Annotated in this window: 62 protein-coding genes and 2 pseudogenes (1 of these 64 running past the window's edge); 6 read left to right on the top strand and 58 right to left on the bottom strand. The window is 36.8% G+C overall.

Translation table 11 applies throughout. The features are described 5' to 3' along the window. The 25 genes and pseudogenes from DEX24_RS11440 to lepA form a co-directional block, all read right to left on the bottom strand. A protein-coding gene (locus tag DEX24_RS11440; RefSeq protein WP_109306562.1) for an L-fucose isomerase crosses the window boundary here: on the bottom strand, positions 1-33 show its start. 1,749 nt of this gene lie to the left of the window's left edge; the window shows 33 of its 1,782 coding nt (coding positions 1-33); it begins with the start codon at positions 31-33; its stop codon lies beyond the left edge, outside the window. After that, entirely contained in the window at positions 11-1,471 is a 1,461-nt protein-coding gene (locus tag DEX24_RS11435) for a rhamnulokinase (RefSeq protein ID WP_109306561.1), read from the bottom strand. Before DEX24_RS11435 ends, DEX24_RS11440 begins: the two co-directional genes overlap by 23 nt. An 11-nt stretch (positions 1,472-1,482) precedes the next feature. Further along, a pseudogene (locus DEX24_RS11430) lies at positions 1,483-2,131 on the bottom strand (class II aldolase/adducin family protein). A 123-nt stretch (positions 2,132-2,254) separates the two neighbouring features. Further along, entirely contained in the window at positions 2,255-3,238 is a 984-nt protein-coding gene (locus DEX24_RS11425) for an ABC transporter substrate-binding protein (protein WP_109306560.1), read from the bottom strand. A 56-nt stretch (positions 3,239-3,294) separates the two neighbouring features. Beyond that, positions 3,295-4,284: an ABC transporter permease gene (locus DEX24_RS11420; RefSeq protein WP_109306559.1), complete on the bottom strand. Its 990-nt coding sequence runs from the start codon at positions 4,282-4,284 to the stop codon at positions 3,295-3,297. Positions 4,285-4,301: 17 nt separating this feature from the next. Continuing rightward, complete coding sequence (locus DEX24_RS11415; protein ID WP_109306558.1) at positions 4,302-5,798, bottom strand: sugar ABC transporter ATP-binding protein; 1,497 nt, start codon at positions 5,796-5,798, stop codon at positions 4,302-4,304. Positions 5,799-5,897: 99 nt separating this feature from the next. Beyond that, positions 5,898-6,656 carry a DeoR/GlpR family DNA-binding transcription regulator gene (locus DEX24_RS11410; RefSeq protein ID WP_109306557.1) on the bottom strand — a complete coding sequence of 253 codons (759 nt, stop codon included), beginning with the start codon at positions 6,654-6,656 and terminating at the stop codon, positions 5,898-5,900. Then, positions 6,657-7,088 (bottom strand): RbsD/FucU family protein, encoded by a 432-nt coding sequence (locus DEX24_RS11405; RefSeq protein WP_109306556.1) that lies wholly within the window; start codon positions 7,086-7,088, stop codon positions 6,657-6,659. Positions 7,089-7,242: 154 nt separating this feature from the next. Next, the gene (locus DEX24_RS11400; protein WP_109306555.1) at positions 7,243-7,674 is read right to left on the bottom strand and encodes a transposase; all 432 of its coding nucleotides are present in this window, start codon (positions 7,672-7,674) and stop codon (positions 7,243-7,245) included. 486 nt (positions 7,675-8,160) lie between these two features. Then, positions 8,161-8,334 carry a 30S ribosomal protein S21 gene (gene rpsU, locus DEX24_RS11395; RefSeq protein WP_016426884.1) on the bottom strand — a complete coding sequence of 58 codons (174 nt, stop codon included), beginning with the start codon at positions 8,332-8,334 and terminating at the stop codon, positions 8,161-8,163. Positions 8,335-8,436: 102 nt separating this feature from the next. Continuing rightward, positions 8,437-9,105 (bottom strand): deoxyribose-phosphate aldolase, encoded by a 669-nt coding sequence (deoC, locus tag DEX24_RS11390; RefSeq protein WP_109306554.1) that lies wholly within the window; start codon positions 9,103-9,105, stop codon positions 8,437-8,439. Between the two features lie 127 nt (positions 9,106-9,232). Beyond that, a complete protein-coding gene (locus tag DEX24_RS11385) occupies positions 9,233-10,102 on the bottom strand; it encodes an N-acetylmuramoyl-L-alanine amidase family protein (protein ID WP_109306553.1) in 870 nt (289 codons plus the stop codon). A gap of 179 nt (positions 10,103-10,281) precedes the next feature. Then, positions 10,282-11,085: an SDR family NAD(P)-dependent oxidoreductase gene (locus tag DEX24_RS11380; RefSeq protein WP_109306552.1), complete on the bottom strand. Its 804-nt coding sequence runs from the start codon at positions 11,083-11,085 to the stop codon at positions 10,282-10,284. Positions 11,086-11,189: 104 nt separating this feature from the next. Continuing rightward, complete coding sequence (locus DEX24_RS11375) at positions 11,190-12,641, bottom strand: alanine/glycine:cation symporter family protein (protein ID WP_109306578.1); 1,452 nt, start codon at positions 12,639-12,641, stop codon at positions 11,190-11,192. A gap of 407 nt (positions 12,642-13,048) precedes the next feature. Further along, the gene (locus tag DEX24_RS17835; RefSeq protein ID WP_373863553.1) at positions 13,049-13,165 is read right to left on the bottom strand and encodes a transposase; all 117 of its coding nucleotides are present in this window, start codon (positions 13,163-13,165) and stop codon (positions 13,049-13,051) included. Positions 13,166-13,413: 248 nt separating this feature from the next. Continuing rightward, the gene (locus DEX24_RS11365) at positions 13,414-14,151 is read right to left on the bottom strand and encodes a 16S rRNA (uracil(1498)-N(3))-methyltransferase (RefSeq protein ID WP_109306550.1); all 738 of its coding nucleotides are present in this window, start codon (positions 14,149-14,151) and stop codon (positions 13,414-13,416) included. 4 nt (positions 14,152-14,155) lie between these two features. Beyond that, positions 14,156-15,109 carry a 50S ribosomal protein L11 methyltransferase gene (prmA, locus tag DEX24_RS11360; RefSeq protein WP_109306549.1) on the bottom strand — a complete coding sequence of 318 codons (954 nt, stop codon included), beginning with the start codon at positions 15,107-15,109 and terminating at the stop codon, positions 14,156-14,158. A 16-nt stretch (positions 15,110-15,125) separates the two neighbouring features. Continuing rightward, positions 15,126-16,244, bottom strand: coding sequence for a molecular chaperone DnaJ (gene dnaJ, locus DEX24_RS11355; protein WP_109306548.1), 1,119 nt, complete (start codon positions 16,242-16,244; stop codon positions 15,126-15,128). A 227-nt stretch (positions 16,245-16,471) separates the two neighbouring features. Continuing rightward, positions 16,472-18,304 carry a molecular chaperone DnaK gene (gene dnaK / locus DEX24_RS11350; protein WP_109306547.1) on the bottom strand — a complete coding sequence of 611 codons (1,833 nt, stop codon included), beginning with the start codon at positions 18,302-18,304 and terminating at the stop codon, positions 16,472-16,474. 68 nt (positions 18,305-18,372) lie between these two features. After that, complete coding sequence (gene grpE / locus DEX24_RS11345; protein ID WP_246131366.1) at positions 18,373-18,948, bottom strand: nucleotide exchange factor GrpE; 576 nt, start codon at positions 18,946-18,948, stop codon at positions 18,373-18,375. 22 nt (positions 18,949-18,970) lie between these two features. Continuing rightward, on the bottom strand, positions 18,971-19,996 hold the full coding sequence (gene hrcA / locus DEX24_RS11340) for a heat-inducible transcriptional repressor HrcA (protein ID WP_109306577.1): 1,026 nt from the start codon (positions 19,994-19,996) through the stop codon (positions 18,971-18,973). Positions 19,997-20,088: 92 nt separating this feature from the next. Next, positions 20,089-21,231, bottom strand: coding sequence for a radical SAM family heme chaperone HemW (hemW, locus tag DEX24_RS11335; RefSeq protein ID WP_109306545.1), 1,143 nt, complete (start codon positions 21,229-21,231; stop codon positions 20,089-20,091). A 132-nt stretch (positions 21,232-21,363) separates the two neighbouring features. Then, complete coding sequence (locus DEX24_RS17220) at positions 21,364-21,531, bottom strand: hypothetical protein (protein ID WP_170112920.1); 168 nt, start codon at positions 21,529-21,531, stop codon at positions 21,364-21,366. 531 nt (positions 21,532-22,062) lie between these two features. After that, positions 22,063-22,353: a hypothetical protein gene (locus tag DEX24_RS11330; protein WP_109306544.1), complete on the bottom strand. Its 291-nt coding sequence runs from the start codon at positions 22,351-22,353 to the stop codon at positions 22,063-22,065. A 183-nt stretch (positions 22,354-22,536) separates the two neighbouring features. Then, entirely contained in the window at positions 22,537-24,372 is a 1,836-nt protein-coding gene (gene lepA / locus DEX24_RS11325) for a translation elongation factor 4 (RefSeq protein ID WP_109306543.1), read from the bottom strand. A gap of 294 nt (positions 24,373-24,666) precedes the next feature. On the opposite strand from lepA, the gene rpsT reads away from it, so the two are divergent. After that, on the top strand, positions 24,667-24,915 hold the full coding sequence (gene rpsT / locus DEX24_RS11320; protein ID WP_109306542.1) for a 30S ribosomal protein S20: 249 nt from the start codon (positions 24,667-24,669) through the stop codon (positions 24,913-24,915). A 40-nt stretch (positions 24,916-24,955) separates the two neighbouring features. Here rpsT and DEX24_RS11315 read toward each other — a convergent pair whose 3' ends face one another. Then, entirely contained in the window at positions 24,956-25,264 is a 309-nt protein-coding gene (locus DEX24_RS11315) for a YfjL-like protein (protein WP_109306541.1), read from the bottom strand. A 461-nt stretch (positions 25,265-25,725) separates the two neighbouring features. Further along, positions 25,726-26,745 carry a DNA polymerase III subunit delta gene (holA, locus tag DEX24_RS11310; protein ID WP_109306540.1) on the bottom strand — a complete coding sequence of 340 codons (1,020 nt, stop codon included), beginning with the start codon at positions 26,743-26,745 and terminating at the stop codon, positions 25,726-25,728. Between the two features lie 153 nt (positions 26,746-26,898). Here holA and DEX24_RS11305 point away from each other — a divergent pair, with 153 nt between their 5' ends. Then, a complete protein-coding gene (locus DEX24_RS11305) occupies positions 26,899-27,033 on the top strand; it encodes a YqzM family protein (protein WP_109306539.1) in 135 nt (44 codons plus the stop codon). Positions 27,034-27,086: 53 nt separating this feature from the next. Here DEX24_RS11305 and DEX24_RS11300 read toward each other — a convergent pair whose 3' ends face one another. The 12 genes from DEX24_RS11300 to DEX24_RS11245 all read right to left on the bottom strand — a co-directional run bounded on the left by DEX24_RS11300 (position 27,087) and on the right by DEX24_RS11245 (position 36,593). Further along, on the bottom strand, positions 27,087-29,294 hold the full coding sequence (locus DEX24_RS11300) for a DNA internalization-related competence protein ComEC/Rec2 (RefSeq protein WP_170112919.1): 2,208 nt from the start codon (positions 29,292-29,294) through the stop codon (positions 27,087-27,089). Positions 29,295-29,347: 53 nt separating this feature from the next. Further along, on the bottom strand, positions 29,348-29,929 hold the full coding sequence (locus tag DEX24_RS11295; protein ID WP_109306537.1) for a ComE operon protein 2: 582 nt from the start codon (positions 29,927-29,929) through the stop codon (positions 29,348-29,350). Positions 29,930-29,993: 64 nt separating this feature from the next. After that, a complete protein-coding gene (locus tag DEX24_RS11290) occupies positions 29,994-30,650 on the bottom strand; it encodes a helix-hairpin-helix domain-containing protein (protein WP_170112918.1) in 657 nt (218 codons plus the stop codon). A gap of 75 nt (positions 30,651-30,725) precedes the next feature. Next, positions 30,726-31,463 (bottom strand): class I SAM-dependent DNA methyltransferase, encoded by a 738-nt coding sequence (locus DEX24_RS11285; protein WP_109306535.1) that lies wholly within the window; start codon positions 31,461-31,463, stop codon positions 30,726-30,728. After that, positions 31,456-31,833: a ribosome silencing factor gene (gene rsfS / locus DEX24_RS11280; RefSeq protein WP_109306534.1), complete on the bottom strand. Its 378-nt coding sequence runs from the start codon at positions 31,831-31,833 to the stop codon at positions 31,456-31,458. The genes DEX24_RS11285 and rsfS overlap by 8 nt, the downstream gene beginning before the upstream one ends. Positions 31,834-31,839: 6 nt before the next feature. Continuing rightward, entirely contained in the window at positions 31,840-32,409 is a 570-nt protein-coding gene (gene yqeK / locus DEX24_RS11275; protein ID WP_109306533.1) for a bis(5'-nucleosyl)-tetraphosphatase (symmetrical) YqeK, read from the bottom strand. Beyond that, positions 32,396-32,968 carry a nicotinate-nucleotide adenylyltransferase gene (locus tag DEX24_RS11270; RefSeq protein ID WP_109306532.1) on the bottom strand — a complete coding sequence of 191 codons (573 nt, stop codon included), beginning with the start codon at positions 32,966-32,968 and terminating at the stop codon, positions 32,396-32,398. The genes yqeK and DEX24_RS11270 overlap by 14 nt, the downstream gene beginning before the upstream one ends. A 10-nt stretch (positions 32,969-32,978) precedes the next feature. Beyond that, complete coding sequence (gene yhbY / locus DEX24_RS11265; RefSeq protein ID WP_109306531.1) at positions 32,979-33,284, bottom strand: ribosome assembly RNA-binding protein YhbY; 306 nt, start codon at positions 33,282-33,284, stop codon at positions 32,979-32,981. Between the two features lie 4 nt (positions 33,285-33,288). Then, positions 33,289-34,122, bottom strand: coding sequence for a shikimate dehydrogenase (aroE, locus tag DEX24_RS11260; protein ID WP_109306530.1), 834 nt, complete (start codon positions 34,120-34,122; stop codon positions 33,289-33,291). Positions 34,123-34,134: 12 nt separating this feature from the next. Continuing rightward, the gene (gene yqeH, locus DEX24_RS11255; RefSeq protein ID WP_109306529.1) at positions 34,135-35,238 is read right to left on the bottom strand and encodes a ribosome biogenesis GTPase YqeH; all 1,104 of its coding nucleotides are present in this window, start codon (positions 35,236-35,238) and stop codon (positions 34,135-34,137) included. A 2-nt stretch (positions 35,239-35,240) separates the two neighbouring features. Further along, positions 35,241-35,744, bottom strand: a complete 504-nt coding sequence (locus DEX24_RS11250; RefSeq protein ID WP_186819603.1) for a YqeG family HAD IIIA-type phosphatase — start codon at positions 35,742-35,744, stop codon at positions 35,241-35,243. 63 nt (positions 35,745-35,807) lie between these two features. Continuing rightward, positions 35,808-36,593, bottom strand: a complete 786-nt coding sequence (locus DEX24_RS11245; protein ID WP_109306527.1) for a phosphatidylserine decarboxylase — start codon at positions 36,591-36,593, stop codon at positions 35,808-35,810. 98 nt (positions 36,594-36,691) lie between these two features. On the opposite strand from DEX24_RS11245, the gene pssA reads away from it, so the two are divergent. Further along, positions 36,692-37,216, top strand: coding sequence for a CDP-diacylglycerol--serine O-phosphatidyltransferase (gene pssA / locus DEX24_RS11240; protein WP_246131367.1), 525 nt, complete (start codon positions 36,692-36,694; stop codon positions 37,214-37,216). 371 nt (positions 37,217-37,587) lie between these two features. On the opposite strand, the gene mtnN is transcribed toward pssA, so the two are convergent. Further along, a complete protein-coding gene (gene mtnN, locus DEX24_RS11235; protein ID WP_109306526.1) occupies positions 37,588-38,280 on the bottom strand; it encodes a 5'-methylthioadenosine/S-adenosylhomocysteine nucleosidase in 693 nt (230 codons plus the stop codon). 70 nt (positions 38,281-38,350) lie between these two features. Next, complete coding sequence (locus DEX24_RS11230) at positions 38,351-39,043, bottom strand: YrrS family protein (RefSeq protein ID WP_109306525.1); 693 nt, start codon at positions 39,041-39,043, stop codon at positions 38,351-38,353. A 133-nt stretch (positions 39,044-39,176) separates the two neighbouring features. Here DEX24_RS11230 and DEX24_RS17020 point away from each other — a divergent pair, with 133 nt between their 5' ends. Then, on the top strand, positions 39,177-39,497 hold the full coding sequence (locus tag DEX24_RS17020; protein ID WP_146192987.1) for a hypothetical protein: 321 nt from the start codon (positions 39,177-39,179) through the stop codon (positions 39,495-39,497). 73 nt (positions 39,498-39,570) lie between these two features. Here the strand turns inward: DEX24_RS17020 and greA are convergent, their stop codons facing one another. The 12 genes from greA to alaS all read right to left on the bottom strand — a co-directional run bounded on the left by greA (position 39,571) and on the right by alaS (position 49,803). Next, on the bottom strand, positions 39,571-40,047 hold the full coding sequence (gene greA / locus DEX24_RS11225) for a transcription elongation factor GreA (protein WP_109306524.1): 477 nt from the start codon (positions 40,045-40,047) through the stop codon (positions 39,571-39,573). A 97-nt stretch (positions 40,048-40,144) separates the two neighbouring features. Further along, the gene (gene udk / locus DEX24_RS11220) at positions 40,145-40,783 is read right to left on the bottom strand and encodes a uridine kinase (RefSeq protein ID WP_109306523.1); all 639 of its coding nucleotides are present in this window, start codon (positions 40,781-40,783) and stop codon (positions 40,145-40,147) included. A gap of 2 nt (positions 40,784-40,785) precedes the next feature. Then, a complete protein-coding gene (locus DEX24_RS11215; RefSeq protein ID WP_109306522.1) occupies positions 40,786-42,060 on the bottom strand; it encodes a peptidase U32 family protein in 1,275 nt (424 codons plus the stop codon). Between the two features lie 13 nt (positions 42,061-42,073). Next, positions 42,074-43,003, bottom strand: a complete 930-nt coding sequence (locus DEX24_RS11210) for a peptidase U32 family protein (RefSeq protein ID WP_109306521.1) — start codon at positions 43,001-43,003, stop codon at positions 42,074-42,076. Between the two features lie 5 nt (positions 43,004-43,008). Continuing rightward, positions 43,009-43,641 carry an O-methyltransferase gene (locus DEX24_RS11205; RefSeq protein ID WP_109306520.1) on the bottom strand — a complete coding sequence of 211 codons (633 nt, stop codon included), beginning with the start codon at positions 43,639-43,641 and terminating at the stop codon, positions 43,009-43,011. A gap of 255 nt (positions 43,642-43,896) precedes the next feature. After that, positions 43,897-45,027, bottom strand: coding sequence for an endolytic transglycosylase MltG (gene mltG / locus DEX24_RS11200; protein WP_109306519.1), 1,131 nt, complete (start codon positions 45,025-45,027; stop codon positions 43,897-43,899). Between the two features lie 174 nt (positions 45,028-45,201). After that, on the bottom strand, positions 45,202-45,483 hold the full coding sequence (locus DEX24_RS11195; protein WP_109306518.1) for a DUF1292 domain-containing protein: 282 nt from the start codon (positions 45,481-45,483) through the stop codon (positions 45,202-45,204). Between the two features lie 43 nt (positions 45,484-45,526). Then, positions 45,527-45,805 carry a DUF1292 domain-containing protein gene (locus DEX24_RS11190; protein ID WP_109306517.1) on the bottom strand — a complete coding sequence of 93 codons (279 nt, stop codon included), beginning with the start codon at positions 45,803-45,805 and terminating at the stop codon, positions 45,527-45,529. A gap of 35 nt (positions 45,806-45,840) precedes the next feature. Next, complete coding sequence (locus tag DEX24_RS11185) at positions 45,841-46,122, bottom strand: DUF1292 domain-containing protein (RefSeq protein ID WP_109306516.1); 282 nt, start codon at positions 46,120-46,122, stop codon at positions 45,841-45,843. Between the two features lie 6 nt (positions 46,123-46,128). Further along, positions 46,129-46,554: a Holliday junction resolvase RuvX gene (ruvX, locus tag DEX24_RS11180; RefSeq protein ID WP_109306515.1), complete on the bottom strand. Its 426-nt coding sequence runs from the start codon at positions 46,552-46,554 to the stop codon at positions 46,129-46,131. Then, positions 46,554-46,823, bottom strand: coding sequence for an IreB family regulatory phosphoprotein (locus tag DEX24_RS11175; RefSeq protein ID WP_109306514.1), 270 nt, complete (start codon positions 46,821-46,823; stop codon positions 46,554-46,556). Before DEX24_RS11175 ends, ruvX begins: the two co-directional genes overlap by 1 nt. 325 nt (positions 46,824-47,148) lie before the next feature. Further along, positions 47,149-49,803, bottom strand: coding sequence for an alanine--tRNA ligase (gene alaS / locus DEX24_RS11170; RefSeq protein WP_109306513.1), 2,655 nt, complete (start codon positions 49,801-49,803; stop codon positions 47,149-47,151). A gap of 560 nt (positions 49,804-50,363) precedes the next feature. Here alaS and DEX24_RS11165 point away from each other — a divergent pair. Further along, a complete protein-coding gene (locus DEX24_RS11165) occupies positions 50,364-50,690 on the top strand; it encodes a hypothetical protein (protein WP_109306512.1) in 327 nt (108 codons plus the stop codon). Positions 50,691-50,882: 192 nt separating this feature from the next. Here DEX24_RS11165 and recD2 read toward each other — a convergent pair whose 3' ends face one another. The 5 genes from recD2 to cymR are packed head-to-tail and all read right to left on the bottom strand — an operon-like array spanning position 50,883 to position 56,713. Continuing rightward, positions 50,883-53,300: an SF1B family DNA helicase RecD2 gene (recD2, locus tag DEX24_RS11160; RefSeq protein ID WP_109306511.1), complete on the bottom strand. Its 2,418-nt coding sequence runs from the start codon at positions 53,298-53,300 to the stop codon at positions 50,883-50,885. 16 nt (positions 53,301-53,316) lie between these two features. Further along, a complete protein-coding gene (locus DEX24_RS11155; protein ID WP_109306510.1) occupies positions 53,317-53,979 on the bottom strand; it encodes a tetratricopeptide repeat protein in 663 nt (220 codons plus the stop codon). 15 nt (positions 53,980-53,994) lie between these two features. Continuing rightward, positions 53,995-55,116, bottom strand: coding sequence for a tRNA 2-thiouridine(34) synthase MnmA (gene mnmA, locus DEX24_RS11150; RefSeq protein ID WP_109306509.1), 1,122 nt, complete (start codon positions 55,114-55,116; stop codon positions 53,995-53,997). A 17-nt stretch (positions 55,117-55,133) separates the two neighbouring features. Beyond that, a complete protein-coding gene (locus tag DEX24_RS11145) occupies positions 55,134-56,279 on the bottom strand; it encodes a cysteine desulfurase family protein (RefSeq protein WP_109306508.1) in 1,146 nt (381 codons plus the stop codon). A 14-nt stretch (positions 56,280-56,293) separates the two neighbouring features. Next, positions 56,294-56,713, bottom strand: a complete 420-nt coding sequence (gene cymR, locus DEX24_RS11140) for a cysteine metabolism transcriptional regulator CymR (protein ID WP_109306507.1) — start codon at positions 56,711-56,713, stop codon at positions 56,294-56,296. A gap of 128 nt (positions 56,714-56,841) precedes the next feature. Here cymR and DEX24_RS11135 point away from each other — a divergent pair. Continuing rightward, positions 56,842-57,543: pseudogene (locus DEX24_RS11135) on the top strand (AAA family ATPase); the annotation flags it as partial. Positions 57,544-57,671 lie beyond the last annotated feature (128 nt).

Raw genomic sequence — 57,671 nt, 5'->3', positions numbered from 1 at the left:
TTTCGGTAAATCATTCAAATACCTTTTCGTCATTTTGAATTCCTCCGATAATTTTTTTATATTTTTCATTCATTTCTTTCCAAATTAAAGAGTGCTGGGGCTCATATATTTTCGAAGTGTATGAATTTCGCACAACTTCACGTCCTTCTTGCAAGGATTGAATCTCACCTAATGCTCTTAATTGAGAAATACCATTGCCAATCGAACTTACTTCTGAAGGACCCGTATACAGTAGAATCCCAGTACTATTTGCTATTTTTTGGCAAAGTGTGACATGATTTGCTCCACCTCCACCAATAATAATTTCTTCTATAGATTCCTTCGTAATCGTTCTCATATCTTCAATAATATGATTGAATGATAAGGCAATACTATTAACGAATAAATTTAAAAACTCACCAATTTCAACTGGTATATGTTGATTTGTCATTTGACAGTATGTTTGAATCGCTTCTGTCATATTTACTGGATTAAAAAAACTTGGATGTTCTGGATCTATGATCGATTCGAATTTTGTGTATTTCACAAGTTCAATTTCTTCTTCAGCGTGCGTAAGTGTTTGTTTTTTGATTGCCCACTCTTCACGTAATTTTTGCATAATCCAAAAGCCCATTGCATTTTTCTGAAAACGATAATGCCCCTCACTATTACCTTCATTCGTAAAACCGCCTAAAAATGCTGCTTCTGAAACGATGGCTTGCTCGACCTCTTTACCAATGAGTCCCCACGTTCCTAAACTTATAAATAACGTATCTTTCTTTTTAATTGGAAAAGCTGATAAGGCACAAGCAGTATCATGCCCTGGCACTAAAGCAACTTTGATTTTTTGATTAAAATGACCAACTATTTGGTGTGGTAATTCAATATTACATAGTGGTAATTGTTTACCAAAAATTCTCTCTTGAATAGCTATATCCCAATTTTTCGTCTGCATATTCACTAAACCAGATGTTGACGCAATGGAAAATTCATTGATTTTTTCACCACTTAACGCATGGACAATTAAATTGGGTGTCATTAATATATGATGCGCATAATCTAATAATGTCGGATACCTATCTGAAATGGCCATCAATTGAAAAATCGTGTTGATGGATGAAATTTCATTAGCCGTTTTTTGGAATAAAGTAAACTCTGCTAGTAAACTATTAATTTTTTCTCGATAGGGAATGGAATAAGGGTCTCGATATGAAAAAGGCTGTGCGATTAAATTGTTTTCGGCATTTAATAAGCCAAAATCGACTCCCCAAGTATCTGCACCTATAGATGAAACCGTGTTTGGTGCTTTTAAAATACCTGTTTGAATATTATTCATAATGCCTTCAAAATCCCATCGAAAGTGCTCCTGTTTTTTAACAGGTCCATTCACAAAACGATGAATTTCTTTTGAATATATTTTTTGACCATCAAACTGTTGTAGTACGACTCTCCCACTTGATGCACCAAGATCACAAGCAAGTACTTCACGCATTATGCTACCTCCTACTCTTTTAATAACTTCGAACGGAATTTTTCAGAGGATAAGTTTCTAAGTGCCTCACACTCTTCTTCCGTTAAATGACGTGCACCGCCAAAGAGTTGGCTAATGGCAAAAACCTTCGCTGATTCCTCTGTTAATTGCATAAAAAAATAAGCTTCCTTCATTCATTGTTTTACCAAGCGTTATGACTCCATGATTTCTTAACACCATAACTTGCGCCTTTTGTGCATGATTTGCTACTTCATTTGCCAATAGTTCTGTTGTTGGTATGACATAATCAATATAGGCAACATCCTTCACCATTGCCGGGAAATCTGGGAATAGGGCAGGTATTTCTTTACCTGTTGAAGAAACACTGACTGAATACGTTGGATGCGCATGCAAGACCGCTGTTATTTCTTCATTTTCTCTAAAGCAAGCCAAGTGCATAAGTAATTCCGATGAAGGCTTAATAGAGCCATATACTTCTCCAGAAATAATATGTACTTTCACCCACTCCTCTTTTTTTATTTCTTTTAAATCATAACCACTTGGTGAGATATACATATAGTCACCATCACGCATACTTAAATTTCCACCTGCTCCAACAACTAACCCTGAAGCCACTAGTTCTTTTGCATATTTATCTAATTGCTCTATTACATGAGACATCTTTAGTAACCTCCCCTAATTAATTTTTTACTTATTTTTTAATAATCGTCATTCATTCGTTTTAAAAAAACTCAAAAGACGCCACGCATTATTGACTATCTTTTGAGGTTTTACAATTATCTATTATTCATAAACCGCTGCTTTTATTTCATCAGAATCAATATTTTCTTTGTCATACCAATAAAATCCTGTATCAATTTGTTTGTCGACAGTTTTTCCATCCAATGTTTCAACTGCTGCTTTAACGGTTTCATAACCGATTCCTTCAGGGTTTTGTGTAACAGCCCCATACATTAGTCCACTCCGTATGGCATCAAGTTGCTGTTTACCTGAGTCGAAGCCAACTACTATCACTTTTCCTGTTTTCTTCATTTCTTGTACGGCATTCACAACACCAATAGCAGAGCCTTCATTTGTTCCAAACATCCCTTTTAAATCGGGATGAGCTTGCATAATTGTTTTTGCTAAATCGGTCGATTTTAAATGATCTCCTCCACCATATTGAATATCAACTATTTTAATATCAGGATATTTACTCTCAATTTGATTTTTAAAACCATCTCGACGTTGTTTTGCAGTTAAAGACGTTTGATCTTGTACAATTAATGCAATTTCACCCTTACCATCTATTGCTTCAGCCATTTTATCTGCTGCTAATGCTGCTGCCGCTTCATTATCTGTTGAAGCTGTAGCAACTGGAATATCGCTTTCTACTCCGCTATCAAACGCAACAACAGGGATCTTTTTACTTTTTGCTTCTTCTAATAAATTAATAGAAGCTTTAGAATCTAACGCTGCAAAACCTATAGCCTGTGGTTTTTTATCCAAAGCTGCTTTAAGCATCTCGATTTGCTTATCTACTTGTGCTTCACTTTCTGGCCCTTCAAATGTAATTTTCACATTGTATTCATCTGCTGCTTTTTCAGCACCTTTTTTTACAGCTTGCCAAAATTGGTGTTGAAAACCTTTTGATACAATAGCGATATAAGGCTGATCACTTTTAGCATCAGCATCTTTATCACCTGTTGATTTTTCATCAGAGCCACATGCCCCTAAAATCATCGCAACTGCTAACAAACTAGATAGAAATAAACTTTTTTTCTTCATCATTAGTCCCCCTTTTTTTATATCAATCACTGAAGATTAATACCGTACTAAACTTGCTATTCTTTTCTTCTTCTCAAAATATCCATAAATACTGCAAATATAATTACTACACCAACAACAACAGTTTGCCATTCTTGCGGTATAGAAAGTACCCTTAGACCATTTGTTAAGACGCTCATAATTAATGCTCCGATTAACGTTCCAACTATTGTTCCCTTCCCACCACTTAAAGAAGTTCCCCCGATTACGACTGCTGCAATTGCTTCCAACTCATAACCTTGACCAAGTGCTGGTTGTGCTGAATTTAATCTAGAAGCCATAATGACACCGGCAATACCTGTAAATAACCCGGCAACAGAATAAACCATTATTTTCCACCTATCTACATTTACACCCGACAAGCGAGTTGCTTCTTCATTGCTACCGATGGCAATTGTAAATCGACCAAATACTGTTTTAGATAATAAAATTGCTGCAATAATTCCTAAAGCAAAAAAGATAACTACTGCATACGGGATCGACGTACCCGGTAATGTGCCCAACGAAATTTTTGAGAAGTTAGGTTTATCAGTGAAGTAGATTGGTGAGGCTTTAGATATGACAAGAGCTAAACCTTTAGCAATCATCATCATTGCTAATGTTGCAACAAATGGCGGTATTTTTAATTTCGTAATAACAAGCCCGCATATGAAGCCACAAAATGCACCAGTAGCTATCCCACCTACTACGCCGACCATTATTGGTAAATCAGCATTTACGACAATCATGCCTGTCATGACGGATGATAGTGCCATAACGGTACCAACTGATAAATCAATTCCTGATGTTACAATGACAAATGTAGCACCCAAAGCTAAAATCCCTGTTACAGAAGTAGAGAGAAAAATACCAATAATATTATCTGTTTGTAAAAAATTTGGTGAGGCTATTGTGAAAAAGAGTACCAAGACAATCAAACTACTAAAAGCTAAAAGCTGTTGAATGGTATTACCTGATACATTAAACTTTTTTTTAGTATGCTCTTCAATTATTGTATCCGCTTTCATTAAAAATCCCCCTTTACTTAGGCTTGGTAAGCCGTTGCCAATTCCATTATTTTTTCCTGTGATGCTTCTTCTGATTTTAAGATTCCTGTTATTTTCCCTTCAGACATCACTACAATTCGATGACTCATTCTTAAAATTTCAGGTAGTTCTGAAGAAATCATAATAATTGATTTACCACTTTCAGCTAATTCATCGAGTAATTTATAAATTTCTCCCTTAGCACCAACATCAATTCCGCGAGTAGGTTCATCAAATATTAAAATATCGCAATCTTTTAGTAACCATTTTGCAATGACAATTTTTTGTTGATTGCCTCCTGACAGAAATTTTATTTTCTGATTAACATTTGGTGTTTTGATTTTTAATTGTTTTACATATTTTTCTGCTATCTCTTTAGAAGTATTTTCATTAATAAATCCAAAATTCTGAATTTTCTCTATATTAGACATGATAATATTTGTTTTAACATCAAGATCTGTCAGTAATCCCAGATGTTTTCTGTCTTCTGATAAGTATCCTATTCCTTTTTGCACAGCTTTGGCTGGTGATTTTATTGTGACCTTTTTACCGTTCAAATGAATTTCACCTTTTTTTAGTCGATCCACTCCAAAGATTGCATTTGCTACTTCGGTTCTACCTGCTCCCATCAAACCTGCAAAACCTAAAATTTCACCTTTTTTTAATTGAAAACTAATATTTTTTAACTGTTTCATCGTTTCAACATTTTTTAGTTCTAATACAATCTGTTCATTGTCATCAAATTTCTCTGGTTTGGATTCTATAAATATTTCTCTACCGACCATTTTATTGATTACGGTTGATATTTCTGTTGTTTTTGTTTCCAGCGTATCTACGTATTGACCATCTCTCATAATCAAGACACGATCAGAAATTCGTTTAAGCTCGTCCATGCGGTGTGAAATATAAATAATGCCCACACCTTTTTCTTTTAATTGTTCAATTATGGCAAAAAGAACATCAATTTCTGAATCAGTTAAAGCCGTAGTCGGTTCATCCATAATAAGAATTTTTGAATCAAAAGATAATGCCTTTGCAATTTCGACCATCTGTTGCTTGGCTACTGTTAAATTTTGTACTTTTGTTTTGGAATCCAATTTTAAAGCAAGCTTTTCGAAAAGTTCGTTTGTCATGTCATTTAATTTTCGATCTTTAATAAAAAAATTAAACATACCTCTTGGTTCACGTCCAATAAAAATATTTTCAGCAATTGTTAAATCTTTCATTAAATTTAATTCTTGATGTATGATTGAAATCCCCATTTCTTGTGCTTCTTTCGGTGAAGTTAGTTGTAATGGTTTTCCTTCATATAAAATCTCACCATCATCCTTACTATAGATACCTGTTAAAATCTTCATCAATGTGGATTTTCCTGCACCATTTTCCCCTACAAGTGCAAGAACCTCCCCATGATTCAAATCAAGTGAGACATCTGATAAAGCTTTCACACCAGGAAAAGATTTAGAAATATTGTGCATCTCCAATAATTTATTCATTTTCCCACCTCAATTAAATTTTGTTTTTGTTGTTTTTTCTTTGTTAATGTTGATTATATGTAAAGATTATACAAAAATCAACATTTATTGTAATTTATTTTAAATAATTACTTTTGTATGTTTTGAAAGCATATTCTCGACTAAAGCAATATTCGCTCCTTTATCAACAACTATATAGTCTAATACATTCTTATCATCAATATTGGCAAATGATTTTTGTCCTAATTTACTGTGATCAATCAGTAAAATAACCTCGTCTGAATTTTTGATAATTCTTCGTTTTACATTTGCTTGTTGTTCATTTGAATCGCTTACTCCCCATTCTTTGTCAAAACCTTTACACGAAAAAAAGGTTTTATCAACATGAAAATGCTCAATAGAGCGTATAGCTGTTGGCCCTACCAAGGATAATGAATTTTCAGAAACGGTACCACCTGTTAACATAACTTTCACTTTATGATTTTTCGCTAATTCAATGGCTACAGGCATAGAGTTTGTTAATACGGTTAAATCCATATTTGGCAAAAAACGCGCTAGATATAGTGCCGTTGTACTTGCATCTAAAAAAATAATATCTTTTTCATTAATTAAAGAAACTGCTTTCTTAGCTACTTCTAATTTTTCTTTTTTATTCATTATTTTACGATCACTAAAAGGGATTTCATCATCATCACGATCTACAATCGGAATCGCACCGCCATGTGTCCTTTTAAGTTTATGCTTCAATTCTAGTTTTTCTAAATCTCTCCGAATTGTTTCTTCCGTTACATTTAATGTCTTACTTAATTCAGTCACTTTAACCATTCTGTGTTCCTGCAAATTTTTGATAATATTTTTATGTCTTTCTGTCGCTAACATTTATAGCCCTCCTTGTAATACGCCCTTTGTTAAAATGATGTTCGCATATAACTGTTCTTCACCTGTTGCTACAATTGCATAACAGGTTTTAGCCAAATTATAAAAATCAAATCTTGGTATATGCCCAATTGATAGTGGTTCATTGGCATCTTGAATAATTTGCTCATATTTGTCCCAAATTCTTGGTGTTGCAACTTCTTTTCCATGCTGCATAAATAGTACAGATTTTTCACTATACGTATCAATTGGCATCAGCTGTAAAATGGCTGCTAGTAACGCCTCGCTGCCATGACCATCTGCTCTTACTAAATTCCGAGCTAATGAGGCAGCTGGGAAATTTGCATCTGCGATGACGATTTGATCACCATGTCCCATCTCCATAAGTAGTTTTAATAATGCCGGTGAAAGGATACTCGGAATATTTTTTAACATATGACGCCTCCTGTTTTCTGTTATTTTCTTTGTTTTTATTTGATAATAACAAATAAATGGAAAATATGAAACAAAATAGGGTAAATAATTTAGACTCTGTGTCAAAGCTTGGGGTGAATGAAATTAGATTTTCAATTTCATTCACCTTTTTCATTTAGCCTAGATGTAAACCAACTTCTTTATACTTTAATGTTAGTAAGATTTTCGCTCTCAATCGATCAAATCGTTTATAACCATATGCATGTCGTTTCATTACTTTCGTTTTGTTATTAATACCTTCTAAAAAGCCATTCGAATAACCAAAAGCGAAGCTATTTAAAATCTCAGTTTGCCAATTCTTCATCGTTTTAATCACTTGATTAAAAGTTGGGATGTTAACCTCTGGTACCTTACGATAAAAACAGGCTAATTTCATTTTTATTTCGTTCATATCATTCGCGTTTTTGGCCCAATCAAACCATTCACAATAAGATTCTTTTAATTCATATGCCATTTTTAATTGAGAGGATAGTGAACGGTAACGATTTAATTTCCATAATTGCTTTTCATTTAATTGTGCTTCTCGTTTATAAAATACATGACGCATTCTTTTCACACGTTCCGATTATATGAATGCCATTCTTTTGAAAAGCGTTGATCACGTTCAATAAAAGAAGTTTTTTCTGAAAAACGTTTTCCACAAGAACAGACATAGCGCCGACGCTTATAATACAAAACCGTAAGTCGTTCAAACCATTTTATGTGCTTTTTTCTGTCTATTTTTAGGTATGTTCATCATGATTAAAAGAAATAGCGAGGACTCCTGCCGAAAAACAAGTGGTAAGCAATCCTTTATTTTCACCTACAGTGAAAATAAATAGTGCGTTACTTGTCGGCGGAAAGCTCTCGCTATTTCTAATTGTCTAAAACATGAATTGTTTTAATACCCCAACATATAGAATAGAACCATAATTTACATATTAAAAAAGCCTAGACACCGTAATGGCATCTAGACTTTCGTTCATTTGCAATTTAAATAAATCATGATAGTGCGTGTTTTGAACGTAGGGATTGTCTAGGAATTATTAAAAACTTAGAACTTACGTTTACGAGCAGCTTCTGATTTCTTTTTGCGTTTAACACTTGGTTTTTCATAGAATTCGCGTTTTCTTACCTCTTGAATTGTACCACTTTTAGAAACAGTACGTTTGAAGCGGCGAAGAGCATCCTCAAGCGATTCGTTTTTTCTAACGACAGTTTTTGACATCTCTCTTTCCCTCCCTCCGACACACGTCAAATCACAACAATAAATGTTGTCTACTACCGAATTATATCCTATATTCGTATAGGGGTCAAGGGTTCCGAGCAATTAATATTCAGAATCCGATTTTAAGCCGTTCATAATCTTCACACCTGAACTTGCTCCAATACGAGTCGCTCCAGCAGCAACCATTGCTTCAAGATCTTCTAGGCTACGAACGCCACCAGAAGCTTTCACACCAAGGTCTGGCCCCACTGTTTTACGCATAATTGCGACATCTTCAACTGTCGCTCCTCCAGTTGAAAATCCTGTTGAAGTTTTCACAAAATCTAAACCTGCTTGAACAGCTAATTCACATGCTTTAATTTTTTCTTCATTTGTTAATAAACATGTTTCTAATATAACTTTAACGCATAATTTACCTGCTGCATTTTTTACTGCTTTCATATCTTGTAACACCAGATCATATTGTTTTGCACGTAATGCACCCATATTAATAACCATATCGATTTCTGTAGCGCCTTTTTCAATCGCATCTTTTGTTTCAAATGCTTTTGTTTCTGTTGTCGATGCACCTAATGGGAATCCGATGACTGTACAAACTTTAGAAAACTCACCTTTTAATTGTGTAGCTGCCAGTGCAACATGGCTAGGGTTAACACATACTGAGGCAAATTTATATTCCTTTGCTTCTGCACATAGCTGAATAATTTCTTCAGGTGTTGCCTCCGGTTTTAATAGTGTGTGATCGATTAATGCTGCAATATTGTTTGTCATTGTCAAAACTCCCTTTTTATAAGATGTACGTACCTCTTCAATAGAATAGCATGTATTAAATGAAATGAATAGTTTTCTACAGAAATTAAAAAAATTCACACCCGCTTTGTGAACAAAACAAGTGTGATTACTTTTTATTAAAATAATTATCGATTCCAACAATTAGACCCGTTGAGAGTTTTTGCTGATAACTTTTAGTCGCAAGTCGGCGATCATCTTTCACATTATTTAGATAGCCTAATTCAACTAAAACTACAGGCATGCTAGACCAGTTGAGAGTCGCTAAATCAGCGCTGTAGTTTTCACCATTTAAATATGTAGGAATTGATTTTTTCTTCGTAGCTTTTAATATTGATTTACCGACTTGGGCACTCTCTTTGTAAATATGCTTTGTATACGGGTTTGACTTACCAGGCATGATGATATACATCCCTTGCGCATTTGGTTTACTTGCACCATCCGCATGCAGGCTAATATAAAGATCCGCTTTATGTTTCTTCGCGATTTTGGCTCTCTCCATCGTCGTTAAAGCAATAACATTTTTCTGTCGCGTTAAAAAGACTTCATAACCTTTTTTCTTCAATTGCTGCTGCATATTCTTCGCTACATCTAGTGTTAATTGATGTTCTGCTTGGCCTGTAGTGACGCCGTAACTACTAGGAGGCATACTTGGTAGCCATTTATTCGACTGCGGTCCTACGCGCTCTAAACGATAGTCAGCATATCTTTGGTGACCTGCATCAATGACAATTCTCATCGCGCGCTCTTTTTTCTTTATCGGCATTTGAGGTTTTTTCACAGTAGTTGACTGTGGCTGATCGACCACTGCTAGTTTTTTTTGCACAGTAGGTTCTTTTTTTGGCGTATCAACTAACACAGTTTTTTGTGAATTTTCTAAGGTGGTTACTGATGATGCCGTTTGTTGATTATGAAAAATGACTATACTAGTTGGAATAACTACAGCAACTACTAAAATAGCAATCATCAAATTTCGCAACTAATCACATCCTTTTAAAGTTTACTCTATGATGAGATATTACTAGTATAAGCTTTTTTCAACTAGATTGCATGGTCATTAGACGATTGCTTTTTTAAAACCTTATGACCTAAAAAAAAAAGCTAGCATATGACATAAAATCTGTCTACATACTAGCTTTGTTATTCACTTGAATACGATTAGTTATTCGCTGTTAAAAATTCATTTAAATCTGCGATTGTTGGGTTAGCCATATAGTGACCACCTTCAATTTGCATTGTTTGACCTGTCATAAATTTAGACTCATCAGAAGCTAAGAATACTACTGCGTGACCGATATCATCCGCTTCACCATTGTATGGTAATGCGTTATATTTTGTAAAAATTTCAATCATTTTAGCTGGTAGATTATTAATAGCTGCTGGCGTTAAAATTAATCCTGGTGCGATTGCGTTACAACGGATATTATCTTTACCATATTGAGTTGCAATATATTTTGTTAAATGTACAACGCCTGCTTTAGAAGTACCATATCCAGTACGGATAGCATCAGAAGCAAAACCACCCATTGAAGCTGTATTGATAATTGAACCGCCGCCCGCTTTTTGCATATGAGGAACGGCAAAACGAGAACCTAATAAAACTGATTTAAGGTTGATATCCATCGTACGATCCCATTCATCAAGATCCATGTTAACAATATCTAAATCTTTACGAACATTTGTACCACCAACATTATTATAAAGAATATTTAATGCACCATACGTATCCACAGTGAATTCTACAGCGTCTTTAATCGACTGCTCTTCCAATGCATTAACGAATACTGCTGTTGCTTCTAAACCTTCTAATTTTAAAGCTGCTGCTACTTCTTTAGCACCTTCAATATTATAATCTGCAAGCACTACTTTAGCGCCTTCTTTTGCTAATAATGTTGCTGCTGAAAGCCCAATACCTGATGCTGCTCCTGTTACTAATGCTACTTTATCTTGAACACGACCCATAATAATAATTCCTCCTCATATTGCCAATCACATTGTTTATCGTTAAATAATTTAACATTAAAATATATGATTGTAAATGAAAAAGAAGGCGTTTTCGCGTATTTCTATTTTTCAGTTTTTCCTACTTTACTTACTGTAATTTTATCCTCATCATTCCAACATTCGATTTCATCTAAATCAGGCATATCACTCGCCTTAAATACGGGATCTTTACCCAATTTTCGTTGATCCATATAGTTTTTGAGTAATCTAAAGGCTACTCTATAAAGCATTAAAATGGCTGTTAAATTGATTAATGCCATAAATGCCATAAATAAATCTGCTAAATTCCATACTAATGATACTTTTGCCACTGCACCAAAAATGACAAATGCAAGAACGGCAATACGATAGAAAAAGAGTGCACGTTTTGATTTTTTTATAAACTCAATATTTGTTTCACCATAATAATAATTACCGATGACAGAACTAAAGGCGAAAAAGAAGATGGCGATCGTTAGGAAAATCCCTGCCCAATCACCCAGTTGACTCACTAGTGATTGTTGCGTAATATCTATTCGAGAGTCATTCCCTGCACCTTTTTGTAAATAGGCATCTCCTAATAACACAATAATTGCCGTAGCTGTACAAACAAGAATCGTATCGACAAAAACACCTAATGTTTGGATTAACCCTTGTTTAACCGGATGCGTAACATTTGCGGTAGCTGCTGCATTTGGAGCAGAACCAAGCCCCGCTTCATTAGAGAATAATCCTCGTTTAAATCCTTGCATAATCGCTACACCGATTGCCCCACCAGCCCCAGCCTTCCAACCAAAAGCATCAGAAACGATTAATTTAATAATTGCCGGCACTTCTGTAATATTCATCATCACAACGATTAATGCAATAATGATATAGGCAATGGCCATGATTGGTACTAAAAATTGTGTCACGCTTGCAATTCGTTGTATGCCTCCAAAAATAACGACGGCTGTTAATGTTGCTACGATTAAGCCTATCCAAATTTTATCAATCCCAAAGCTTGCATCAAACGATGCTGCAATAGTATTTGTTTGAACCGCATTAAATACAAAACCATAACAAAATGTAATAGCAATTGCAAAAAGGATTCCCATCCACCTTTTTTTGAGTCCTTTTTCCATATAATAAGCTGGTCCACCACGGAAGTTATCCCCGTCTTTCACCTTATAAAGCTGTGCTAATGTACTCTCAACGAACGAAGATCCCGCTCCAATCAAGGCCATTACCCACATCCAAAATACGGCACCTGGTCCACCCAGCGCAATGGCAGTAGCGACACCTGCGATATTACCTGTACCTATTCGTGATGCTGCTGAGACAGTAAATGCTTGGAAAGACGAAACCCCTTTCTTCCCTTTTCCTTCGATCGTTGCCTTATCCGTTAAAACACGGAACATCTCAGGTAAAAGCCTAAATTGTACACCTTTACTCTTAAAAGTAAAGAAAATGCCTGTTATTAACAATAATGCAATTAACACATACGAATATAAATAATTATTTAGTGATTCAATAAAATCTGATAGATTCGTCATTACACTCTCCATCGTCAGCCTCCTCTATGTAACTTTTTCCCTTCAAAGTAATCATTCATAAATGCCTGAAAGTTATTACTTTGATTCTATACTATACCCTATTTAAATTTTTTAATAGAATAATTTAAATCTTTTTTTCATTTATTGGATAATTATGGATTGTGAATATTATAAGTTTTTCTATCATTCAGAATGCTCATAATTTTCACATAATAAAATGTATTTATGAGCTAACTACATTTTTTATTATGTGTTTTCTCTACACATCAAACTGATCGGCTCTTTATATAAGGCTTTACGCCAAATATTGGGGGGAATGAAACTGGATTGTCATTTAGCCCAGATGTAAACCAACTTCTTTATCCGTTAATATGAATGAAATTTTCGCTTTAAATCGATCAAATCGTTTATAAATAACCATACATATTTATTTTGTTATTAATTCCTTCTAACAAGCCCTTTGAATAACTAAAAATAAAACTATTTAACATTTCTGATTGCCCATTCTTCATTGTTTTAATCACTTGATTAAAACAAATGATGAGGATTCCTGCCAAAAAACAAGTACCACTATTTCTACATGTCTAAAACATGAATTATTTCGATCCCCCACTATATATAATACAACCTTATTTAATTGAATCTCTTCACCAACGTCAGTTGACAAAGAGCCATAAATATACAGACAAAAAAGGAACACCGCAATTACATATGCGGTATTCCCTTAATTTTGGCTAAGATTTCATCCCAGCCTCTTTTTAGAATTCACTTGTTATTCGAGCTCATATGATAGAGCAGATAAGAAGTATAAGGGGGCTGTTTCGGTGCGTAATATACGCGGACCAAGCGAGACAGTTGTCGCCCCTATCTCCAAGAGGGCTGTTGATTCATGACGATCAATACCACCTTCTGGCCCGAAAACAATGAGCAGATTTTGATAGTGCGCAATTTTTTTCACATGATCGACTAAACGTAATCTTTTTGTCAGCTTAGCGTCTTCTTCGTCAGCAATAAAAATGGCATCAAATTGACTGGCTGTTGCTAAAAGTTGCTTGAAATTTACAGATGCATGCACAGTCGGAATAATTGTGCGATGTGATTGTTCAGCTGCTTCTTTTGCAATCTTTTGCAATCTTTGTTGTTTTTTATCGCCTTTTTTGGCATCCCATTTGACGATGGAGCGCTGTGCTTCAAAAGGTAATAAAGCATACATACCAAGCTCTGTTGCTTTTTGAACGATAAGATCTAGCTTATCCCCTTTTGGTAATCCACAAGCGATTGTAACTTGTATTGGGAGTTCGGGTGATGGAATACTTGTCGTTGTCTTTTCAACGACAACATCATTGTCTGTGAAAGTTATAATTTTGTTCACTGTTGCGCTAGCATTGTGCACGATAATAATCTCATCGTTTTCGCGCATGCGCATCACTTTCATCATATGTTTGGCATCATCACCTGTAATCGTTGCTTGTCCATTTTCATAGCTGCCATCAAAAAAGTATCTTTGCATCGCCTTAGACCTCTTTTGTAGCTGGTTTACTTGAAACGATTGTTACCCAATCTTCCATCATCATTACTTCTTCGATTATGAAACCTGCTGCTTCAAGAGATGTTTTGACATCCTCTTTACGCGCTTCGATAATACCTGAAGTAATATAAATGCCGCCCGGTTTTACAATCGTAAATGCATCATCCGTAAATGTCATAATAATTTCAGCCAAAATATTTGCTACTACGACTTCTGCTGGTTCTTTTACAGTATCTAATAAATCGCCTTGAACAACGTCGATTTTAGTAGATACTTTATTGAGCTCGACATTTTCAATTGCTGAACGAACAGCAATTTCATCTAAATCGAGTGCATGTACATGCTTCGCACCGAGTAAAGCTGCACCGATTGCCAATACACCAGAACCAGTGCCGACATCAATGACATTTGTATCTTGCGTAACATGCTTCTCTAAGGCTTGGAGGCTCATGACAGTTGTAGGATGTGTTCCTGTACCAAAAGCCATACCAGGGTCTAATTCGATGATTAATTCATCGCTATCGACCGGTTGGTAGTTTTCCCAAGTTGGAACAATCGTAAAGCGATTAGATATTTTCACTGGGTGATAATACTTCTTCCAAGATGTTGACCAATCTTCTTCATCGATTTCACATGTTGATACTTTGTTGGCACCCAACTCAATATCAAATGTCGCCAAGTTGTTGATTGCAAGCTTGATATCTTCTACCGTTTCACCTAAGAAGCTATTAATCGGTAAATATGCTTTCACGATTACACCGTTTTCCGGGAAATCTACTGGATCTAAAGCATAAATTTCACCAAATTCTTGTTCTCTTGCTTTTACTAAATCGCTTGAATCCTCAATAACAACTCCACTAGCTCCTGCTTCATGCAGAATATTGGAAATTGCATCGACTGCTTCATTTGACGTATGAATCGAGAATTCCGACCATTTCACTTACAATCAACTCCAATTAATCTCTAAATTTTTTCTTAATTTTATCAAAAAGTGAACTGCTTTGTTCCTCTGGGATATCACCTGAAATATTGGCAAATTCACGTAGTAATTCTTTTTGTTTCTCAGTCATTTTCTTCGGAGTGACTACTTTCACGATAACATGTTGATCACCAACACCATATCCTTGAACGTTTTCAATTCCTTTTCCTTTTAGGCGGAAGCGTTCATTTGATTGCGTACCTGCTGGGATTTTCATTTTCACTTTGCCTTTAACTGTTGGGATTTCAATTTCATCACCAAGAGCAGCTTGAGCAAATGTTAAATTCAATTCATAGTAAATGTCATCGCCATCACGTTCAAATTTATCAGATGGTCTTACGCGGAAGACAATATATAGATCCCCTGTAGGTCCGCCATTAACCCCTGCTTCACCTTGACCACTTACACGCAGTTGTTGACCATCATCGATTCCTGCTGGAATCGATACTTTAATTTTTTTACGACGCTTAATTGTACCTTGACCATGGCATTTATTACATTTTTCTTCAATGATTGAACCTGTACCAGCACAAGTTTTACATGTACGGCGGTTGACCATTTGACCGAACGGTGTATTAACTGCTTCTTCAACAGAACCTGAACCATGACAAGTTGTACATGTTTTCTTAGAGGTCCCTGGTTTAGCACCTGAACCATGACAGTTATCACATGTTTCGTCTCGTGGGATTTCTACTTCTTTTTCAGCACCAAATACAGCTTCTTCAAAACTAATTGTCATACTATATTGTAGGTCATTCCCTTTTTGCGGTGCATTCGGATCACGACGACGACCGCCGCCGCCTCCACCGAAGAATGAGCTGAAGATGTCTTCAAAACCACCAAAGCCACCGCCTCCACCGCCACCGAAGCCTTGGTTTGGATCTTGATGTCCGTATTGATCATAACGTGCTTTTGCTTGAGGATCACTTAATACTTCATAAGCTTCAGCGATTTCTTTAAATTTTGCATCGGCATCCGCTTCTTTGTTAATGTCTGGATGATATGTTTTAGATAATTTTCTATAGGCTTTTTTAATTTCATCAGCTGTAGCAGATTTGCTTACACCTAATACTTCATAATAATCGCGTTTTTCCATTATTATCAACTCCGCTCTTTTCACATAAATAGTATTGTACCATGTAAATTCCGTTTATTAAAGATGCTTAACCATTGTGCTTTTGTTTTTTCAAAAAGAATAGCCAAAGCCCGAAAACGGTCTTTGGCTACCTTGAGTAAACGGACGTTTTATCAAGTAGAGAATAGTCTTAAAGACAAGCGTCTTGTTCATGACTGCACTCTGCTTATTTAATTGTCTGTTTAGAATTATTTTTTATCGTCATCTACTTCAGTAAAGTCAGCATCAACAACGCCATCATCTTTAGGTTGTTCGCCTGCTTCTCCACCTTGAGCTTCCTGCTGAGCCGCTGCCGCTTGTTCGTAAACTTTCATCACAAGTGGTTGAACGATTCCTTCAAGTTTTTCTTTAGCAGATTTGATGCCTTCTAACTCACCAGCTTCGATTGCAGCTTTCAATTCTTCTTTTGCATCTTCCACTGATTTTTTCTCATCTTCTGAAACTTGTTCACCAAGATCCGTGATTGTTTTATCTGTTTGGAATAATAATTGGTCTGCTTCGTTGCGTAACTCAGCTTCTTCTTTGCGTACTTTATCCGCTTCAGCATTTGCTTCTGCTTCTTGTACCATACGCTCAATGTCAGCTTCTGTTAAACCTGAATCAGATTTGATGACAATATTTTGTTCTTTTTGTGTTCCAAGGTCTTTCGCTTTAACTGTTACAATACCATTTTTATCGATATCAAATGTAACTTCGATTTGTGGTACACCACGTGGTGCTGTTGGAATATCAGTTAATTGGAAGCGACCTAATGTTTTATTATCAGCAGCCATTGGACGTTCACCTTGTAGTACATGAATATCTACAGCAGGTTGATTGTCAGCAGCTGTTGAGAATGTTTGAGATTTTGAAGTTGGAATCGTTGTATTGCGGTCGATTAGTTTAGTAAATACGCCGCCCATTGTTTCGATGCCCAATGATAATGGTGTTACGTCAAGTAATACGACGTCTTTCACATCACCTGTTAATACGCCACCTTGAACTGCAGCACCCATCGCTACTACTTCATCTGGGTTAACACCTTTATGTGGTTCTTTACCAGTTGTTTTTTGAACTGCTTCTTGTACCGCTGGGATACGAGTAGATCCACCAACTAGGATTACTTGATCAATATCAGAAGCTGAAAGACCAGCATCTTTAAGTGCTTGACGAGTAGGAATCATTGTACGTTCCACTAAATCAGCAGTAATTTCATTGAATTTAGCACGTGATAATGAAATTTCTAAGTGTAATGGACCCGCTTCACCAGCAGTGATGAATGGTAATGATATTTGAGTTGATGTTACGCCAGAAAGTTCTTTTTTAGCTTTTTCTGCAGCGTCTTTAAGACGTTGTAATGCCATTTTATCTTTAGATAAATCTACGCCGTTTTCTTTTTTGAATTCAGCAACTAAATAGTCGATAATTACTTGGTCAAAATCATCGCCGCCTAATTTGTTGTCACCAGCAGTTGCTAGTACTTCAAATACGCCGTCGCCTAATTCAAGGATTGATACATCAAAAGTACCGCCACCAAGGTCAAATACTAATACTTTTTGGTCGATATCCATTTTTTCTAAACCGTATGCAAGTGCTGCTGCTGTTGGTTCATTGATAATACGTTCTACTTCAAGACCAGCAATTTTACCAGCATCTTTAGTTGCTTGGCGTTGTGCATCGTTAAAGTATGCAGGAACTGTAATAACCGCTTTTGTTACTTTTTCACCAAGATAGTCTTCAGCGTATTCTTTTAAGTGAGTTAAAATCATTGCTGAAACTTCTTCAGGTGTATATTCTTTGTCTTCAACTTTAACTTTGTAATCCGTACCCATATGACGTTTTACTGACATGATTGTGTTTGGATTTGTAATAGATTGACGTTTTGCAACCTCACCTACTTGGCGTTCACCATTTTTGAATGCTACTACTGAAGGTGTTGTACGTGCGCCTTCTTTGTTAGCGATAACGATTGGTTCGCCACCTTCTAATACTGATACACATGAGTTTGTTGTACCTAAGTCAATACCGATAATTTTGCTCATAACAAATTCCTCCTAAAATTATATAAACACATTTTGTGTTTAAAGCGTTTTTTTATTTACTTTTTATTCTATTCGTTAACTTTTACCATTGAAGCACGTAATACGCGATCTTTCAACTTATAACCACGTTGTAGTTCTTCTAAGATGATGCCCGCTTCTTTCGAATCGTCTTTTTCTTGGAAGACAGCTTGATGGAAGTTCGGATCGAATGGAGCATCAACTGACTCGATAACTTCAAGGCCTTCTTTTTTAGCCGCTTCAATTAAAGAGCGGTGGACCATTTCAATGCCTTTTTTGATAGATTCACCATCTTCAGTAGTCGCTTCTACTTGCAATGCGCGTTCGATGTTATCGATTACTGGTAGTAAATCCGTCAACAAGCTTTGAGAACGGTACTTAGAAGCTGCTTCTCTTTCAACTTGAGTGCGGCGTCTCAAATTATCAAAATCCGCTCTCAGTCGAAGATAGCGCTCTTCTTCTTCTTTTAATTTTTGTTCTAAAACTTCCACTTCAGTAAGTTCCACTGCCTCTTCTTCAACAGGCGTTTCTTCGACTACCTCTGCTTCTACTGCTTCTACTGCTTCTACTTGTTCTTCTTGAACTTCTTCATTTACTTGTTGTTGTTTTTTTTCTTCTTGTGACACGGTATATCCTCCTTTAAACTTACTACTGTTTTTCTCTACGTAAGAGCTTCGACAAATCATCGCTCACATAGTCTAATAACGTAATAACTCTTTGGTAATCCATTCGTTTCGGACCGATGATGGCAATGGAGCCAACATGATCATCATGCGTTGTGTAAGATGCGGTAATAATACTACAATCTTCCACTGCTAGATTATTATTTTCGGAACCAATACGAATTTGGATACCCGGAGTATCACGATGTAATAATGATTGGACTTGGCTTGTCGTCTCCATCATTTCCATGAGCATTCGAATTTTGTCGAAGTCATGAAACTCTGGCTGGTTTAACATATTCGTCTTACCACCATAATAAACCTTACCTTCTCCTCGATGATTTATTTCATCAAAAATTGATTGAAGTAGGCCATTGTATGAGCCGACATTTTGTTGGATTATACGTGCCGTTTCACGTTCCAAGTAGAGAGGGAGTTGGACGAGCGGTATACCAACGAGACGTTCGTTTAAAATATTAACTATTTTTTCGAGGTCTGCTGGATTAAGCTCATCTGTTAATTCGAATACCCTATTTTCCACATGTCCGTTATCCGTGACAATAATTGCCACTGCACTTGTTGCATTTAATGGTACGATTGAAAATCGTTTCACCTTATGCAACTGAACATCCGGCCCTAAAATGATTGACGTGTATGTCGTCAAGTCAGATAGGACATTCGCCGATTTACGGATGACTTGCTCTGTTTCGACAACTCGGTCCGTAAAAGCCGAGCGTATCGTTTTAATCTCTTGATTCGTAATTACTTGAGGTTTTAGTAAATGATCGACGTAAAATCTATAGCCCTTTTCTGAAGGAACTCGACCTGACGAAGTATGCGTCTTCTCTAAATAACCTAAATCCTCTAAGTCCGCCATCTCATTTCTAATTGTTGCAGGACTAAATGTAACGCCCTCTTTCTTTGAAATTTGACGTGAACCAACAGGTTGGCCAGAAGAAATAAAATCATCAACGATTACTTTCAAAACTTGCAACTGCCGATTTGTAAGAATGATCATCACCTCTTTTTTAGCACTCACTACTATCGAGTGCTAACACTATAATTAATTTATCAAAAGACCTTTTTTATGTCAATGAAAAAGTGTTAATCTAGCAAAAATTCTTGAAAAACTTCATTACCAACGAATCTACCGTTTTTCGACAGCTTTAATTGGTCATTTTCTTCTACTAACAAACCATCTTGTACTAGTTTGATAATTTTATCGCCAAAGACCGCTTCTACTGGTTTACCGAACTTGTTACTAAAATGCGTTTTATTAATGCCCGCTGATTTACGTAAGCCTAAAAATAGTTCTTCTTCCACCTGCGCTTTCCAATCGACTTGCGTACGATTTAAAATCGGTAGTTCTCCTTGATCGATCGCTTCCATATATTTTTTCAAAGGACCATGGTTAGAATAGCGTACCCCATCTAGATAACCGCTCGCGCCTGCTCCAAAACCTGCGTATTCTTCATTATCCCAGTAAATAAGGTTGTGAAGCGACTCGTGGCCTGCTTTACCAAAATTACTAATTTCATATTGTTCTAGGCCGCTTTTTTCCATTGTATCCATTAAATAGTTGTACATATCCGCTTCATTATCTTCACCTGGTAATGGCAATTTACCTTTATTCATTAAATTATAAAAAATCGTTTTAGGTTCCACGATGAGTGAATAAGCCGAAAAGTGCGGCAGTTGTAATTCCAACGCCATTTTCAATGTATGCTGCCATTGCTCCATTGTTTGCCCTGGAAGACCGTACATTAAATCAATACTAATATTCGTAAAGCCTTCCTCTTTTGCTGCTTGTATCGTCTTATAAACATGGTCATTGTCATGCGTACGCCCGAGTTTACGTAAAAGCTCCTGATCGAAAGATTGTACACCGATACTCAAACGATTGACGCCGTGTCGATGTAACACTTTTATTTTTTCGCGCGTTAATTCATCTGGGTTTGCTTCAGAAGAAAACTCCTTAACAGCATCCATTGGGATTGCTTCCTTCACAAGTATTAACAATCGTTCCAATTGTTCTGGTGATAGTGCAGTCGGTGTCCCACCACCAAAAAAGATGGTTTCTATTCGTTCAAAGGCCTGCGGATTTTTCGCTACCGTCATTTTCATTTCTTTCCCTAGACATTCTATATATTCATCCACTGGTTGATTTTTAAAAAATACCTTATTAAAATCACAGTAATTGCAAATTTGATGACAGAATGGAATGTGTATATAAACACCTTTAGCCATTTAAATCTCCTGCTTTCTATCCATATAAAAATTCGATAGTCTTAGTTTAACAGATTTCATATGAAAAGCCCCTTCTCAATAATCAATTATTCTGCGATGACTATGATTTTTAACATCTATTTAAAATGAAGTTTAAACTGCTTTAACATAGGGATCATATATCGTCGAAGTAAACTCTTCTTGTATTTCATTTAGTTCGGACAGTCTACTCTTCATATGAGACACATTCGCTTCAAAAGAAGTTAAACGTTTCTCCAATCGAGCCATCAATACATCCAATTGATCTTCATGCGTTTTCATTGTAAACCACCTCATCTTTGATAACGTTAACACTGTATTAATAGTAACAACTAATTTTAACAGATTACTATGTAAGTGTATACTATTTTTCGATTATTTTCGACATAAATCAACAAAATACCGCTATTCCGTTTTACGAAATGTCGAATAATCCCTTTTAAAACAGACTATGGTTTTTCCACAAGGACTATTGACTGTAAAATCACTTCATTCCTACTTAGATTATAATACCCATTGTATTAATTTGTAAACAGTTCTTTTGAATAGCCAATATTTACAAATAGCTACAACTCTACTAGCCATAAGCGTTTAGCGAAAAAAATCTATTTATTTAAAAAATAAAATCTCTCATAATCTTTTTTTATTATCTCATGTAATTATGCCGTGTAATACTTCATTTATATTACAAAACCATTTCAATAAATTCAGTATTCTTTTATTTTTTTCGATAAGGATTAATTATTTTCGTATTATAAACAAAAGCAGTCATAGTTTATCGATAATCAGATAATAAGCTATGACTGCTTTATATTATTCTTTCGATTTCTTCACTAAAAAGTTTTCTAAATCAACATAATCTTTTAATGAAAAGAATTTATATATTCGTTCTTCTTTCGGAGGCGTATCACCGACATGCTTTACTTTCGAAAAATTAGCTGTTGATGCCATGACAACTTTCAAGTCATCTTCTGCATCTTTATTTTCGAATTTCTCAACCATTTCATTAAAAACGGTATTTCGTTTTTCTTCTTTTTGAAAATTAAATTCTTGTAATGAATCTTCTTTTCCTACGATTGATAATTCAATAACATTATATTTCACATAATTACCTCCCTTTCCCTTTATTACATAACCTATTTATTGTTTCCTTAAACTACTAGCTAGATTTTGACATGAAGCCATTTGAGAAACGCCCGTATGCAATACGCATTCTATAGTTCATAAAGTTATGCATACAAAAAGCACCTATCTAAAACAGATAGGTGCAAAAATTACTTTTAAGGATTATTTTTTAGGTGTGTCATCATCCATTTTCAATACAGCCATAAATGCCTCTTGAGGTACTTCCACTGACCCTACTTGCTTCATACGTTTTTTACCTTCTTTTTGTTTATCAAGAAGTTTACGTTTACGCGAGATATCCCCGCCGTAACATTTGGCAAGTACGTTTTTACGAATCGCTTTAATTGTAGAACGAGCCACAATTTTTTGGCCGACAGCCGCTTGAATTGGCACTTCGAATTGCTGACGAGGAATTAATTCCTTCAGTTTTTCTACAATAATTTTACCACGATCATAGGCGAAGTCTTTATGCACGATGAAACTTAACGCATCAACTTGCTCAGCATTTAGTAAAATATCCATCTTCACAAGAGATGATGTTTTATAGCCTATTAGTTCATAATCAAACGACGCATATCCTTTTGTACTTGATTTCAACGCATCGAAGAAATCATAAACAATTTCAGATAGTGGCATATCGTATAAAATATTTACGCGTGTCGTATCAATATAGTCCATTGTTAAGAAGTTACCACGCTTACGTTGGCAAAGCTCCATTACTGTACCAACATAATCATTTGGTACCATAATACTTGCTTTAACATATGGTTCTTCGATTGATTCAATTTTTTGCGGGTTTGGCATTTCAGATGGGTTAGCAACTGTTACTTCAGAACCATCCGTTAATTGTACATTATAAATTACTGAAGGTGCTGTTGTTATTAAATCTATTTTAAACTCGCGCTCGATACGTTCTTGAATAATCTCCATATGAAGAAGACCTAAGAATCCACAACGATATCCAAAGCCTAATGCTTGAGAAGTTTCTGGTTCGTATTGAAGCGATGAGTCATTTAGCTCTAATTTTTCTAGCGCTTCACGTAAATCGACATAGCGTGCAGTATCTATTGGATAAAGACCACAGTATACCATTGGATTCAATTTACGGTAACCAGCTAATGGTTCTTGAGCAGGGTTCACTGCTGAAGTGACTGTATCACCAACACGTGTATCGCCGACCGTTTTAATGGAGGCTGTTAAATAGCCTACATCGCCGACCGTTAAAATTTCTTGTTTTTTCATTACTGGTGTATGAACACCTACTTCGAGTACTTCGAATTCAGCACCAGTTGCCATCATTTTAATTTTATCACCTGGTTTAACAGTACCTTGAGCGATACGAATTGAAATGATTACACCACGATATGAATCATATACCGAATCAAAAATTAGTGCTTGAAGAGGGGCATCAATGTCGCCGGTTGGTGCTGGTACCTTCTCTACAATTTGCTCTAAAATTTCTTCGATTCCTATACCTGCTTTAGCCGATGCTAATACCGCTTCTGAAGCGTCAAGACCAATTACATCTTCTACTTCTTGGCGCACGCGCTCAGGGTCAGCAGATGGTAAATCAATCTTATTAATAACCGGTAGAATTTCTAAGTCATTATCTAGCGCTAAATAGACATTCGCTAAAGTCTGAGCTTCAATTCCTTGTGCAGCATCTACAACTAAAATAGCACCTTCACATGCAGCTAAACTACGAGAAACCTCATAAGTAAAATCGACATGTCCTGGCGTGTCAATTAAATGAAAAGTATATTCTTCGCCATCTAACGCATTGTATTTCAACTGTACTGCATTTAATTTAATTGTAATTCCGCGCTCACGTTCTAAATCCATTGAGTCTAAGAGTTGGTGCTTCATTTCACGTGCACTAAGTGCATTCGTTTTCTCTAAGATACGATCCGCCAATGTTGATTTACCGTGGTCAATATGCGCAATGATGGAGAAATTTCTAATATTCTTCTGTCTTTTTAATAATTCTTCTCTATTCATGCATCCCACTCCTAATTAAGCTATTATGAATTATATCAGTCCAATACCTATATTGGCAATGAAAGATGGTAAGTTCTATGGATATTTGAAGATGAAATGGTATGTTATAGTAAAATACTATATATTTATAGTTAGAAAATGGTTGTTTTTGAAAAAAAGTTCTTCATTAGAAATATTCTTTAGCTTTGACCCTTGATTTTATAAAGGTTTCTTTGATATAATGATGCTTGTTGTATTATATACAGACACAGTTGAGAATTTACTCATCTCGATCCTTATTAGGAGGTGAATTTCATGCCAAACATCAAATCTGCTATCAAACGTGTAAAAACTGCTGAGAAAGCTAAAGTGGCTAACGTACAAGTAAAATCTGCTATGCGTTCTGCTATCAAAAAAGCAGAGGTTGCTATGACTGCTAAAGACGAAAAAGCTCCTGAATTATTATCAGCTGCTATCAAATCTTTAGATAAAGCTGCTTCTAAAGGCTTAATCCACAAAAACGCTGCTGCTCGTACTAAAGCTCGTTTAATGAAAAAAGCTTAATTCTACTCGGTAGAATTCAAAAGGACTGATGCATTTTGCATCAGTCCTTTTTTATATTGATTGTATTCTCTACGATTGAATAATCGTCACCATTTTCAATTTTAAATTTATACGATTGCGCTGCATCATTTTTATTTGTTACAGTAAATTGATACAATTTTTGCTGTCGATTAAAATGACCATCAGCTACGTCAAAAGAATATTTCTTATAATTTTCATTTAAAAATGTTTTTACTTTTAATGCAGCTCGATGTTTTGCATATGGATTACTCGTAAAATTATTCGTAATGAGTAAACAAATCACGACTATACCAATAATCATCCAAACTCTTCTTGTTGTTTTTGTCATACCACTACCTCCTCCACTTCATCCTCCTTTATATATACCCAAATAAAACCTAATTAGTATTCTTTTTTCAATTAATTTAGTATTTTTTTATTTAAACCTACTATCTTCTAACTTTTTTACCTTTTTAAAGTGATACTAATTCATAACTTGAACGTTGGTTAGTCGATTAATTTGGACAAGCGCTTCAATAAATCACTGCTGTACATCATTGGAAGGCATTTGAGTTACAGAGAGTTACACTATTCGTAATTGCATGATAGAAAAATGATCTCATTATTTTTCCGAGCTACTTTAACTCATTTGTTTAGGTAGGTAATTGATAATTTAACGAAATTGAAAAAGATGAGCTAGGGCAAACGTATTTTCAACAGAGAAAATCCCGTATGCTTTTTCAAAAGCATACGGGATTATTCATATGGGAGACATACTATTTTTGTTCTGTCTCAGGCTCATCTTTTTTATTACTGGGTGACAAGCGGCCGTAAGAGGAATAGTTCCAAATAACGTTCACGCCTTCCAGTCATTGTTTTGAGCTGTAAATCAACTTCGCTTAAACCATATAACGCTTTCAATAAATAGTGATCAGCAATACCATTACGGTCTTCAATGATGCGCTTTACACGATAAGGATTGACACGCAATGTTTTCGCGATTTGCTGTGCATGATACCCTTTTGACAACAAATAATACACATTCGACATTAAACGTACTTGAGATGCAAGTAGTGCCACAAGAGCGATTGGTTCTTGCTTTTGTCGAATTAAATCATGGTAAATCGAAATAGAGACAGATGTATTCCCCGCAATATAGGCGTTCAGTAGTTTAAATGCATCCTGTTCCAATGTTTTTGCTACGAGATCTTCTACTAATTGTAAGGTAATCATCTGTTCTTCACCTAGGTAACGACAAAGTTTATCCACTTCTGTTTGAAGATGAAGCATGTCCATCCCTACTAATTCTATTAACTTACCAATTGCTTCATCATCAATTTGTTTTTGCTGTGATGATACTTCATTATGAACCCATACTGCTAAATCACGTTCTTTTGGTGCTTCAGCATATAAATACAGAGCGAACTCTTTCATTTGTTTTGTTATTTTTTTACGTTCATCCAGTTTTTCATAAGGTGCAACAAAAATAGTAATGGAAAAATCTGAAGGGAATTGTAGCCAATTTTCTAAACGTTTAAGATCATGATTAATTTTTTCCTTTGTTTTATCAGTCGCTTTTAAAAATGACGCATTTTTAGCGATCACTAATTTTTTAGTGGAGAAAAAAGGGATTGTATCGGCTTCATCTAATACAGCATCAACAGGGACTTCATCTAAATCAAAAGTAGTCGTTTCGATTTCTTCCTGTTCTTCAAGCGCCGTTTTAATACGTCGAATCGTATCATCGATAAAATAAGCTTCCTGTCCTGCAAGTAAATAGACAGGTGCAATATGGCCCTTTTTTATATCATTCCAAATCTTTTGAAACATGTACCCCGCCTACCTTTCATTACGTTCTAGTATACAGGATTGACGAAAATAGACAACTGTCTCTAACCATTCCAATACCATCCAAATTCTTAGGTGAATATAGCTTTTTTTCTATTTATGCTATATAATGGGAATGAATTAGGAGGGATAACTATGAATCCATTTGAAAAAGATGTTCAGTGCAAACGCAATGACGCGATTGATGCTGGCGTAGGGTTTGGCGTTTCGTTTTTATTCTTTGCAGCTATGTATGTTATCGCTGTCATCGTTGATTTCGTTGCTTCCTAAGTGCTAAAAGAGCCTTACCGTCGTATATTAATACAACGCGTAAAGGCTCTTTTTTATTCGGAACGACGCCATCTAACACCGTGGTCTATATCCAATATAATTGTGCCATCATCTGCAGTATTGAAAAAAGGAATCGATGCCTGAACGACACGTTCAACCACCTCTGTTGCAGGATGATTGTATCGATTGTTTAGACCCGTTGAAAAAATAAGGGTCTTTGGTGCAACTGCTCGTAGAAATTCTTCAGTCGTTGATGTTTTTGAACCATGATGACCCGCCTTTAAAACAGTGACTCCCTGTAAAACTTCGGGATTTTTCTGCAATAATTCTTGCTCCCCCTCCTTTTCTAAATCACCCGGTAACAGGATTTTTTCGTCTTTATACGTAATAACCGTCACTAAAGAACTGTTATTCCCATTATATTCCGTACTATATGGCATAATATATTGAAAGCCAACATGCCCTTCATACCAAATATCACCTGCGAGCTGTTCTTTCAGTGGAATTTGTTGTGCAGTTGCTTCAGCGATTACATCAGCCATAACCAATTCGTTGACCGCATTTGGTGGTAGATGTATTTCTTTTACCTTGATTGACTGTAAAACTTCCTCTGCCGCTTCTACATGATCGGCATCAGCGTGACTCAGAATGAGCTTGTCAATCTTCGTAATCCCTCGCCCCTTCAAATACGGAATAACAATTTGCCGTCCTACTTCAAAGGTTTTTGTCGAACGTTGCCAATCCTCTTCCTCAAAACGTAAAATCCCACCCGTATCAATCATATAAACAGCCGAACGATTAGGCATTTCAATAATCGTACAGTCGCCTTGACCAACACTTAAAAATGTAATCGTCAACTGGGTGTTCAATTTAGGGAGGTTATTTAATACTAATACAGGGAGCGTCAAACTAAATGCCATTACTAACGGATACTTCTTTTTTTCCCAAAAGTAAAAAAAGAAGTACAATAAACCAAATAATAGCAGGAGCAAAATGACTGTCGGCCTACCAGGCGTCCATACATGAATTGGGAATTGCTGCAAAAAGAACATGAATTGCCATAAAAGTCGACGCAACGGTTCATAAAAAAATAGGAGCCATGAGAAGAGTGGTTTCATGATGAAACAGCAGAGTAGTAATAGACCATTCATTGGGACGATGAAAAATGAGAAGAGAGGGACAAATAATAAATTCATAACAAAACTTGTTAGGCTGAGTTCGAAAAAATGATGGAGTAGCAATGGCCCTACAAGTAATTGGCATACTGTCGTAATAACAAATGCTTGCGCCAAAGATGAGGTTTGTCGCGTGATGATTTGACTGGATAAAATGATGGCAAGTGTCGCTAGATAAGATAATTGAAATCCTATTTGATATATACTATTTGGCGATACAAGCACAAAAATAATAAAGCTTATAGCAATTGCATTTTCTAAGGTCAATACATGCTCAAGTTTCTTAGCTAAAAGGATGAGGAGTACCATCATGACAGCTCTCCACACTGAAGGAGCACCGCCTACAAACAACGCATACAAGGGCAAACTACAAACTACAATACCCCTAGCATATTCAACCCGACAACGTAAGCGTAAAAGACCTTCGTATAGTAAAAAACTCATAATACCGACATGTAGTCCCGATATTGCAAAAAGATGTGAGATACCGAATTGTTGATATAGCTTTGTATGCTGAAGTTCTACTTCACTTTGATCTCCGATGAGTAATGCCTTTGCCTCTGCTCGTATTGACTCAGGAAAAAACTGCTCAATTTGCATACGAACACGCTGTCTTTGTTGCGCCATAAAAGTGAAGATATTATGGCTACTTGCAACAAATCTCATGCTTGTTATTTCGTAGATTCCTTGCGCATTATGCGCTTTAAAGTAGCTCGCCATTGAAAATGAAAAAACATGGTTAGCGAGAGGAGGCGTAACGAGTTCGCCTTGGACAATATAAAATTGCCCACCTAACACTTCCTTCTCAAAGCTGATTTTTTCTGCTTCATTCTGAAACTTATATGTACAGTATATTTTTTGTCCACTTGTTGTCTTCATAAATCCTCGTAGCATTTTGCCATTTACGATGTTTGTCATAGTCCATTGCATCGTCATCGTATTTTCCAATGGTGGACCTTCTTTAAGTTGCTCTGTCGTATACATATAAAAAAATAATCCAGCGACTAGTGACAGTCCCACTGTCCATATAGAGCTTTTTCGTAATAGTAACCATAGGAAGAAGGGACCGTATAAAAGTAAAAGCATTGCCGATTCATTCGCCGCTATAATAGCAAGAAGAACCGACAATGCACTATACATTATTTCAATTGTGAATACTCTAGTCCGAATAATGCTTCCACCCTTTGTTCAAATGGTGCCAATTCATCGGCTGTTGCCCCTCTTTCACGTAATTCATTGAGCATTTCAACATATAATGCCATTTTATCATCGCTTAAAAAATCTACTTTACGCGAATCGAATGGGATATGTTCAATATGTACATCGGCTTGCTTGAACAACTCGACTGCATATTCATTATTTTTATAATCTTTAGCATAGTAGAGATTTTTAATACCCGCTTGTATAATTGTTTTGGAACAAGGCAGACACGGGAAATGCGTCACATATAAATCTGCACCATTTGTTGGTGTACCGTATTTTGCGCATTGTAGCAATGCATTCGTTTCAGCATGGACCGTACGAACACAATGATTATCGACAACGTAACATCCTTTGTCAATACAATGATCATCCCCTGAAATCGAGCCGTTATAACCCCCTGCAATAATACGTTTATCGCGGACAATCGTTGCGCCAACCGACAGCCTCGTACATGTACTTCTCAATGCTAAAAGATGACTTTGTGCCATAAAAAATTGGTTCCAAGTTATTCGCTCCATTACAATGCCCCCGTTTTATTTTAGTACTACTAGTTTACGAATAAAGTATGTAGTTGGTCAATAGCTATTGTGTAGATATTACATCGCGTAATTTTTCAAATGTTTTTTCACCGATGCCAGAAACTTTCATAAGATCTTCGGTGACAGTATAGTGCCCGTTCGTTTCGCGATAATCGATAATCGCTTGCGCTTTTGCAGGACCGATACCATTTAATGTTTGTAGCGCTATATGATCAGCACTATTAATATTGACCGTCAATTTTTTTGCCTCGCCATCATTTGGCAAGCTCACGTTTTGCTGGCCTATAAAATCGGGCTGTTTCTCGCCTTTTCTCGGTACATAAATAATCATTTCATCACTTACTTTTTGAGCATGATTAATGTATTTTGATTGTGCATTTTTTTTGTAACCACCGGCAAGTTGAATGGCCTCAATAACGCGTCCATCTGCCTCTAGCTTGTAAACGCCTGGATACATTATAGCACCTTTGACATCTACTAAAATGACTGCTTCTTTGATGGCTGGAGGCGCTTTTTTATGATTTGTCTGATTGGCTGAAGTTAAGGGAAGTGAGTGATTTGAGGGGGATTTTTGGAGTTGTAAAGTAGCATCAACTCTCTTTGAATCAACCATATAGTAAAAAATAGCTAACGCTATAGCTAGGATCAGCGCAGCACCAATGGCCAGTTGTTTTTTATAAAGCAAAATAAAAGATGGCATAGCTCGCACAGCCTTTCGAAAAAGGACATCGCATGGAGCTACCACCATCTTATATTACTTTCCAATAAATTGGAATTATTTTGTTGCGTGGAAGAAAATACGCTGTGAAAATTCACTTGGCGCTTCATCGGTAAAATCAGCTGTAATTTGAATTTCTTCAAACCCTGCCGCCTTTACCATCTCTGTATAGTCTGCGATTGAAAAAGTACGCTGATAATGCTGTTCTTCGAATCGTTCGTATAAATCATCTTCAACATGGACAAAAAATGACATATCATGATGCACGGAATACGGTGCTTCCCCGTCTGCTGTTTGCCATAAGTAGGTAATGTCACCATCATCATATGTGAATGGGCCGTCCATAAATATAGTAGACATTTTATAAAGGGAATGAACGTCAAAGAATAATTGACCACCTGAAGCCAGCGCATCATAACATCCTTTTAACGTTTTTTCAACCTGCTGTCGTTCTGGAAGATAATTGATTGAATCAATTGGAATGGTAATAATGTCTAAATCCACAAAGCCTTCAAGTTCATCCATCGATTGACAAACAAGTAATACTTGTTGCCCCTGTGTATTTAAGCGTTCATTTGCCATCATTAACATCTCTTCAGATAAATCTAAGCCCGTGCCTATATAACCGTTTGCCATGAATTTTTCGAGCATTGTACCCGTACCACAACCGATGTCCAATAAATTGGTAGAATCAGCAGCAGGTGCATGTTTCATCACCCATTGTACATAGTCGTCATACGGAATATCTTGCATCAGTACATCATATACTTCAGCAAAGCGTCCGTAATTAGTCATCTAAATCATCATCATAGCCATCTACATAACCATCATAATCTGCTTCTGGTGCATCGCCCCAAAGACGTTCTAAGTTGTAGTAGCTGCGTTCTTCTTTGTGGAATACATGTGCGACAACATCGCCTAAATCAACAAGTACCCAACGTCCGCCGTCAAAACCTTCAACGCGTTTTAAATCAAATCCTTCTTTACCTGACTCATTCATCATTTCACGAGCGATTGCTTGTACTTGACGATCTGAGTTGGCATGACAAATAACGAAATAATCCGCTAAAAGTGAGATACCTTGCATGTCTAATACGACGATATCCTCTGCACGTTTGTCATCTGCTGCTTTAAATACGATATCTAATAATGTTTTGTTTTCCATTAAAAATTAGCCTCTTTTCTTTAACAATAAATCATTGTAGCAATTGAATGAATCTGGGAAAACAGGCTGATGCTTCGACATTAAAAAATGTATAGAATGTGTAATACATAAAATCATTAATGCCTGCAAGTCTAATTCAACTGCTGCTTTGCGAAGTTCTTCAACTCCCGGGTATTTACGATTGGGTTCAATAAGATCTGCGATATAAACAATACACTCTAAATCACTGGCATTTGCACGACCTGTCGTATGATAGGCAATGGCATTCAAAATATCATCATCCATTACGCCAAATTCGGTTTTTGCCACATATGCACCAACGGGGGCATGCCACAGTTCATGGTGATAGTCGAGTAAAGTAGGGTCCATTTTTTGTTCTATAATGATCTGTTGCATCCATTGACGATCTGCAAATTTACATGAATCATGCAAAATACCGGCTATTTCTGCCTTTTTAGTGTCATTACCGAATCGTTCGGCAAGTGCAATCGCAGTGTCTGCAACACCAATTGTATGAATATAACGTTTTTCAGGCATACGGTCTTTGATTTTAGCTAAAAGCTCATTTCGCTCCATATAACCCTTCCTCTCGAATAAATTGCTCTACCTTTTGAGGTATTAAATACGTCACATCGCGATTATCCGCAAATCTTTGACGCAATTCGGTTGAGGAAAGATCAATCACTGGCGCGGGGACAAGCTCTATTGGAAGTCTTGTCTCTCCGTTTGAACCAGGTCGAAACACGCCTACGAAATGGACAAGCTGCAATAGTTCGTCAATTCGATGCCATGTATGCAAAGTATCGATCATATCCCCACCGATAATAAAATAGAAATCACTATCCGGCTCGACAGCTGTCAAAGCCTTCAATGTATCATAACTGTAAGAAATGCCCCCTTGCTGTATTTCATAGGGCTCCATTTTGAAGCGTCTATTACTAGCAATAGCAAGCTCGGTCATCGCAAAACGTTGCTGTGCAGTGGCATCATTACTTTTATGCTTATGAGGAGGAATCGCATTTGGCATAAACCGTACCTCATCTAATTTCAGTACATGTAACACCTCATTGGCCATAATTAAATGACCAATATGCGGCGGATTAAATGTACCTCCCATGATTCCAATTTTTTTCATCTAGTCACCCCTATTTTGCTTTAGGAAGTTCGATGCGGCGGTGTTCTCTTTTCGTTGCTTGTTTGTAAAGAACCACTGTTAAGCCAATTAATTGTACAAGTTCTGTATCTGTACCTTCAGCTAAATCTGCTGCAACTTCATGCTTGTCGAATTCACAGTTATCTAAAATACGCACTTTAATAAGTTCGCGTACATTAATTGCTTGTTTGATTTGAACGAGCATTGCTTCGCTAATTCCACCTTTACCTACTTGGAAAATAGGGTCTAGATGATGCGCTTCTGCACGTAAAAAACGTTTTTGTTTACTTGTTAACATAAAATTAATTTCCTCCTAAATTTGCAAGTAGCTTGTCTTTAACAGCTACTATATCGGGGTAATTACCTGTCCAATAGCTATAGGCAAGTGCACCCTGATGGATGAACATTCCTATTCCAGTGACGACGGTCGCCCCTTTTTTTGATGCTTCCTTTAATAAAGCGGTCATTAAAGGATTATACACAATATCCGCAACAATTGCTGTTGATTTTAATTTTTCGCAATTGAATGGCAATTCAAAACTACCATTTTTCAAGCCAGCTGGTGTCGTTTGAACGATAATATCATAGTCGTCTAGCTCCTGACTCGCCTGATCTAACGACAATGCTTGTGCATTTTGTGACAGCTCGCAACAAATTGTTTCCGCCTTCGAAACAGTACGATTACAAATTGAAATAGCAGAATAACCCGTGGACTCTAGCGCAAAGGCAATACCACGAGCTGCTCCACCAGCGCCAATAATTAAGACGCGTAATTGACGTTTTTCTGAACCGATTTGCTCCTCTAAAGAACGAACGAAACCTAGACCATCCGTATTATACCCTTTTAAGCGCCCATCTGCCATACGTACGACTGTATTAACAGCGCCCATACGACGTGCTGAATCATCTAGTACATCTAATAGCGGAATAATTTTTTCTTTATGAGGAATCGTTACATTCCAGCCTCCAGCATCTAGGAGCTTCAAAGAGGCAACTGCCTGTTCGAGCTCTTGTGGTTTCACATGAATCGGCAAATAACTCGCATCTATTTTCTGCGTTTCAAACCATGTATTATGCATGAGAGGTGATAGTGAATGTTCGATTGGATCTCCTATAACGGCATACCATTTTTTCAACGTAATTTCCCCCTAGATTAATGAAGGACGAACTTGCACTTCTACACCTTCAGGAGCATAAGCTGCAATGACGCAGTTTGTATCTTGAATTGTAATCCAACCTAAACCAGAAAAAACAATATCTGTTTTAGCTTCCTTGATTGAAAATTCATGACGCACCAATCTTGGTAATTGATCGATGTATTTTTCAGAAGGCGGTGCTAATAATTCGCCGCGATGATTGGCATAAAGCTCATCAGCTTTTTCTAATTTTGTACGATGAATATCTAAATCATTGGCAATATGCACCGTGAATGCTGCACGTTGACCTTGAATGAAATCAAAGCGAGCTAAGGCTCCTACAAACAATGTTTGCCCCGCATTCAATTGGAATGTTTTCGGTTTGATTTCTTTTTTAGGCATAATAAATTTCAGCTCAGACGGATCAAGATAATGAGCCATTTGGTGATGATTAATAATTCCCGGAGTATCAAAAATTGCTTTTTTATCATCCAACGGGATTTCGATCATATCTAAAGTCGTACCTGGGAAATGAGACGTTGTAATAATATCACCAGTACCCGTAGCAGTTTTAATAATGCGGTTAATAAACGTTGATTTACCGACATTCGTACAGCCCACAACATAGACGTCTTCACCGCGACGATAATGTTCAATCGCTTCCATTGCTTCCGTCATGCCAGAACCTTTATGAGCACTTACTAATAAAACGTCAATTGGTTTAAGACCAAGGTTTTTCGCCTCTTGTTTAATCCAATTGATTACTTTGTTTTTATTGACTGACTTTGGTAATAGATCTACTTTATTAGCGATTAATAGTACAGGGTTCGAACCGACAAAGCGGTGTAAACCTGGTAACCAACTACCATTAAAATCAAAAATATCAACAATTTTAACAATTAAACCTTTTTGAGTTCCTAGACCGTTTAAGATGCGTAAGAAATCATCATCTGTAAGAGATACCGGTTGTAATTCGTTATAATTTTTCAAACGAAAACAACGTTTGCAAATAATATCCTCTTTTTCTAAAGATGATACTGGTGCATAGCCTGGTTCCTGTGGGTTTTCTGTTTGGATCTCCGTACCACAGCCGATGCAGTGTAACTTTTCATTCATATTTATTGTTCCTCCCAAGTTGGTATTCCTTTTTTAGTTAAGTATTTATAGACACGTCTCTCGATCGCACGATTCACTTTCGTAATGACACCATCCGATTTCGCAACTGGTTTAACTAAAATTGTGTGTAGCTTCATACGATTGGCACCCATCATATCTGTGAGCATTTGATCGCCAATCATCATAACCTCTTGTGGTTTTAAGTCCATCTGCTGTAAAGCTTGTTTAAAAGCGCTTAAAAGCGGTTTTTTTGCTCTTGCAATATAACGGAGCTCAACAGGGTCTGCAAAGCGTTGGACGCGTTCCTCACCATTATTAGAGGCAATTATTATTTGAATACCTGCAGCATTCATCGTATTTAACCATTCAATCAGTTCAGGGGTAGCGAGAGCTCGATCCCACTCTATCAAGGTGTTGTCTAAATCTGTAATAATTCCTTTAATCCCAAGATTGCTTAAACGCTCAGGTGTCAAATCAAATACAGAATGGACAAACTCCTTTGGCATTATTAATTTATACAAATTGTGTTCTCTCCATTTTCTAAAGTGTAAATACTTTACCTTTTACGATTATAACATATTGCAGAACGCTTCTCCCACAAGTATATGCTGTCCTTTTTGTATATTTGATAAAAATTCAATAGAATCTTCTTCAAAAAGCATGACGACTGTTGAACCGAAGGCAAATTGACCTATATCTTCACCCTTTGTCCAATTTTGCGAAGTATTTTTTAATTCAATTGTATTGACGAACATAGCCCCTACTTTAATAAAGGCTGTTTGCGTACCATTATTTAATGCTAATTCGGAAATCATTCGGTAATTACCAGAAATAGGTTTTTTGCCATGAAGTAGGCCCATGCTATTAACAGGATAAGAATGTCTTCCTAAAATATATTGTCGTTTAACAAAGGCATCCGCTGGGCTATGTACGCGATGATAGTCAGCAGGACTCAAATAAAATACGATATATTTGCCATTTTTATACGTTTTTGCGTTGTCTGCCTTCCCTAATAAAGCCGCTAAATCATATTCCTGCCCCTTTACCAATAATTTTGTATCGCTTGAAATCGTACCAAATGATTCGATTTTCGAATCAGCTGGGCTAGTCAATAATTCAAGTGTGCCATCAATTGGTCGGGTACCTTCTTTTAATTCACGTGTGAAAAACTGCTGTAGATTTTCAAAAGAATCGATGGATTTTGAAACTTCTTGCATGTTTATATCGTATACATTGATATAAGATTTTATTAATTTTTTACTTAACATGGAGCCCATTACAATCTTTAAACAGTCGGACGACCAATTTTTATTTGTGAGTTCAATAGCTGTTTGATACAGCTTTTTTTTAAGCATTTTGTTACCTCCGTGTTAATAATGATTTACAGTTTGTAGCTTTACGTCTTATAATAGTCTAATAATAACTAAATTTAAAGGAGTGTTGTCCATTGAATATGGTGGATGTCACAGTAAAAAAAATGAAGGCAAATTTAGCGAACTTCATCACCATTGGGAATATTTCCTTCGGTGGCGCTGCTTTAATGGCAACAATGAACGAATCCTATAATAACGCAGTCTTATTCATTTTAATTGCAGCACTACTCGATCGATATGATGGAAAAGTTGCTCGTAAATACAATTTAGAGTCAGAACTTGGCAAACAATTGGATTCTATGAGTGATATTATATCATTTGGGGTAGCTCCTGCGTTATTAATGTATCAAGTTGCGCTAACTGATTTTGGCAGTATAGGAATGGTTGTTGCAGTCTTGTATATTGCTAGCGGAGCATTTCGCCTTGCCCGATTTAATATTGCTGAAGCCAACGGGTTTTTCACTGGATTACCCATTACAGCAGCTGGTGCTGTATTAACGATTTCATATTTCTTTTCACCCTGGTTATCACCGGTCTTCTATATGATTTTATTTGTCATACTAGCAGTTTTAATGATTAGTAATTTTTCATTGAAGAAAGTGTAACTGGCAATATAAAACGCGCCTATATATAGGCGCGTTTTTCTATGTTATTTTATAGGACGTCGGACACGAGAAAACGTTCATTTTACAAAGTTAAAATAAAAAGAAGCCTTTCATCCAGTCATTTTATGGCAGAATGAAAGAGCTTCTATTTTATTTACAAAATTGCCTATTAAGTAGTTGTTGTTTCCGCAACAATAACGAGTGCAATTACCGCTGTTATTATTACGGAGACCGTCATGATAAATGTCATGATCATTCCTCCTATACATTGCTATCCATACTTAGTTACTACCCTCATGATAACATGACGAAAACATTCATATATGTGATAAAAGTAACAGGCAAGAGTGATCGATGTCCTCATCATACACTTATAGTGATTTTACTGCTTGTAACACAACTTGTGTCGAATGTTTTGCTGCAACCGGTAAAAATTCATCAAAGCTAATGTTAGATTGTTTACCCGCAATATCAGACAACGCTCGAATAACAACAAAAGGTGTGGCAAATTGGAAACATACTTGCGCTACAGCAGCAGCTTCCATTTCTACAGCTTTCATCGTTGGAAATTGTGTGCGTACCATTTCAACACGTACTGGATCGTTCATAAATGAATCACCAGTAGTAATTAAACCTACCGCGTATGGATGTTCTCCAACAGCCTCTACAGCCTGCTCAGCAACTGTAATCAAATGAGCATCAGCTTTAAAACCAGCTGGCATTTGTGGTACTTGACCTATTTCATAACCAAATATTGTTGCATCGACGTCATGATGACGCACTTCATCGGAAATAACGATTGCTCCAACCTCTAAATTTTCATCGTAGCCACCCGCAGAACCAGTATTGATCACAATATCCGGTTTAAATTGTTGCAGTAAAATAGTCGTAGACATGGCAGCATTTACTTTACCAATACCACTCTTAAGTAAGACAATCTCTTTTCCTGCATATGTACCTTCTGTATATTCAGAATTTGCGATTGTTGTTGTTTTTGCATCTTCAATAGCGCCTCGAAGTAATTCTACTTCTTCTTCCATTGCACCGATTACGGCAATTTTCATTATAATTTCCACCTTCCAAAATAACTTCTCTTTTACATTAAACATTATTGACTAGTGAGTCAACAGCTGTTTAGTACGCGCCTTTAATTTGTTTTAATGTTTCAACTTTTGTAGGAAGCCATCCTTCCTTTGTTACCCATTTAATCGACACGCGATACATTTTTGATTTATCTTTTGAAGAAACAGTACCAATTGCCGAGTCAGCTGACCCTCCATTTTTCATAAACCAAACAATTAAATCTGCTTCAGCTATGTCAGTAACAGCAGAGATAGCGGCGATTTTCTCCTGCCAATCCAACGACTTCTCATCGTAGCTTGAATTATGCGCTGTACCATCATCTTGCTGCTTCGTTTTGAACGGTGTCCAACTTGAATCTTCAATTACTTCTTTCACAACGGCATCATCCATCGGTGTGACCTTCGCTGTATCGCTTGTTGTCAAATCACCCTTTAATTCCGTATTATTATCATCTTCTCTAGTATTTGGTTCTTGTTGTTCATCCTTTTTATCATCTGTCTTATCAGATGGCTGATCATCTTTTTTCGTCTCTTCTTTTTTAGCTGGCGTTTTAGGCTGTTCAACTACTTGATCATCAACCTTGTTATTAGCAACCTTCTTCGTAGAATCACCAAAGAAAATAAAACCCGCCACAACAAATATTAATATGACAACAATTGAAATTAAATAATTCAATAATTTATCGCCTTTTTTCTTATTTGGTGGCTTTCTGTCGGCACGATATCTTCTCGTATTTTCCGTCATACAAATCCCTCCAGTACTTCAATAATGCCATCATAGCATAGTTTGCAAGTCCTAAACTACCAGTAAAAATATTGTCATAAAAATTTAATTTCACTGTCATTCTTCTACTAACAAAACAAAATCCCTTGTTCTCATGTCATACATTGCTGCGGAATATGGTCTAACCATTCTTTTAAAATTAAAATTTAACTTATACAGGTGTTACTTGCCGGTTAGTCCCTTTTACTTACCGGTTGGACTCTTTTACTTACCGGTTGGACCCGTTTACTTACCGGTTAGACCTCTTTACTTACCGGTTAGTCCCGTTTACTTACCGGTTGGACCTCTTTACTTACCGGTTGGACCTCTTTACTTGCCGGTTAGTCCCGTTTACTTACCGGTTAGCCTAACTAAACCTACTTACTGTCAGATGCGCGGCGAATTTATTGTTTTCGCACCCAAGGCATTGGCTTAGGCTGGAATGAATAGAAAAAGCCTACACAAAAACGATTATGTTTTTGCATAGACTTTATTATAAAATAATTAACTTATTTGATTGAAGTAATTTTTACTTCCATGTCGCCACCTGGTGTGTTGATTTTAACAACATCGCCTACTTTGCGTCCTAGAAGAGCTTTTGCTATTGGTGAATCGTTTGAAATACGACCTTCAATTGGATCGGCTTCAGCAGAACCAACGATTGTGTATTCTTCTTCATCTTCTTCAGGTAGTTCGACAAATTTCACCGTGCAACCGATTGCAACTGTGTCGCGAACATTTGAACCTTCTTCAATGATTGTTGCGTTGATAATCATCGTTTGTAACAAAGAAATACGGCCCTCTACAAAACCTTGTTCATCTTTCGCTGCATCATATTCAGAGTTCTCAGATAAGTCGCCAAAACCACGAGCAATCTTAATGCGTTCTACTACTTCTTTTCTTTTTGTTGAGATCAAGTATTCTAATTCGTCTTCCAATTTTTGCTTTCCTGCTGCTGTCATTGGATATTGTTTTTCTGTTGACAATTGAATTCACTCCTTAAGTGAGATAAAAAATACTATGTCGCTTTCCAACTAGGAGGCGACATAGCTTTTCTAAATATGGTTAATCATTACAATGATATTACACTATATTGTCAGATTCAACAATAGTTTTAATTTTCGTAACCATTAAATCGATAGCCACTTCATTTTGGCCACCTTCGGGAATAATAATATCGGCATAGCGTTTAGTTGGTTCGATGAACTGATTATGCATCGGGCGAACCACTGATAAATACTGTTCAATTACTGAATCAATCGAGCGACCACGTTCATTTATGTCACGTAAAATACGACGAATAATTCGTAAATCGGCATCTGTATCTACAAATAACTTAATATCCATTAAGTCACGTAGTTTCTCATCTGCCAAAACGAGTATACCTTCTAAAATAATTACGTCCTGAGGGTCGATGTGGACAGTGTCCGATGAACGTGTGTGTAGTGCATAATCATACACTGGTTTTTCAACAGATTCTCTTCTTAAAAGAGTCTCAACATCTTGAATTAATAATTCAGTGTCGAACGCATCTGGATGGTCATAGTTCGTTTCCAAACGCTGATTAAATTCCAAATGGCTTTGGTCTTTATAATAATAATCCTGTTCAATTACTACTACATTATGATTCTTAAATACATCATGAATCGCGTGTGTCACACTTGTTTTACCAGAGCCTGATCCACCTGCGATGCCAATGACAACAGGACGTTTTTTTTCCAAAATTATCGCATCTCCTTACGCATCATATCATGCGAGTTTACTTTTTGCTCACATTTGAAGTGAACAATTTGAAGCGGGTGACGAGCTGCATCTAATGATGTGCCCTTGCCATCGAATATTTCGCCAACGATTACGTTAAAGTTTCCTATTTCTGGACCAAAAAACTCCACTTCATCGCCGGGTTTAAAATAATTGCGCTGTTGTAGCGTAATCATCGATGTTTCATCGTTATAATCTAAAACGATACCACAAAAATCAAAAGTGGTTTGCTTGCTATGGTTGCCAAACATTTGTTGCTCATATCCTGGCTCACCTTCAAAATAAGATGAAGCCGTTTCACGGTTGGCACATTTATCTAATTCTTCTAACCACTCACGTTGAATAATGAAATTATCAGGATCTGCACAATACGCATCAATTACTTTGCGATAGACGGTCACAACTGTGGCGATATAGTGAATTGATTTCATGCGACCTTCCACTTTTAATGAGTCGATGCCTAGTTCGATAATTTGTGGAATCGATTCAATTAGTTTTAAGTCTTTTGGACTCATCGCAAATGCTTCCTGCTGTTTTTCAAATAATGGTTTTTCTTCGCCACTCTCTACGGCGTATAAATCATAATCCCAGCGACAAGATTGGCAGCATCCTCCACGATTTGAGTCACGGGCAGTCATATGATTTGAAAGTACACATCGTCCAGAGTACGCGATACACATTGCGCCGTGGACGAAAGATTCGATTTCAATATCTACTTTTTCTTTCATTAATTGGATTTCTTCAGCACCTGTTTCTCGCGCTAATACAACGCGCTCCAACCCTTGCTCTTTCCAATATTGCACCGCTTTCCAATTGGATAATGATTGCTGTGTGCTCAAGTGAATCTCCAAGTTCGGAGCGACCTCTTTACATGTTTCGATAATAAGTGGGTCGGCGACGATAATACCTGTAACGCCGGCTCCTTCGATATTTTGTAAATAGTCTTCTAAGCCATGCATATTATCATTATGAGCAAATATATTCGTCGTAACATAAATTTTCGCATCATATTTATTGGCAAATTCAACGCCTTCTTGCATTTGGGCAATCGAAAAATTACCCGCATTTGAACGCAAACCAAACTCCTGTCCACCAATGAATACAGCGTCAGCACCATAGTGTACAGCAATTTTTAGTTTTTCTAAATTGCCGGCAGGTGCAAGAAGTTCAGGTTTTCTCGTAATGACGCGTTTGCCATCAATGATTTCGCTAATGCGTTCGTTGACGATCGTGGACATCTCCATTACCTCCCTAGTAAACTGTTTCTTTGAAGTAGAAGCCAGTGTCTAAAGGACGTAACGCTGGTTGAATCTCTTCAATTTTTTCTAATAGTTCCGCTTTTATGTCCTCATACTCCTCTTGAGACTCAGCGTAAGCGTCGATTGCTTGACGATAATAAGAGACGACTGCTAGAGCATAAGCTTCTGTATGTAGCACGGTATCTACTTTAAAACTATCGATTTGTGCCTCAAATAATTCTTCTAGCTCATCGATTATGCAAATATCATTCGGACTAAAAATATGTGTACCATTCAAATCTTCAAAAATCGGGTATTTATTTTCACGTTCTTTGTCATGTAAAAACATATTTTTAGCCGCTTTACGATTTTCGACTTCCATCGCCTGATCTTGGAATAAGAAATAATTGCCGAGCAGCGAACGTTTGGATTGGAACATACATGTCATACCATGCACGAGTACTTCAATTTCTACCTGTGCATTTTCTTTAATTTCGACGACTTCTTCCATGCTCAATTCACGGGCTAAAAGCGCGCGACTTGCACCGCGTTTACCCCAATAATTTACTTGGAACCAGTTCGTTGAAATTGTTTCAGCATCCCAATGTAACGGGATTTCCGACTGTGCTTCACGCCTTGCAATCACGATAGCAGGGTCACCAAAAACAATGGCATCTACAGCAATTTTATCGAGTTCTTCGATATAGGGCGCTAAAGCGTCCACACGATCATTATGAAAAATCGCATTCATTGCTATAAAAATCTTTTTGCCTTGCGCATGAATTAATTGCGTAGCTTCCTTCACTGCTTCAAGTGGAAATTCTCCGGCTAAGCGTAAGCCAAATTGCTCCTCACCAACTAGGAAAGCATCTGCTCCAGCATCTAATAATGCAGCGATATGCTCAAGTGAATGTGGCGTAACGAGTAATTGTGGTTTTTTCACTGTAATCACCTCTTCTTACAAATTAATAAGCCATCCCCGACTGGGAAAAATGTTGAATCATAATCAGCATTTTGAATTACCCAATCTGCAAATTTATGCAAATTACGAATCATTGTACGTTTCCTTCTTGGCACTTCAGACATCTCTAAATCCGATAATCCATGCATATACATATTATCGATATAAAGAACGCCACCACTACTTACTAAGGGACTGTATAGATCAAAAAACTTTTGATATTGTCCTTTTGCTGCATCAATAAAAACAGCATCAAAAGATGGATAGTTGCTCTTAATATCCACTTCTAACGCATCGCCTTCAACAAGCACTATATTCTCTTTTACATCTGAACGAGCGATAAATGTTCGTGCATTATTTATACGTTCTTCATCGCGCTCAATCGTTACAATTTTCACTTCTGGAAGTGCCTTAGCCATACGAATTGCTGAATAGCCAATCGCACTGCCGACTTCTAATATAGACTTCGGATTATGAATACGAAGGATTTGTAGGAGATTTTCAATTGCAGGTAACTGCATAATAGGTACGTGATTGTTCAATGCAAATTGTTCCATTTCCATTAACAATTCATCTCTTGCCGGAATGAAGGATTGAATATAGGCATCTGATATACTCATATGTTCTACTCTCCTCACTTCTAGATAAAATACATCTTATCCTACCATAAAAACTCTAGAAAAGCTATATGACGCCTCCCTTTACAAAAAAGAAGGTGAAGTTACACGAACTGTCACTTTCTCGAGCAAATATCCAACATCAGCTGTTTAAAACCTCTTTAATAGCAAGATTTCTAAACATATTTTGTGGATGTGCTTCGGAGAAATAAAACAAGTTGTGTAACTTCACCTAGTTTAGTTTAGTTTAGTTTAATTTTATTGATCATTCTTACTTCGTACGTATTTTGCCACATTTTGGTTATGTTCATCTAATGTCTCCGCAAAATGATTTTGTCCTTTTTTGTCTGACACGAAGTAAATATAATTTGTTTTTGCTGGATCAACCGTGGCATCCGTTGAAGCGCGACCTGCATTGGCAATTGGACCCGGTGGTAACCCTTTATTTTTGTACGTATTATAAGCATTTTCAACTTCTAAATCCTTGTACAGTACACGATTTTTATGTTTTCCTAACGCGTATAATACAGTAGGATCTGTTTGTAGCGGCATACCTTGCTCGATACGGTTGTAGAATACGCTCGCAATCGTTTCACGATCTGTTTGAGCAGTAGCTTCGCGCTCCAATAAAGAAGCAAAAGTTAACAATTCATGTGGCGTCATATCCAACTCTTTTAATTGTGGTTCATATGAGCGTACAATCGAGTCTGTTAATTCGACAAATTTATCAGCAATATCATGTAATGTCGGTTTTTTAGTATAGAAATCATATGTTGAAGGATATAAATAACCTTCTAATTTATAACGGATTTTTTTGCCATCAACTGCTTTTGTAACTGTATCAGGGTATTTCGCCTTCATCTCTTTGACGAATTTTTCACTCGTCACAAGCTTCATGAATTCTTGTGACGTATAGTCTGTTTTCTTGGCAACTACATCACCAATTTGATCTAAGGTTAAGCCTTCTGGAATAGTAATTTGGAATTCTGCTTTACGGTATACTTTCCCAGTCTTCAAGGATTTAATAATATCGTCAATTGACATTGATGGTGGTATTTTATATGTGCCAGCCTGAAACGCGGCATCATTTTTGAATTTAGTATAGTATTTAAAAATCTTTGCGTTTCTAATTACCCCTTTGTCCTCTAGTGTTTGAGCAATTGAATCAATATTTGAGCCAATTGCCAGCTCAACCTTCACAGGTTTTTTGTTGTTTTCATCGACAGGCTTCAGAGCATTTGAAATATAGAAGTAAAGACTAACACCTATAATAAGCGCAGCTGCAATAATAATTGCCCCTATAATTAATACTATTTTTCGGACCGTTTTCTTTTCACTTTTAAGCTGCTGAAGCTTTTTAATTTTATTTTGTGGTGTTTTTGGCTCCACTCGTAATCCTCCTTAAAATGCGTATGTAATGCATTGACGTACAACTTCCATGCATTGTTCCATTGTATAGCATTTTTTAACTATTTTCTATTTTTACAACACTTTACTTGTATTCCCTTTTTTGGCAAAATAAAAAGCAGAATAGTAAAACTAATTCTGCTCCTTATCACTTCATTAATTGATACTCATAATTGTATTGACAACTTCTTCGATTAATTCCCATTCTTTCTCAGTTTCAATCTCAAAAAGTTGTTCACCATCTCCATCTTCGTTCGCTACAACTTCTGCTGCTTCGATTTGTGTTTCCTCAGCATCTTCAGATGTCGGCTCTTCATAAAAGACAAGATATGTTTTTTCTGATTCATCAGGCTCAATTCGCGTTAAGATCGTGTAAATAATCTCATTGCCTTCATCATCAAGCTCTGTGAAAAAATTACCATTATAATTTTGTGACATTATATTCACCTCAAATACTATAAACCAAGACTCGCTCGATTTTTTATGCTTCGTCTTCTGCTTCGTCAAGCTCTTTTAATACTGCTTCGATGAAATCCCAATCAGCGTCATCTTCAACGCCAACTAATGATTCGCCATCTTCACCTTGAATAATTTGAGCCGCTTGCACTTCAACAGCCTCTTCAGAATCTGAGTGCTCTGCGAATAATACGAAGTCTTTTTGTAACTCTTCTGAGTGAGCGCGTGTAATTACCGCATAGACAATCTCGTTGCCATCCTCATCAATTGCTACGATATGCTCGTGATCATGTTCTTGTGACATTTAAAAGTCCTCCTCCAAATCGAAATAGTTACGAATTATTCTTCTTCTTCGTCGTCTAATTGTTCAAGAATGTCTTCTAAATAAGCCCATTCTTCTTCTGATTCAATCGGTTGTAATTCGCCATCTTCACCGTTTTCTGCTGGTGTGAATGATGAGGCCATAATTTGCACAAGACCATCTGCATCTTCCGTACCGATTTCGCTGTATAATACGAAGTTTTTACCGAATTCTTCCGATTCTACGATTGTTAAAATCTCACATAGAATTTCATTGCCTTGCTCGTCTACTACAGTAATTGTGTTTTGTTCATTTGTCATTTTTATTCACCTCTGAAAAGATTTACGATCTAAAAAGCCTTGTAGTATCATTGATGCTGCCATTTTATCAATAACTTTTTTACGATTTTTTCTGCGTACATCCGCTTCGATTAACACGCGTTCTGCTGCCATTGTTGTCAGTCTCTCATCCCATAAATGAGCTGGGAATCCAAATTCTTCTTCCAATAGTTTTACATAGGCCTGTGAAGCTTCCCCACGAGGACCAACCGTATTATTCATATTTTTTGGAAAGCCGACAACGAATTCATTGACATCGTATTGTTTTACGAGCTCTGTAATTCGGGCAATGCCAAACTCTCCATTTTCTTCATCGATTCGAATCGTTTCAATGCCTTGAGCTGTCCAACCAAGTGGATCACTCACTGCTACGCCAACCGTTTTCGAACCAACATCTAATCCCATTACTCTCATTATATAGCCTCTTTATTCTTCTTAATATAGAATTTCACAAGCTCCTCTAAAATCTCATCTCGTTCAAGCTTGCGTATTTTCGTACGGGCATCTTGATGACGTGGGATATAAGCAGGATCTCCTGATAGTAAATAGCCCACAATTTGATTGATAGGATTATACCCTTTTTCTTCTAGTGCTGCATGTACATGAAGCATTGTTTCGCGTACTTCTTGTTCCATAGGTTCCTCAGGGAAATTAAATTTCATCGTTTGATCAAACTTACTCATGCTAAGCACCTCACAATAAAGTTAAAGTAGAGTTTGTGGCTCTTTAATTTAGTATAACGTATAAAGGCCATCTTTAAAACTCATTTTCAATAGATATTCCTTTTCTCCCGTTGAAAAACGATAATTCCAACAGTTAAGCATATCTAAATTTACAATTTAAACATGTATAAAAGCAAATAATACGTGCTAAAAGTGCTAAAATCCTTTATTTTTAAATTTCTCTTCAAAATAATCATTCGTCTATTTCAATAAAAGATACGCTTATCTAAGATATAAAAAGTGAGAAACGACGTTTTATGTCGTTTCTCACTTTTAGTATATTTTATTATTTTAACAATGTGTAAACTGATTCAAGAGCATCTGCTAATTTGTCAGCATCTTTTGCTCCGGCCATCGCCATATCAGGACGTCCGCCACCTTTACCACCACATTGTTCGGCAACAGATTTTACAATTTGACCTGCATGATACTCTTTGCCGGCGATTTCTTTAGAAACACCTGCACAAAGCATTACTTTACCGTCTGCTACTGCACCTAACACGATAACAGCTTTATCCATTTTCGTTTTAAGATCATCCATTAACTGACGTAATGCGTTATTATCTTTTGCTTCGACAATGGTAGATAAGACTGTTACACCATTGATTTCTTGCGCTGACGCAAGAATATCAGATGCTTGTGCACCAGCTAATTTAGCTGATAATGAGTCATTTTCGCGCTGTACATCTTTTAATTCATGTTGTAATGATTCGATACGAGCTGGTACGTCTTTCACATTTGATTTTAGCTCTGTTGCTGCTGTTTCTAAAATGTCTTGTTGTTCTTTTGTCGCTAGATATGCTACTTTTCCTGTCACAGCCTCGATACGACGTGTTCCTGCACCAATCCCGCCCTCTGATACAATTTTGAATAAACCGATCTCAGAAGAACGTTTAACGTGAATACCACCACATAATTCGATTGAGTAGTCCGATACTTGAACAACGCGAACGACATCGCCATATTTTTCACCAAACAAGGCCATAGCGCCTAATTTTTTAGCATCTGCTATTGGCATTTCTTCGATAATGACTTCGATATCATCCCAAATTTTTTCATTGACAGCAAATTCGATTTGTTCTAGCTCCTCTTTTGTTGTTGCACCAAAGTGAGAGAAGTCAAAACGAAGACGGTCCGCACCAACATAAGATCCAGCTTGGTTGACATGATCACCTAATACATCTTTTAAAGCACGTTGTAGTAAATGCGTTGCTGTATGATTTTTAACGATTAAATTACGCGATTCGCGATCGACGGTTGCTGTCACTTTGTCATGTAAATTCATCTCGCCAGATTCGACTAAAATGGTATGCAATGGTTGACCATTCGGTGCTTTTGTAACCGCCTTGACAGTTGCTGTAAATGAGTCATTTGTTAGGATACCAGTATCAGCAATTTGACCACCCATTTCTGCGTAGAAAGGTGTTGTTGTTAAGATGACAAGTGCTTCTTGTCCTTCAGAAACATGTTGAACCGCCGCACCATCAGCCACGATTGCTACGACTTCTGTATCAACTGTTAGTGTATCGTTTCCGACAAATTCAGAGGGTTGTGTTAGGTTGGCTAATACTTCCGATTGTACTTTCATCGAATCCACATCTTGGCGTGCTGCACGAGCACGATTACGCTGTTGTTCCATTTCAGTATTAAAACCTTCTTCATCAACTGTCATGCCCACTTCCGCAGCATATTCTTCCGTTAATTCTACTGGGAAGCCGTATGTGTCATACAAACGGAAGGCATCCGAACCTGGAATTGTCGTTTCGCCTTGTGCTTTTTGAGCAGCTACCACATCATTAAAAATACCTAAACCATCATGTAAAGTTTCGTGGAAGCGTTGTTCCTCATTTTTAATAACACGTTGAATAAATGCTTCTTTCTCTTTTACTTGTGGGTAGAAATCTTGCATAATCGCACCAACAGTTGGTACTAATTCATACATAAATGGTTTTTCGATACCAATTTGTTTGGCATAACGAACCGCACGACGTAATAAACGACGTAACACATAACCACGACCTTCATTTGAAGGCAGCGCCCCATCGCCAATCGCAAATGCAACTGTACGAATATGATCAGCGATTACTTTGAAAGGTGTGTTGATGTCTTCTTCACTACCAAAAATTTCAGCCAATTCTATTTCACCAGGACGCTTATAGCGACGGTCTGCAAATGTTTCGATTGTTTCAATAATCGGCATAAATAAATCTGTATCGTAGTTTGTTGGTACATCTTGCAAGACAGACACAACACGCTCAAGACCCATGCCTGTATCAATATTTTGTTTTGGTAAAGGAGTATAACTATGATCTGGATTATGATTGAATTGAGAGAATACTAAATTCCAAATTTCAAGATAACGTTCATTCTCGCCACCTGGATATAGTTCTGGATCGTTTAAATCATTACCGTACATTTCACCACGATCGTAGAAAATTTCAGAGTTTGGACCTGATGGACCTTCTCCAATATCCCAGAAATTCCCTTCAAGACGAATTAATCGTTCTTCAGGAATTCCGACGATATCTTTCCAAATATCATAAGCTTCTGTATCTTCCGGATGAATGGTAATCGATAATTTTTCCGCATCAAGTCCCATCCATTTGTCTGAAGTTAAAAATTCCCAAGCATATTCAATGGCTTCTTTTTTAAAGTAATCGCCGATTGAAAAGTTCCCAAGCATTTCAAAGAATGTATGGTGGCGAGCTGTTTTACCTACGTTTTCAATATCATTTGTGCGAATTGCTTTTTGTGCATTTACGATACGAGGATTGTCCGGAATGACTGACCCATCAAAGTATTTTTTCAATGTAGCAACACCCGAGTTAATCCATAGTAATGACGCATCATTAATAGGTACTAGTGGCATACTTGGTTCCTGTTTATGTTGTTTTTCTACAAAAAACTCGATAAATTTACTGCGAATCTCATTCGATTTCATTTTCAATTTCCTCCTAATTTATATGACGACCATATAGGCAAATCCTGATAAAAAACAAAAAGAAAAGTCCCCATCCCTGGAAAGGGACGAGAACTGAATAGTTGTCTTCGTGGTACCACCCTAATTTATAAAATGTATTTGTCTATTACATTTTATGTCTTAGCACTTTAACGCAGTGAACGTCAGGTATTAGCTGCACTCAGGATTAGCTTTCCGAATTAGCATAAGTGAAGGTTTTTTCAGCCAAGAAACCTCTTTCTGTGACACGTTCTAAAACGTACTTTTTCCGTCATCGTTTTCTTCATATAGTATAACTTGATTATATGCAATAAAGTTATCTGCTGTCAATGCTTGCGCGCTTTTAATCGTTTGCTAATACGTAGACAGATAGGATAGCGACAATTCGAATAAAGTATCGTATGCGTTTGTTTATTTGCGAACACTGGCAACTAGATCATAGATTACAAATGATTTTTTTCAGCATCGTTTTCACTATAAATAGTGATTGGTGGGTAACAACCTCAGCTGCATGCTATAATAATTAACATAGGAGGGTTATTATGTCAAAAAAATCATTCATACTTATACTATTTACTTTAATAATCGAAGTACTTCTTACACTACTTATAAGTCAATTCATCCATGTTCGTTTTATTGAAATTGTATTCTTTGTCGCCTTAACACTATTTGTTTGTGCATTATTCTTCTCTAGTTCAGGGGGAGCACTTGCCAACTACAATCAAGCGCAACTCGCTGCTCATACTGGCATACAAACAGCTTATTTACCTAGTAGATTAAAAAAAAACCCTATACTAATTGGCACGACAATCTACTTTATAATAGCCATTATCCTCTTCATATTATTATTAAATCATGTCTTTAATTAATCTATTTTTTTCGTGATGAGCTGACTATGACAGCGATAATCCACGAACCTATGTAAAAAGCATCCACTATGTATGCCCCTTCTTTGTCTGGGGTCTGGCTAGTGGATGCTTTTATATTCTACAATAGATCATCAGACTGACTTCTACCTAATACAAGTTGAAAATCGGCTCTCTGTTATTTGACGAAGCGTTTTATTCTTCGATAAAGTCTATTGGTTTAATACCTTGCATACCAATCATTGGTGGGATTGTCATGAAGTTATCCATCGTTAAAGAAAAGTTCGTCGACTGTCCTTCATCACTTGATTCTTCGGTAGCTTGTTTTTCTTCAATTTTTTCAGCTGGCTCTCCTAGGCGTAATGCAAGTGATGTTTGGCGTAATACATCGGCATCATTTTGAATACCACGTAGAAACGTATCAGGCTCTCCACATAAAATCAAAAAGTTTTTTGCGCGTGTCAATCCTGTATAGAGTAAATTTTTACGTAGCATTTTCGAATAGCTACGCACGACAGGCATAATGACCATTGGAAACTCACTACCTTGTGATTTATGGATGGAACAACAGTAAGCTAGTGTGATTTGATTGAGATCTGAACGTTCATAGGTTACTTCAATACCATCAAAAGAAATGACCATTATATCTTGTTTTTCCGTTGTTTCTTTCGCTTTCAAAATAGAAATAATTTCACCCATATCCCCATTAAACACATTGCTATTTGGTTGATTAACGAGCTGTAATACTTTGTCACCAATACGATAGATTGTATCACCAAAAGCAATTTCTTTTGATTTTGCTGTTTTTTTAGGATTAACGAATTCTTGTATTAATTTGTTTAGGGCATCAATACCAGCTTCTCCGCGATACATCGGTGCCAACACCTGAATATCATGGATGGAAAATCCTTTTTTTAAAGCTGAACCAATCACCTGTTGGACTACTTGAGGCACTTGACTAGCACTTGATTTTATAAATGAGCGATCCGATGTTTTTTCTGTTAAATTCGTCGGTAGTTGACCTGCTTTCATCTGATGGGCCAACTCGATAATAGATGAGCCGTCCTCTTGACGATAGACATTCGTTAATTCGACGGTTGGTATGGCTTTTGAAGAGAGTAAATCCTTTAGAACTTGCCCCGGACCAACTGGTGGTAGCTGATCTTGATCACCTACAAAAACAATTTGGCAATTTTCGTTGACAGATTTTAGAAGTTGATGGGCCAACCATGTATCGACCATCGACATTTCATCGACGATTAATAAACGTCCGCCTATTTCCTTCTCAGAGTCTTCCTCTTTCTCATGTCCATTAAAACCTAATAATCGGTGAATTGTTTGTGCTGGTAAACCTGTTGATTCACTTAAGCGTTTTGCAGCACGTCCAGTAGGTGCTACAAGAACAATTGGAAATTCTTCATCTTTTTTACTATATTCTTTCGGATCCAAAGATAAGCCATGAAGTTCAGCAAAAACATCGACAATGCCACGTACTACTGTTGTTTTACCGGTTCCGGGTCCACCAGTTAAAATCATTACAGCACTATTAATCGCTTTTTCAATCGCATTCACTTGTGTTTCTGCATATGTAACACCAAAGCGTTCTTCAGCATCGCCAATCCATTTACGAATTTCATCTTGCGGAAAGGCAGAATGTTCTTTATTTTTTTCTTTTAATTGCAAAATTTTAGATGCAATTCCAACTTCAGAATAATAAAGAGAAGGCATATAAAGACGCATTTCTTCCCCACATAATTTTCCATTTTCACCCAAACGAATAATAGCTGCTGAAATAGCTTCGTATGGGATTTCAACATGTTGACTACTTTCTAAAAGTACTTTAGCTTGTGGCACAATTTGTGGCGCTTCAACATAAACATGGCCATCAGACAGTGAAGCCTGATTGACAAGGTGAAGGATGGCTGCTTCAATACGATGGTCATGATTGCCCGTAATACCTAAAATTGAACCTAACTCATCCGCCTTACCAAAACCAATGCCATCGACATCTTCTATTAGACGATATGGATTTTCTTGCAATAATTGAATAGTCTCTTCTAAGTATAATTGATAAATTTTGATTGCTAATTGTGCGCCAAAACCCCATTCACCTAGCTTAATCATAATACGATCCATCCCAAGGTTTTGCTGAAGTACAAGACGTAGCGTTTCTTTTTTTTCATCATTTAGTCGAGGAATATCATCCAAAGATGAAGGATCATTAATAATTATTTTTATGGCATCTGCACCTAGTTTTTCAACGATAATCTCCGCCGTACGCCTACCAATACCGGGAAATAAATCGCTCGACAAATAAGAGATGACACCTGTTTCGGTCGCCGGTATCTCTTTTTCAAATGTTTCTGCTTTAAATTGTGCACCGTATTTTGGATGTTTTGTCATTTTTCCTGTAAAACGGTAAACCGAATCCTCTACAACCTTTGGAAAATATCCCGCAACAATAACTTCTTTATCTTTGTAATCTGTGTTCGTCTCTTGAATTTTCAATTTCACGATAGAAAATAAATTATCCGTATTATGAAAAATAGAGACGACAGGTCGACCTACTACGAATAATGGTTCATTCGAAAATAGTGAAAGATTTTCAGTCAACGCTGTCCCCTCCTTATTAGTCTTCTAGTTTTTGTCCTAACATATCATAAATATAACGTGCTTGATCAAACTCTGGTTGAAGTGTGAAAGCTTGTTGCAAATGATATCTTGCGTCTTTTACATTATCCGTAGAAACAGCAAATAATACACCTAAATTATAATGAGCATCGGCGTTATTCCAGTCCATATCAATTACGACACGCAACTCTTTCTCTGCTTCTTCAAACATTTCAAGCGAGCACATTAATATAGCAAATGCTAAACGAACTTGTACATCTTCGGGAGCTAATTCTGCTGCTCTTTGTAAATATGGTAGAGCTAGCTTTGTTTGGCCGCCCTGTTCGAATGATTTACCGAGCATATAATACACATCGGCTCCTTCGATTCCATTACGTAATGAACGCTCGTATAACTTTGCTGCCTCTTCAAAGCGTTCACTATTGTAATATAAATTTGCTAAGCCATAATAAGCTGTTGCTGCTTGGTCATCTAATGTGATTGCTTTTTGGAAGAAACGCTCTGCGCGCTCACTGTCATCCATCGCCGCTAAAAGATTCCCAAAATTAATATATCCAATTGCTTCCTGCGGATTTTCATCAATTGCACGAGTAAATGCTTTTGCAGCATCTTCGAAACGTTTTTCTTGCATCGCTTTGATGCCTTCTTCAGTAAAATTCAAAAAACACAACTCCTATTACCCTACATAAGTTAATTTTTTACCTTCTTTAAATACTTCATCAATTGTCGCGCCACCTAGACATTCATCACCATCGTATAATACGACAGATTGTCCCGGTGTAATTGCACGAGTTGGCTCAGAAAATACAACATGCCAAGTGCCGTCTGCTAAAAACTCAACCTCTACCGGTACATCTGATTGACGGTAACGGAATTTAGCTGTACAAGTAATCTTTGTCGGTAATTGGCGATTTGATGTGAAGCTAGCTTTCACTGCTTTTAAACTTGTTGAATATAATTTATCGTGATGGAAACCTTGTCCAACAATCAATACATTACGTTTTAAATCCTTGCCGATTGCAAACCAAGGCTCACCATCACCACCGATACCAAGACCGTGCCTTTGACCTAGTGTATAGTACATTAATCCATCGTGTTTACCCATGATACGTCCATCAAACGTTTCCATATTACCGGGTTGTGCAGGCAAGTATTGACCTAGGAATTCTTTGAAATTTCTTTCACCGATGAAACAAATACCCGTAGAATCTTTTTTCGTAGCAGTCGCTAAATTAGCTTCCGCAGCAATTTCACGAACGCGTGGTTTTTCAATTTCACCGATAGGGAACATCACATGTTTTAATTGGTCTTCTGATAATTGATTTAAGAAATATGTTTGATCTTTATTATCGTCTACTCCACGTAACATGGTCACGCCATCTTCATTGCGTTGAACGCGTGCATAATGACCTGTTGCCAAATAGTCTGCACCTAATTTTAATGCATGTTCAAGAAATGCTTTAAATTTGATTTCTTTATTGCACATAACATCTGGATTGGGTGTGCGTCCTGCTTTATATTCTTCAAGGAAATAAGAAAATACCTTATCCCAATATTGTTTTTCAAAATTGACCGCATAATAGGGGATACCGATTTGGTTACATACTTTAATAACATCTTCATAATCATCGGTAGCTGTACATACGCCATTTTCATCTGTATCATCCCAGTTTTTCATGAAAATACCGATGACATCATAACCTTGTTCTTTTAGTAAATATGCTGCAACTGATGAGTCTACACCACCAGACATACCTACCACAACCCTCGTTTTAGACGGGTCTTTTACTGTATTCATTTCAATTCACCTTATTTCTATGCATTCGTTAATCTTTTGACGATTTCAACTAGACGTTTTGTCGCTTCTGTTACAATATCATTATTCAAGCCATATCCGAAACTAAAACGAATCGAGTTTCTTAATTTTGGTGAGTTTTTACCAAACATTGCTACGAGAACATGTGAGGGATCGATTGAACCTGCAGTGCATGCCGAACCGGACGATACCGCAATACCCGCCATATCAAGATTCACTAGAAATGACTCCACTTCCATCTGATCAAAGCTAATATTTAAAACCTGTGGTAAAGAGTTGCTACGCTCACCATTCACTTCAAAAGAAATTCCCGCTTCTGTTAGAGCCTCCATAACAATTTTTTCAAAACCATTATAAAGAGCCTGTTTATGATTCATTTGTTGCTGAGCAATTTCCACTGCTTTGGCAAAAGCGACGATACTTGGAACGTTTTCCGTACCCGCTCGACGCTTACGCTCCTGCTGTCCACCGACTATAACTGCCTGTAATGGCGTATTTTTACGTTGGTACAACATACCAATTCCCTTAGGGCCATTGATTTTATGTGCCGTTGTAGATAATAAATCAACCTTTAATTCATCGACATCAATTGCCATCACACCATAAGCTTGAACTGCATCCGTATGGAATGTCGCTTGATGTGTTTCAAGAATCGCACCAATCTCTTTAATAGGTTGAATTGCACCGACTTCATTATTCCCTAACATAATTGTTACTAAAATTGTATCATCACGCAAAGCAGCTTTAAAGTCGTCAACTTGTACTACACCCTGATCATTCACGGGTAAATACGTAATAGCAAAGCCTTGCGTAGCTAACCTTTCACAGGCATGTAATACAGCATGATGCTCCACTTGAGAAGTAATGATATGGCGCCCTTCTTTACGACGAGCGTAAGCAGTACCAAAAATCGCCAAATTATCAGACTCCGAGCCGCCACCTGTGAAAATAATTTCATCGTCTTGAGCAGCAATTGACTGCGCTATAGTTTGACGGGAATCATCCAATGCTTTGCGAGCTGTTCTTCCTTGCTGATGAATGCTTGAAGGATTACCTGCAATATTTTGTAATGCATCAACCATTGCTTCAATAACAGCTGGGTGCATAGGTGTTGTAGCTGCGTGATCTAAATAAATTTCATCCATGAAAAAAATCTCCTTTAAATATAAAACATGAAGTTGTCTTCAGTATTTTCATCTGTATAGTTTGCTAAATCTTCTAGGCTTGTTGTATCGAGTACGGTTTTCACAGCATCTCGAATTTGCATCCACAATTGACGCTGTGGTGGCGCCTCATTTTCAATGCCTTCAACTGGTTGAATCGGTCCTTCTAACACTTTAATAACATCTGCTGCTGAGATCAAATGAGGTGGTTTAGACAGCATATAGCCACCGTATGCACCACGTACACTTTTTACGAGACCGGAATTTCTAAGTGGCGACACTAACTGCTCTAGGTATGCTTCAGATAAATCATTGTCCGCTGCTATTTGGCGTAATGGAATAGGCCCTTGACCATATTGTTTTGCTAATTCAATCATAATTGTTAAGCCATAACGACCTTTTGTTGAGATTTTCATTGGTTTACACACCTCTACTAGTTTGAGTTCTTTATCGTTAAAGTATATCATATTCCCACCCTCAGCACTTGGTTTTGCTATACTATTATGTAGATGAATTAAATTTACACTTACGAGGAGGTCGTACTATGTCAAATGAACCGTTAGCATATCGTATGCGTCCGAGAAACATCGATGAGATAGTTGGACACGACAGCATCGTTGGCCCTACGACAAATTTATATACAATGATTAAAAAAGGACACACACCGTCCATGTTATTATATGGTCCCCCCGGCATTGGTAAAACATCATTAGCCTTTGCAATATCCGGCTCTGTCGACACACCATTCTTTGCCTTAAATGCTACGCGAGCTGGTAAAAAAGATGTAGAAGACATTGTAAGAGAAGCACATTTTTCTGGGCAGGTCATTTTATTTTTGGATGAGATTCACCGCTTCAATAAATTACAACAAGATACACTATTACCGCATGTTGAAAATGGATCGATTATTTTAATCGGTGCAACGACAGAAAATCCCTATCATGATGTTAATCCCGCCATTCGTTCACGTTGTGGAGAAATTAAACAATTAAAACGTTTGACGACAGCGGATTTGGAAAAATTAGTACGCCAAGCTTTACTTGATGAAGAACGCGGTCTCGGAAAAATGAATATTAACATGACAGATGAACAAATTATAAAAGTAGCAAATGCCGGGAATGGTGATGCACGCAAAGCGTTAAATTTATTGGAATCGATTTATTACTCTGCAGATGAAGTAGATCATACTACTATTGTGTCAGATAAAATAGTCGATAGTTTGGCAGAAAAAATCGGTGTTTTTGGCGCTTAGATTTACACTTTAAGTGCAACACAAAAAGAGACTCATCACTTCAAACCTTGTAAAATAGTGTTTACGAAGACAACTATTGAAAGGAATGAGGCAATGAATCTCTATACACATCTTACCATAAA

It is taken from the genome of Kurthia sibirica (assembly GCF_003143975.1).
GTDB classification, from domain to species: domain Bacteria; phylum Bacillota; class Bacilli; order Bacillales_A; family Planococcaceae; genus Kurthia; species Kurthia sibirica.
Note: the sequence above shows the minus strand (reverse complement) of the source record. Positions and strands in the feature narration are given on the sequence as shown.

Coding starts and splice junctions, on each gene's coding strand:
- DEX24_RS11435 (WP_109306561.1), bottom strand. CDS start 1,471: ATGCGTGAAGTACTTGCTTGTGATCTTGGTGCATCAAGTGGGAGAGTC.
- DEX24_RS11425 (WP_109306560.1), bottom strand. CDS start 3,238: ATGAAGAAAAAAAGTTTATTTCTATCTAGTTTGTTAGCAGTTGCGATG.
- DEX24_RS11420 (WP_109306559.1), bottom strand. CDS start 4,284: ATGAAAGCGGATACAATAATTGAAGAGCATACTAAAAAAAAGTTTAAT.
- DEX24_RS11415 (WP_109306558.1), bottom strand. CDS start 5,798: ATGAATAAATTATTGGAGATGCACAATATTTCTAAATCTTTTCCTGGT.
- DEX24_RS11410 (WP_109306557.1), bottom strand. CDS start 6,656: ATGTTAGCGACAGAAAGACATAAAAATATTATCAAAAATTTGCAGGAA.
- DEX24_RS11405 (WP_109306556.1), bottom strand. CDS start 7,088: ATGTTAAAAAATATTCCGAGTATCCTTTCACCGGCATTATTAAAACTA.
- DEX24_RS11400 (WP_109306555.1), bottom strand. CDS start 7,674: ATGCGTCATGTATTTTATAAACGAGAAGCACAATTAAATGAAAAGCAA.
- rpsU (WP_016426884.1), bottom strand. CDS start 8,334: ATGTCAAAAACTGTCGTTAGAAAAAACGAATCGCTTGAGGATGCTCTT.
- deoC (WP_109306554.1), bottom strand. CDS start 9,105: ATGACAAACAATATTGCAGCATTAATCGATCACACACTATTAAAACCG.
- DEX24_RS11380 (WP_109306552.1), bottom strand. CDS start 11,085: ATGGGTCGTGTTCAAGATAAAGTAGCATTAGTAACAGGAGCAGCATCA.
- DEX24_RS11375 (WP_109306578.1), bottom strand. CDS start 12,641: ATGACGAATCTATCAGATTTTATTGAATCACTAAATAATTATTTATAT.
- DEX24_RS11365 (WP_109306550.1), bottom strand. CDS start 14,151: ATGCAAAGATACTTTTTTGATGGCAGCTATGAAAATGGACAAGCAACG.
- dnaJ (WP_109306548.1), bottom strand. CDS start 16,244: ATGGAAAAACGCGATTATTATGAAGTATTAGGTGTAAGCAAATCTGCT.
- dnaK (WP_109306547.1), bottom strand. CDS start 18,304: ATGAGCAAAATTATCGGTATTGACTTAGGTACAACAAACTCATGTGTA.
- hemW (WP_109306545.1), bottom strand. CDS start 21,231: ATGGCTAAAGGTGTTTATATACACATTCCATTCTGTCATCAAATTTGC.
- DEX24_RS17220 (WP_170112920.1), bottom strand. CDS start 21,531: ATGAAAACGCATGAAGATCAATTGGATGTATTGATGGCTCGATTGGAG.
- lepA (WP_109306543.1), bottom strand. CDS start 24,372: ATGAATAGAGAAGAATTATTAAAAAGACAGAAGAATATTAGAAATTTC.
- rpsT (WP_109306542.1), top strand. CDS start 24,667: ATGCCAAACATCAAATCTGCTATCAAACGTGTAAAAACTGCTGAGAAA.
- DEX24_RS11315 (WP_109306541.1), bottom strand. CDS start 25,264: ATGACAAAAACAACAAGAAGAGTTTGGATGATTATTGGTATAGTCGTG.
- holA (WP_109306540.1), bottom strand. CDS start 26,745: ATGTTTCAAAAGATTTGGAATGATATAAAAAAGGGCCATATTGCACCT.
- DEX24_RS11305 (WP_109306539.1), top strand. CDS start 26,899: ATGAATCCATTTGAAAAAGATGTTCAGTGCAAACGCAATGACGCGATT.
- DEX24_RS11300 (WP_170112919.1), bottom strand. CDS start 29,294: ATGCTTTTACTTTTATACGGTCCCTTCTTCCTATGGTTACTATTACGA.
- DEX24_RS11295 (WP_109306537.1), bottom strand. CDS start 29,929: ATGGAGCGAATAACTTGGAACCAATTTTTTATGGCACAAAGTCATCTT.
- DEX24_RS11290 (WP_170112918.1), bottom strand. CDS start 30,650: ATGCCATCTTTTATTTTGCTTTATAAAAAACAACTGGCCATTGGTGCT.
- DEX24_RS11285 (WP_109306535.1), bottom strand. CDS start 31,463: ATGACTAATTACGGACGCTTTGCTGAAGTATATGATGTACTGATGCAA.
- rsfS (WP_109306534.1), bottom strand. CDS start 31,833: ATGGAAAACAAAACATTATTAGATATCGTATTTAAAGCAGCAGATGAC.
- yqeK (WP_109306533.1), bottom strand. CDS start 32,409: ATGGAGCGAAATGAGCTTTTAGCTAAAATCAAAGACCGTATGCCTGAA.
- DEX24_RS11270 (WP_109306532.1), bottom strand. CDS start 32,968: ATGAAAAAAATTGGAATCATGGGAGGTACATTTAATCCGCCGCATATT.
- yhbY (WP_109306531.1), bottom strand. CDS start 33,284: ATGTTAACAAGTAAACAAAAACGTTTTTTACGTGCAGAAGCGCATCAT.
- yqeH (WP_109306529.1), bottom strand. CDS start 35,238: ATGAATGAAAAGTTACACTGCATCGGCTGTGGTACGGAGATCCAAACA.
- DEX24_RS11250 (WP_186819603.1), bottom strand. CDS start 35,744: ATGCCAAAGGAGTTTGTCCATTCTGTATTTGATTTGACACCTGAGCGT.
- DEX24_RS11245 (WP_109306527.1), bottom strand. CDS start 36,593: ATGCTTAAAAAAAAGCTGTATCAAACAGCTATTGAACTCACAAATAAA.
- pssA (WP_246131367.1), top strand. CDS start 36,692: ATGGTGGATGTCACAGTAAAAAAAATGAAGGCAAATTTAGCGAACTTC.
- mtnN (WP_109306526.1), bottom strand. CDS start 38,280: ATGAAAATTGCCGTAATCGGTGCAATGGAAGAAGAAGTAGAATTACTT.
- DEX24_RS11230 (WP_109306525.1), bottom strand. CDS start 39,043: ATGACGGAAAATACGAGAAGATATCGTGCCGACAGAAAGCCACCAAAT.
- DEX24_RS17020 (WP_146192987.1), top strand. CDS start 39,177: ATGTCATACATTGCTGCGGAATATGGTCTAACCATTCTTTTAAAATTA.
- DEX24_RS11215 (WP_109306522.1), bottom strand. CDS start 42,060: ATGTCCACGATCGTCAACGAACGCATTAGCGAAATCATTGATGGCAAA.
- DEX24_RS11205 (WP_109306520.1), bottom strand. CDS start 43,641: ATGAGTATATCAGATGCCTATATTCAATCCTTCATTCCGGCAAGAGAT.
- DEX24_RS11195 (WP_109306518.1), bottom strand. CDS start 45,483: ATGTCACAAAATTATAATGGTAATTTTTTCACAGAGCTTGATGATGAA.
- DEX24_RS11190 (WP_109306517.1), bottom strand. CDS start 45,805: ATGTCACAAGAACATGATCACGAGCATATCGTAGCAATTGATGAGGAT.
- DEX24_RS11185 (WP_109306516.1), bottom strand. CDS start 46,122: ATGACAAATGAACAAAACACAATTACTGTAGTAGACGAGCAAGGCAAT.
- ruvX (WP_109306515.1), bottom strand. CDS start 46,554: ATGAGAGTAATGGGATTAGATGTTGGTTCGAAAACGGTTGGCGTAGCA.
- DEX24_RS11175 (WP_109306514.1), bottom strand. CDS start 46,823: ATGAGTAAGTTTGATCAAACGATGAAATTTAATTTCCCTGAGGAACCT.
- alaS (WP_109306513.1), bottom strand. CDS start 49,803: ATGAAATCGAATGAGATTCGCAGTAAATTTATCGAGTTTTTTGTAGAA.
- DEX24_RS11165 (WP_109306512.1), top strand. CDS start 50,364: ATGTCAAAAAAATCATTCATACTTATACTATTTACTTTAATAATCGAA.
- mnmA (WP_109306509.1), bottom strand. CDS start 55,116: ATGAATACAGTAAAAGACCCGTCTAAAACGAGGGTTGTGGTAGGTATG.
- DEX24_RS11145 (WP_109306508.1), bottom strand. CDS start 56,279: ATGGATGAAATTTATTTAGATCACGCAGCTACAACACCTATGCACCCA.
- cymR (WP_109306507.1), bottom strand. CDS start 56,713: ATGAAAATCTCAACAAAAGGTCGTTATGGCTTAACAATTATGATTGAA.